At 60.3% G+C, this 57,184-nt stretch carries 50 protein-coding genes and 4 pseudogenes (1 of these 54 running past the window's edge); 30 read left to right on the top strand and 24 right to left on the bottom strand.

Features of this window, described 5'->3' with window-relative positions; genetic code table 11:
- The 3 genes from PQQ86_RS32795 to PQQ86_RS32785 form a co-directional block, all read right to left on the bottom strand.
- Positions 1–529, bottom strand: partial view of an SDR family oxidoreductase gene (locus PQQ86_RS32795; RefSeq protein ID WP_408276671.1) — the 5' portion only. Its footprint begins 212 nt before the window's first position; the window shows 529 of its 741 coding nt (coding positions 1–529); the start codon lies at positions 527–529; its stop codon lies beyond the left edge, outside the window.
- A 79-nt stretch (positions 530–608) separates the two neighbouring features.
- Positions 609–1,148: a TetR/AcrR family transcriptional regulator gene (locus PQQ86_RS32790; protein WP_408276668.1), complete on the bottom strand. Its 540-nt coding sequence runs from the start codon at positions 1,146–1,148 to the stop codon at positions 609–611.
- Between the two features lie 110 nt (positions 1,149–1,258).
- Complete coding sequence (locus PQQ86_RS32785) at positions 1,259–2,233, bottom strand: LysR family transcriptional regulator (RefSeq protein ID WP_408276664.1); 975 nt, start codon at positions 2,231–2,233, stop codon at positions 1,259–1,261.
- Between the two features lie 161 nt (positions 2,234–2,394).
- Here PQQ86_RS32785 and PQQ86_RS32780 point away from each other — a divergent pair, with 161 nt between their 5' ends.
- The 4 genes from PQQ86_RS32780 to PQQ86_RS32765 all read left to right on the top strand — a co-directional run bounded on the left by PQQ86_RS32780 (position 2,395) and on the right by PQQ86_RS32765 (position 7,280).
- On the top strand, positions 2,395–3,684 hold the full coding sequence (locus tag PQQ86_RS32780) for an MFS transporter (RefSeq protein ID WP_408276662.1): 1,290 nt from the start codon (positions 2,395–2,397) through the stop codon (positions 3,682–3,684).
- 72 nt (positions 3,685–3,756) lie between these two features.
- Entirely contained in the window at positions 3,757–5,265 is a 1,509-nt protein-coding gene (locus tag PQQ86_RS32775; RefSeq protein ID WP_408276660.1) for a M81 family metallopeptidase, read from the top strand.
- A 306-nt stretch (positions 5,266–5,571) separates the two neighbouring features.
- On the top strand, positions 5,572–6,351 hold the full coding sequence (locus PQQ86_RS32770) for an alpha/beta fold hydrolase (protein WP_408276657.1): 780 nt from the start codon (positions 5,572–5,574) through the stop codon (positions 6,349–6,351).
- A gap of 83 nt (positions 6,352–6,434) precedes the next feature.
- Positions 6,435–7,280: an alpha/beta fold hydrolase gene (locus tag PQQ86_RS32765; RefSeq protein WP_408276654.1), complete on the top strand. Its 846-nt coding sequence runs from the start codon at positions 6,435–6,437 to the stop codon at positions 7,278–7,280.
- A gap of 46 nt (positions 7,281–7,326) precedes the next feature.
- Here the strand turns inward: PQQ86_RS32765 and PQQ86_RS32760 are convergent, their stop codons facing one another.
- Positions 7,327–7,659 (bottom strand): hypothetical protein, encoded by a 333-nt coding sequence (locus PQQ86_RS32760; RefSeq protein ID WP_408276651.1) that lies wholly within the window; start codon positions 7,657–7,659, stop codon positions 7,327–7,329.
- A gap of 402 nt (positions 7,660–8,061) precedes the next feature.
- On the opposite strand from PQQ86_RS32760, the gene PQQ86_RS32755 reads away from it, so the two are divergent.
- From PQQ86_RS32755 to PQQ86_RS32725, 7 genes are all read left to right on the top strand, one after another.
- Complete coding sequence (locus tag PQQ86_RS32755; protein WP_408276649.1) at positions 8,062–13,140, top strand: trifunctional serine/threonine-protein kinase/ATP-binding protein/sensor histidine kinase; 5,079 nt, start codon at positions 8,062–8,064, stop codon at positions 13,138–13,140.
- Between the two features lie 121 nt (positions 13,141–13,261).
- On the top strand, positions 13,262–13,939 hold the full coding sequence (locus tag PQQ86_RS32750) for a response regulator transcription factor (RefSeq protein WP_408276646.1): 678 nt from the start codon (positions 13,262–13,264) through the stop codon (positions 13,937–13,939).
- Positions 13,940–14,099: 160 nt separating this feature from the next.
- Positions 14,100–14,483, top strand: a complete 384-nt coding sequence (locus PQQ86_RS32745) for a response regulator transcription factor (RefSeq protein WP_408279415.1) — start codon at positions 14,100–14,102, stop codon at positions 14,481–14,483.
- 273 nt (positions 14,484–14,756) lie between these two features.
- Entirely contained in the window at positions 14,757–15,713 is a 957-nt protein-coding gene (locus tag PQQ86_RS32740; protein WP_408276641.1) for a sensor histidine kinase, read from the top strand.
- A 52-nt stretch (positions 15,714–15,765) separates the two neighbouring features.
- Positions 15,766–16,155, top strand: coding sequence for a TetR/AcrR family transcriptional regulator (locus PQQ86_RS32735; protein WP_408276637.1), 390 nt, complete (start codon positions 15,766–15,768; stop codon positions 16,153–16,155).
- A gap of 188 nt (positions 16,156–16,343) precedes the next feature.
- On the top strand, positions 16,344–17,255 hold the full coding sequence (locus tag PQQ86_RS32730) for a ketopantoate reductase family protein (RefSeq protein WP_408276634.1): 912 nt from the start codon (positions 16,344–16,346) through the stop codon (positions 17,253–17,255).
- Between the two features lie 63 nt (positions 17,256–17,318).
- Positions 17,319–17,651, top strand: coding sequence for a hypothetical protein (locus PQQ86_RS32725; protein WP_408276631.1), 333 nt, complete (start codon positions 17,319–17,321; stop codon positions 17,649–17,651).
- Positions 17,652–17,689: 38 nt separating this feature from the next.
- On the opposite strand, the gene PQQ86_RS32720 is transcribed toward PQQ86_RS32725, so the two are convergent.
- From PQQ86_RS32720 to PQQ86_RS32710, 3 genes are all read right to left on the bottom strand, one after another.
- The gene (locus PQQ86_RS32720; protein ID WP_408276629.1) at positions 17,690–18,064 is read right to left on the bottom strand and encodes a hypothetical protein; all 375 of its coding nucleotides are present in this window, start codon (positions 18,062–18,064) and stop codon (positions 17,690–17,692) included.
- A 211-nt stretch (positions 18,065–18,275) separates the two neighbouring features.
- Positions 18,276–18,704 (bottom strand): hypothetical protein, encoded by a 429-nt coding sequence (locus PQQ86_RS32715; protein WP_408276626.1) that lies wholly within the window; start codon positions 18,702–18,704, stop codon positions 18,276–18,278.
- A gap of 237 nt (positions 18,705–18,941) precedes the next feature.
- The gene (locus PQQ86_RS32710; RefSeq protein WP_408276623.1) at positions 18,942–19,688 is read right to left on the bottom strand and encodes a winged helix-turn-helix domain-containing protein; all 747 of its coding nucleotides are present in this window, start codon (positions 19,686–19,688) and stop codon (positions 18,942–18,944) included.
- 468 nt (positions 19,689–20,156) lie between these two features.
- Between PQQ86_RS32710 and PQQ86_RS32705 the strand changes: the two genes are divergently transcribed.
- From PQQ86_RS32705 to PQQ86_RS32685, 5 genes are all read left to right on the top strand, one after another.
- On the top strand, positions 20,157–20,387 hold the full coding sequence (locus PQQ86_RS32705) for an HrpF/NolX family T3SS translocon protein (RefSeq protein ID WP_408276620.1): 231 nt from the start codon (positions 20,157–20,159) through the stop codon (positions 20,385–20,387).
- 50 nt (positions 20,388–20,437) lie between these two features.
- The gene (locus tag PQQ86_RS32700; protein WP_408276617.1) at positions 20,438–20,560 is read left to right on the top strand and encodes a hypothetical protein; all 123 of its coding nucleotides are present in this window, start codon (positions 20,438–20,440) and stop codon (positions 20,558–20,560) included.
- A 219-nt stretch (positions 20,561–20,779) separates the two neighbouring features.
- On the top strand, positions 20,780–21,451 hold the full coding sequence (locus PQQ86_RS32695; RefSeq protein WP_459252436.1) for a superoxide dismutase: 672 nt from the start codon (positions 20,780–20,782) through the stop codon (positions 21,449–21,451).
- 65 nt (positions 21,452–21,516) lie between these two features.
- Complete coding sequence (locus PQQ86_RS32690; RefSeq protein ID WP_408276611.1) at positions 21,517–21,993, top strand: cupin domain-containing protein; 477 nt, start codon at positions 21,517–21,519, stop codon at positions 21,991–21,993.
- A gap of 142 nt (positions 21,994–22,135) precedes the next feature.
- Positions 22,136–23,704, top strand: coding sequence for a class I adenylate-forming enzyme family protein (locus PQQ86_RS32685; protein ID WP_408276607.1), 1,569 nt, complete (start codon positions 22,136–22,138; stop codon positions 23,702–23,704).
- 27 nt (positions 23,705–23,731) lie between these two features.
- Here PQQ86_RS32685 and PQQ86_RS32680 read toward each other — a convergent pair whose 3' ends face one another.
- The gene (locus PQQ86_RS32680; RefSeq protein ID WP_408276602.1) at positions 23,732–24,481 is read right to left on the bottom strand and encodes an SDR family NAD(P)-dependent oxidoreductase; all 750 of its coding nucleotides are present in this window, start codon (positions 24,479–24,481) and stop codon (positions 23,732–23,734) included.
- Positions 24,482–24,685: 204 nt separating this feature from the next.
- On the opposite strand from PQQ86_RS32680, the gene PQQ86_RS32675 reads away from it, so the two are divergent.
- From PQQ86_RS32675 to PQQ86_RS32665, 3 genes are all read left to right on the top strand, one after another.
- Positions 24,686–25,735, top strand: a complete 1,050-nt coding sequence (locus PQQ86_RS32675) for a hypothetical protein (protein ID WP_408276599.1) — start codon at positions 24,686–24,688, stop codon at positions 25,733–25,735.
- Between the two features lie 168 nt (positions 25,736–25,903).
- Positions 25,904–27,511, top strand: a complete 1,608-nt coding sequence (locus PQQ86_RS32670) for an isochorismatase family protein (protein WP_408276596.1) — start codon at positions 25,904–25,906, stop codon at positions 27,509–27,511.
- Positions 27,512–27,938: 427 nt separating this feature from the next.
- Positions 27,939–29,300, top strand: coding sequence for an epoxide hydrolase family protein (locus PQQ86_RS32665; protein ID WP_408276594.1), 1,362 nt, complete (start codon positions 27,939–27,941; stop codon positions 29,298–29,300).
- Between the two features lie 52 nt (positions 29,301–29,352).
- Here PQQ86_RS32665 and PQQ86_RS32660 read toward each other — a convergent pair whose 3' ends face one another.
- Both PQQ86_RS32660 and PQQ86_RS32655 read right to left on the bottom strand, forming a co-directional pair.
- Positions 29,353–30,225: an alpha/beta fold hydrolase gene (locus tag PQQ86_RS32660; RefSeq protein WP_408276591.1), complete on the bottom strand. Its 873-nt coding sequence runs from the start codon at positions 30,223–30,225 to the stop codon at positions 29,353–29,355.
- Positions 30,226–30,398: 173 nt separating this feature from the next.
- Positions 30,399–31,454 carry a class I SAM-dependent methyltransferase gene (locus PQQ86_RS32655; RefSeq protein ID WP_408276588.1) on the bottom strand — a complete coding sequence of 352 codons (1,056 nt, stop codon included), beginning with the start codon at positions 31,452–31,454 and terminating at the stop codon, positions 30,399–30,401.
- Between the two features lie 204 nt (positions 31,455–31,658).
- Between PQQ86_RS32655 and PQQ86_RS32650 the strand changes: the two are divergent.
- Together PQQ86_RS32650 and PQQ86_RS32645 are read left to right on the top strand one after the other, a co-directional pair.
- Positions 31,659–31,829: pseudogene (locus PQQ86_RS32650) on the top strand (isochorismatase family protein); the annotation flags it as partial.
- A gap of 84 nt (positions 31,830–31,913) precedes the next feature.
- A pseudogene (locus PQQ86_RS32645) lies at positions 31,914–32,352 on the top strand (MarR family winged helix-turn-helix transcriptional regulator).
- A gap of 120 nt (positions 32,353–32,472) precedes the next feature.
- On the opposite strand, the gene gtdA reads toward PQQ86_RS32645, so the two are convergent.
- The 5 genes from gtdA to PQQ86_RS32620 form a co-directional block, all read right to left on the bottom strand.
- Positions 32,473–33,516 carry a gentisate 1,2-dioxygenase gene (gene gtdA / locus PQQ86_RS32640; protein WP_408276585.1) on the bottom strand — a complete coding sequence of 348 codons (1,044 nt, stop codon included), beginning with the start codon at positions 33,514–33,516 and terminating at the stop codon, positions 32,473–32,475.
- A 17-nt stretch (positions 33,517–33,533) separates the two neighbouring features.
- Complete coding sequence (gene maiA, locus PQQ86_RS32635) at positions 33,534–34,184, bottom strand: maleylacetoacetate isomerase (RefSeq protein ID WP_408276582.1); 651 nt, start codon at positions 34,182–34,184, stop codon at positions 33,534–33,536.
- 1 nt (position 34,185) lies between these two features.
- Positions 34,186–34,884, bottom strand: a complete 699-nt coding sequence (locus PQQ86_RS32630) for a fumarylacetoacetate hydrolase family protein (protein WP_408276580.1) — start codon at positions 34,882–34,884, stop codon at positions 34,186–34,188.
- A gap of 35 nt (positions 34,885–34,919) precedes the next feature.
- Entirely contained in the window at positions 34,920–36,119 is a 1,200-nt protein-coding gene (locus PQQ86_RS32625) for a 3-hydroxybenzoate 6-monooxygenase (protein ID WP_408276577.1), read from the bottom strand.
- Positions 36,120–36,199: 80 nt separating this feature from the next.
- Positions 36,200–37,567 (bottom strand): MFS transporter, encoded by a 1,368-nt coding sequence (locus tag PQQ86_RS32620; RefSeq protein WP_408276575.1) that lies wholly within the window; start codon positions 37,565–37,567, stop codon positions 36,200–36,202.
- Positions 37,568–37,645: 78 nt separating this feature from the next.
- Here PQQ86_RS32620 and PQQ86_RS32615 point away from each other — a divergent pair, with 78 nt between their 5' ends.
- The 3 genes from PQQ86_RS32615 to PQQ86_RS32605 all read left to right on the top strand — a co-directional run bounded on the left by PQQ86_RS32615 (position 37,646) and on the right by PQQ86_RS32605 (position 40,528).
- On the top strand, positions 37,646–38,566 hold the full coding sequence (locus PQQ86_RS32615) for a LysR family transcriptional regulator (protein ID WP_408276572.1): 921 nt from the start codon (positions 37,646–37,648) through the stop codon (positions 38,564–38,566).
- 96 nt (positions 38,567–38,662) lie between these two features.
- On the top strand, positions 38,663–39,745 hold the full coding sequence (locus PQQ86_RS32610; protein ID WP_408276569.1) for an NAD(P)H-flavin reductase: 1,083 nt from the start codon (positions 38,663–38,665) through the stop codon (positions 39,743–39,745).
- An 87-nt stretch (positions 39,746–39,832) separates the two neighbouring features.
- Positions 39,833–40,528 carry a M24 family metallopeptidase gene (locus tag PQQ86_RS32605; RefSeq protein ID WP_408276566.1) on the top strand — a complete coding sequence of 232 codons (696 nt, stop codon included), beginning with the start codon at positions 39,833–39,835 and terminating at the stop codon, positions 40,526–40,528.
- A 67-nt stretch (positions 40,529–40,595) separates the two neighbouring features.
- On the opposite strand, the gene pdxR is transcribed toward PQQ86_RS32605, so the two are convergent.
- Positions 40,596–42,080, bottom strand: a complete 1,485-nt coding sequence (gene pdxR, locus PQQ86_RS32600) for a MocR-like pyridoxine biosynthesis transcription factor PdxR (protein ID WP_408276563.1) — start codon at positions 42,078–42,080, stop codon at positions 40,596–40,598.
- A 135-nt stretch (positions 42,081–42,215) separates the two neighbouring features.
- Between pdxR and PQQ86_RS32595 the strand changes: the two genes are divergently transcribed.
- Complete coding sequence (locus PQQ86_RS32595) at positions 42,216–43,640, top strand: APC family permease (protein ID WP_408276561.1); 1,425 nt, start codon at positions 42,216–42,218, stop codon at positions 43,638–43,640.
- A gap of 3 nt (positions 43,641–43,643) precedes the next feature.
- Positions 43,644–44,345: a glutamine amidotransferase gene (locus tag PQQ86_RS32590; protein WP_408276558.1), complete on the top strand. Its 702-nt coding sequence runs from the start codon at positions 43,644–43,646 to the stop codon at positions 44,343–44,345.
- Positions 44,346–44,367: 22 nt separating this feature from the next.
- On the opposite strand, the gene PQQ86_RS32585 is transcribed toward PQQ86_RS32590, so the two are convergent.
- The 3 genes and pseudogenes from PQQ86_RS32585 to PQQ86_RS32575 form a co-directional block, all read right to left on the bottom strand.
- The gene (locus PQQ86_RS32585; protein ID WP_408276555.1) at positions 44,368–44,952 is read right to left on the bottom strand and encodes a GNAT family N-acetyltransferase; all 585 of its coding nucleotides are present in this window, start codon (positions 44,950–44,952) and stop codon (positions 44,368–44,370) included.
- 213 nt (positions 44,953–45,165) lie between these two features.
- Complete coding sequence (locus tag PQQ86_RS32580) at positions 45,166–46,446, bottom strand: condensation domain-containing protein (protein WP_408276553.1); 1,281 nt, start codon at positions 46,444–46,446, stop codon at positions 45,166–45,168.
- 187 nt (positions 46,447–46,633) lie between these two features.
- Positions 46,634–47,401, bottom strand: a pseudogene (locus PQQ86_RS32575) (alpha/beta fold hydrolase).
- Between the two features lie 1,244 nt (positions 47,402–48,645).
- Here PQQ86_RS32575 and flgE point away from each other — a divergent pair.
- The gene (flgE, locus tag PQQ86_RS32570) at positions 48,646–49,881 is read left to right on the top strand and encodes a flagellar hook protein FlgE (protein ID WP_408276550.1); all 1,236 of its coding nucleotides are present in this window, start codon (positions 48,646–48,648) and stop codon (positions 49,879–49,881) included.
- A 95-nt stretch (positions 49,882–49,976) separates the two neighbouring features.
- Here the strand turns inward: flgE and PQQ86_RS32565 are convergent, their stop codons facing one another.
- Entirely contained in the window at positions 49,977–51,746 is a 1,770-nt protein-coding gene (locus tag PQQ86_RS32565; RefSeq protein ID WP_408276547.1) for a hypothetical protein, read from the bottom strand.
- A 700-nt stretch (positions 51,747–52,446) separates the two neighbouring features.
- On the opposite strand from PQQ86_RS32565, the gene PQQ86_RS32560 reads away from it, so the two are divergent.
- Positions 52,447–53,211 carry a GNAT family N-acetyltransferase gene (locus tag PQQ86_RS32560; RefSeq protein ID WP_408276545.1) on the top strand — a complete coding sequence of 255 codons (765 nt, stop codon included), beginning with the start codon at positions 52,447–52,449 and terminating at the stop codon, positions 53,209–53,211.
- A gap of 216 nt (positions 53,212–53,427) precedes the next feature.
- Here the strand turns inward: PQQ86_RS32560 and PQQ86_RS32555 are convergent.
- The 3 genes and pseudogenes from PQQ86_RS32555 to PQQ86_RS32545 all read right to left on the bottom strand — a co-directional run.
- Positions 53,428–53,907, bottom strand: a pseudogene (locus tag PQQ86_RS32555) (LysE family translocator); the annotation flags it as partial.
- Between the two features lie 319 nt (positions 53,908–54,226).
- Entirely contained in the window at positions 54,227–54,466 is a 240-nt protein-coding gene (locus PQQ86_RS32550) for a hypothetical protein (protein WP_408276542.1), read from the bottom strand.
- Between the two features lie 174 nt (positions 54,467–54,640).
- A complete protein-coding gene (locus PQQ86_RS32545) occupies positions 54,641–54,850 on the bottom strand; it encodes a hypothetical protein (protein WP_408276539.1) in 210 nt (69 codons plus the stop codon).
- 8 nt (positions 54,851–54,858) lie between these two features.
- On the opposite strand from PQQ86_RS32545, the gene PQQ86_RS32540 reads away from it, so the two are divergent.
- On the top strand, positions 54,859–55,068 hold the full coding sequence (locus tag PQQ86_RS32540; protein ID WP_408276537.1) for a hypothetical protein: 210 nt from the start codon (positions 54,859–54,861) through the stop codon (positions 55,066–55,068).
- 826 nt (positions 55,069–55,894) lie between these two features.
- On the opposite strand, the gene PQQ86_RS32535 is transcribed toward PQQ86_RS32540, so the two are convergent.
- Entirely contained in the window at positions 55,895–56,476 is a 582-nt protein-coding gene (locus PQQ86_RS32535) for a hypothetical protein (protein ID WP_408276534.1), read from the bottom strand.
- A 301-nt stretch (positions 56,477–56,777) separates the two neighbouring features.
- On the opposite strand from PQQ86_RS32535, the gene PQQ86_RS32530 reads away from it, so the two are divergent.
- Positions 56,778–57,065, top strand: coding sequence for a hypothetical protein (locus tag PQQ86_RS32530; protein ID WP_408276531.1), 288 nt, complete (start codon positions 56,778–56,780; stop codon positions 57,063–57,065).
- The last annotated feature ends 119 nt before the right edge of the window (positions 57,066–57,184 follow it).

The raw sequence follows: 57,184 nt of genomic DNA, 5'->3' as shown, positions 1-57,184 counted from the left end.
CGAGATCGATCGCCACGCCTTTGACCATGGTCGCCACCGCGGCTTTGGTCAGCGAGTAGACGCTCGAACCCGGAAAGCCACTGCGAACCGCCACATTGCTGCCGATCGTGACAATGCGGCCGCCTTCGCGCATGCGCCGGGCCGCCGCCTGAATCGCGAAGAACACTCCACGCACGTTCACGGCGATCATGCGGTCGAAGTCGGCCGGCGAGACTTCCGTCACATCGCCTAACATAAGAATCCCGGCGTTGATGACGGCGATATCCAGGTGGCCGAATTGCTTCAAGGTTCGCTCGACGGCGGCTTCGATTTCGTCGATATTCGCGCTGTCGGCTTTGATGGCGATTGCCGTTCCGCCGGCAGCTTCGATCGCGGCAGCGCCCTCGGCGGCGTGGCTCGCCGAGGATGCATAAGTGAACGTGACGGCTGCGCCGTCTTTCGCGAGGCGCCGTGCGATGGCGCTGCCGATGCCACGGGAGCCGCCAAACACGATCGCCGATTTCTTCGAGCCTGCGTCAGTCTGATTCATTCCAATACCTTCATAAAAACGGTTGATCAGGACGAAGGCCGCAGCGCGCCATGCTCCTTGAGAGAGCCTGAAAACCAGGCTACAAACGTACGACCAGCCGCTCCACCGTGAATTTCGCGAGGCGTCGCAGCGCGGCCGGCGTCATGCCTCCGCGTGCATTCAACTGAATGCTTTGCATGGTGCTGCCGATAAAAAGGGCCACGTCTTCCGCATTCATCTGCGGATCGATCTCGCCGTTGCGCTGCGCCTCCTCGATACGAGCCAGCAGATGCTGCTTCAGCCGCTTCGCGCCGGCAGCCCTGAGCGCGCCCACATCGGCGTCGTCTGCGCCGAACTCGGCGACGCTGTTGACGCCCATGCAGCCGTTTCCGCGATCGACGGCGTCCGGCGATATCACGCCCAGCAGCAGCGCCTTGATGCCGGCCAGCGCGGACGCGCCGCGCGTCAGCCGCTCGATGTGCGCGGTGATGCTGTGCTGCTGATAACGATCCAACGTTTCGAGGTAGAGCTTGCGCTTGTCGCCGAACGCGTTGTAAAGGCTCTGCCGGCCGATTTCCATCGCCGCGAGCAGCTCTTCCGTGGACGTTGCCGAATAGCCCTTGGACCAGAAGGCGCGCATGGCGCGATCCAGAGCTTCGTCCCGATCGAATTCACGTGGTCTCACCATATACCTAGTCTAATAGTTGTGGACAGATCAGTCAATAAACGAAAATCGAGTGCGCCTCGCGGCTAGCCATTGCTTGCGTGGATCGATTTGTGTTTTCGCGCCCCAGCCGTTTGCGTCTGCGCCTTCGCCCTGGCAAACATCGGCATCCGCTCCTCGATCCACTTCAGCAGTTCGAGCGGGCCGGCGGCAAGCGGCCGGTCGGCTTTGACCAGCACTCTGGCCTGGGCGCTTTCGAACAGGGGATGTGCGACCGGAACCGTGGTCAGCTCGTCGGTGACGAGTTCGCGGTACGCGGCGAATTCTCCTATCAGCGTCATGAAATTCTCCACTGTTACGAAGCGCTTGAGAGCGCTCAACGAGTTCGTAGTGAGGGTAGGGCGGATCGTCACATTTTCGGCCAATTGCGCCATCGACACCACATGGCCGATGCCGAACGTGGACGGCATGAGCGCGAGTGGATACGCCCGCAGATCGTCGAGACTCGCCGGGCCGCCCCGTTTGACCAAAGGATGGTCCTTTCTCAGCAACAGCACAACTGGCTGCGCGGAACTGGCCCGACACACAATGCGCGCGTGAGGCGGCGGATTATAAGCGAGGCCGATGTGAGCACGATTTTCCGCGATTTCGTCGAGTAACGCATCCACGGCCAGCATGGTCATACTGATTTCCAGACCGGGATAGCGGCTGCAAAAGGGCGCCAGCACATCGTCGACGAAGGTATCGACGAAACCTTCGCTAACGGCCAGCTGGATCTGCCCTGTCTGAAGACCTTTCAGCGCATGCAACTGGTCTTCGAGTTTCTCCTGCTGCGACCGGTAGCCTCGCCAGAATTCGAGCAGATGCATGGCGGCTTCGGTGGGTCTGACGCCGCGCGCCTGACGCTCGAACAGCACCGCGCCGAGTTCGTCTTCCAGTAATTTGATCTGCCGCGTGATGACCGAGGGCGACGTGTTGATATTTTCGGCAGCGCCGCGAATGGTGCCGTGACTGAGCACTTCGTGGAAATACCGCAGGCGTTGCTGGTTGATCTCTCGCATTGCATCCCTCTGAACGCTGGAAATCGCGTCACATCCGTGTCGATCTAATGTTGCTCATGAGGCAACGATACGTGAACTTAGTTGCTCTTGCTAGCTACATTTTGCCCTGCCACCATCGATTCAACCCTTGCGACGGGTCAGTGAGGCAACCGGAGCGAATCATGTCAGCAATCCTTCCATCGACCGCCGGCGATCCCGCCGCAGCGCTGTATAGCAAGCTCAACTGGCGGCTCCTGCCGTTTCTGGTGGCCTGCTACATGTTCGCGTATCTGGACCGCGTCAACGTCGGCTTCGCCAAATTGCAGATGCAGACGGCTCTGGGTTTCTCCGATGCCGCATACGGCGTGGGCGCGGGCATCTTCTTCATCGGTTACGTGTTGTTCGAGTTGCCGAGCAATCTGATGTTGCCGAAGGTCGGCGCGCGCAAGACGTTCAGCCGCATCCTCGTGCTGTGGGGCATTACGTCGGCGTGCATGTTGTTCGTGCGCAGCGTGCCTGCGTTCTACGCGATGCGGTTCCTGCTCGGCGTATTCGAGGCGGGTTTTGCTCCGGGCATGATCTATTACCTATCGTGCTGGTACGGACCGGCACGCATGGCGCGCGCCATTGCGCTGGTATTCGTGGCGGGGCCGCTCGGCGGCATCGTCGGCGGTCCGGTTTCGGCGTGGCTGATGACGAGTCTTGCGGGCGTTGGCGGCCTCGCGGGCTGGCAATGGATGTTTCTCGTCGAAGGCCTGCCGTGCATCGTGCTCGGCCTGGTGACCTTGCGCGTGCTGTCTGATCGGCCCGTCGACGCGCGTTGGCTAAACGACCACGAAAAAGCCTTGCTCAACAGCGAGACCACGCCGACCCAGCATCGCGCGGATTCGTTCAAGGCGGTGCTGAAGAGCCCCAGAGTATATGTGCTCGCGCTCGCTTACTTCAGCGTCATTTTCCCGATCTACGCGATCAGCTTCTGGCTGCCCACCCTGCTCAAGGAGCAAGGCGTGAAAGACACGATTCGCCTCGGCTGGTACACGGCGATTCCTTATGTGGCCGCAGCCGTTTGCATGTATCTCGCGGGCCGCAGTTCCGACCGGCTTGGTGAGCGCCGGTATCACTGCGCGATTCCCGCGCTGGGTGCGGCGGCGTGCCTGATCGCCACGATTTTCGCGGATGGCAGTCTGCCGCTCACGCTTCTCGCGCTGACCTTGGGAACCGCGTGCCTGTGGATGGCCTACACGGTTTTCTGGGCCATTCCGTCGCAGCTTGTGGAGGGAACGGCGGCCGCCGGTGGTATCGCGCTCATCAATACCGTCGGCTTGTCTGGCGGATTCTGGGGCCCGGCGGTAGTCGGCTGGACCAAGGCGGGGACCGGCAGCATGCATGCGGGGCTCTTCGTCATGGCTTGCGCCGCCGCGCTGGCCGCCATTCTGATCCTGAAGGGCAAGTTGACATTGAAGCAGGCATAGCGGGCTTCAAACGGGTCTCCGAAATATTTTTATCGATGCATCTCCATGCATTGGGGCAAAAAGGTGAAACACATGAAAATCCTGATCGCAGGTTTCCAGCATGAAACCAATACCTTCGCGCCGACCAAGGCGTCTTACGAGAGTTTCGTTCAGGGCGAGGGCTTCCCGCCGATGGTCCGCGGCGCCGACGTGCTCGGACTGCGCGATGTCAACGTGCCGATCGGCGGCTTCATCAAGGTCATGGAAGCGAGCGGCCGTGAACTGGAACCGGTGATCTGGGCGGGCGCGAGCGCATCGGCGCACGTCACGACCGATGCGTTCGAGCGGATCGGCGGTGAGATCATCGCTGCTGTGCAGAAAGGCGGTTTCGACGCGATCTATCTCGACCTGCATGGCGCGATGGTGACTGAGCAGCACGACGACGGCGAAGGCGAGTTGCTGGAGCGCGTGCGGCGCATCGTCGGCGATCGCATGCCGTTGGTCGTGTCGCTGGATTTGCATGCGAACGTCACGGCGCGCATGTTCGAGCATGCCAGCGCGCTCGCGGCGTACCGAACGTATCCGCACGTCGATATGGCGGAAACGGGCGAACGCGCCGCACGGATTCTCGAGGATCTGATGTGGGAGCGGCGACCGCTGCATCGCGCGGTGCGCCGCGTTCCTTTCCTCATTCCGGTGAACGGCATGTGCACGCTGGTCGAACCCGCAAACGACATGTACCGCATACTGGCCGACCTGGAGGTACGACCGGTCGTGTCGGTGTCGTTCGCGCCGGGCTTTCCCGCCGCCGACTTCCCCGAGTGCGGGCCAACCATCTGGGCCTATTCGTTCGACGAAGCGGCCGCCGAGCAAGCGGCCGACGCGCTGTTCGCGAAGATCGTTGGCGAGGAAGCGCGCTGGGACGTGCCGTTCCTCTCGCCCGACGAAGCCGCGCTCGAAGCGATCCGCCTGAGCGCGCCCGCATCTCGACCGGTCATCATCGCCGACACGCAGGACAATCCGGGCGTGGGCGGCGATTCGAACACCATGGGCATGGTGCGGGCGCTACTGCGCAACGGCGCGACAGATGCGGCTGTCGGCGTGATCTGGGACGCGCAGGCCGCGGCCGCGGCGCATCGTGCGGGCGTTGGTGCGCGCATTGCGCTGCGCCTCGGCGGAGGTTCCGGCGTAGAAGGCGATTCGCCGCTGGAGGCCGAGTTCGAGGTCGAGTACTTGTCCGACGGACGTTTCCGTTTCGACGGCCCGATGTTGAATGGCATGGAAGGCGAGTTGGGACCGGTCGCCTGCTTGCGGATAGAGGGTGTGCGAATCGCCGTGAGTTCCGTGAAGATGCAGATTTTCGATCGGAATCTGTTCCGCGTGGCAGGCATCGAACCTGAGCGAATGAAGATTCTCGTGAACAAGAGTTCCGTGCATTTTCGCGCGGATTTCGAAGCGATAGCAGAGGCCATTCTGGTGGCGAAAGCACCGGGCCCGATGGCTGCCGACCCGGCGGATCTTCCGTGGAAACACCTCGATCCGCAGATGCGCGTGCGGCCGTTTGGGCCGTCGTTTAGCGAGCTAAACGTGGTGGCGGGTTGATTCGCTCCGCCTGCGGTTTTGTATCGCAACGTATCCAGACCGTGCCGGGATAAACGCGCTTGCATTAAGCGGGGGCGGTGAAACATTCCAGATACATCGGCAGGTTTAAATGTCTAAATGGAAGGCTGATTCGCGACAGTGGGTGCGATTCGGGTGACACGCCAGATCAGTTACATCGGCTGACAGGCGTTTCACACGACCCTTCGCCTGCGCGCATTGGTGATCCACGCGACGGCGCGCGTTTGCCGAGCGCCGTTGTCGAAATAGTTCATTTAACGCCAACTCACTTTTGTCGGAACAATATCAATGACCGCGTTTCTCAAGAAATTCATCGGCTCCGCGTTGTTGCTCGGTGGGCTGTTCGCATTGCAGGCGTCGCACGCGGCGCCGCCGCAGGATCTGAAGGGCAAGAACGTCGTGCTGGTACACGGCGCATTCGCCGACGGTTCAAGTTGGGAAAAAGTGATTCCGTTGCTCGAAGCTCGCGGAGCACATGTGGTCGCGGTGCAGAACCCGCTGAGCTCGCTGGCCGACGACGTTGCCGCGACGAAACACGTGATCGAGCAGCAGACTGGGCCGGTCGTTCTGGTCGGCCATTCGTGGGCCGGCGTGGTAATTAGCGAAGCGGGCAACGACGAGAAGGTAAAGAATCTGGTCTACGTAGCGGCCTTCGCGCCGGATAGCGGCCAATCGATCGAAGACATGACGAAAGGCAAGCCGGCGCCTGTGTGGGCCAACGAATTGCAGAAAGACTCGGCAGGCAATCTGACGCTCTCGACCAAAGCAGTGCTCGAAGATTTCGCCCAGGACGTGCCTTTGCAGCAACGCCGTGTGATCGCGGCAACGCAAGGCCCATGGGCCTCGGCATGTATCGGCCAGAAGGTCACGAAAGCGGCGTGGCACGACAAGCCGTCGTACTTCGTGGTCACTGAACAGGACCGCATGATCGATCCGAGCCTGCAACAGACGATGGCGAAGAACATCGGCGCGCACGTCACGGTGGCAAATGCGAGCCACGTCGCGATGGTCAGTCAGCCGAAGCTCGTCGCCGACACGATCATCGCCGCGGCGAAGGCTGCGCAATAGGCAGCGAATAGGCCCAATGAAATGAAAATGCACGGACGTTCCCCGCGCGGCGAGACGCGCTACTTTCGAAACAGGATTGCTGTATGAAAGTTGCAACTCGTTGGCACACCGTCGCGACGTCGCACGGCTCGCTTGCGGTAGAGGAAAGCGGCGCGGGCGGAATGGCCGTGCTTTTCATTCACGGCAATTCGTCTTGCGGCGCAGTTTTCCGCAATCAGCTGCAAGGACGGCTCGCGGAGAAATATCGGCTGATCGCTTTCGATTTGCCTGGGCATGGCGAGTCGAGCGATGCGCCGGACCCGATTCGAAGCTACACACGCGGCAGTTTTGCGGATGCCGCAGTGGAATTGCTGGGTAAGCTCGGAGTGAACGAGGCCGTGGTGTTGGGCTGGTCGTTGGGCGGACACATTGCCATCGACATGATTTCACGGTTCCCGGGCATGCGCGGCCTGATGATTGTCGGCGCTCCGCCGGTCGGTCACGACAATATGGCAAAAGGTTTCGCCGGTTTGCCGCAGGCAAGCGCCGCCGGTCGAGAGTATTTGTCAAAGTCCGAGATCGACGGATTCGTCGAGGCGATTTTCGGTGCTTCGGCAGAACCGTTTCTGCGCGATGCCGTTGCGCGCGCGGACGGCCGCTTCCGCAAGCGCCTGTTCGAAGCCGCGCGCGCCGGTGGCCAAGCCGACCAGCGCGTCACCGTGAAAGAGAGCGCAGTTCCGATCGCCGTAGTGAACGGCGCCGCGGACCGTTTGATCAATCTCGACTATATCGACGCGGTTGCCTACGGCAATCTGTGGGAAGGTCACTGTCACCGGCTGGCCGGGCTGGGTCACGCGCCGTTCTTCGAAGCGCCGGATGTATTCAATCCCATACTTGACCGTTTTCTGCGTGATGTCGAAGCCACGCGCACAGAGATGCGCTCCTCGTAAATTGAATCGCCTGCTCGCACATGTAAGCAGGCGATCGACTCATCAATCAAATCGACACACTGATTTGCAGCCCTGAAGCCTTTTGTTTCTGCGCGTCGAGCTGCGCATCCATTTCTTTCTTCAGCATCTCCCGGACTTTCGCCAGAATTTTTTCGCGTTCTTCCGGCGACATCTTCTTCAGTTCTTCTTCGGTTACCCCCAACTTCGCGAGAATCATTTTTTCAATGCGCTCGCCGGGCGTGCCGCTCACGTAACCGGTGAGTTCGGCCAATAGCGACTGGAACGACGGCTTACTGCTGCTGCTCGTTCCAGTCGATGTCGAACCCGACGTAGCAGTGGTGCCGGCGAAGCTGTTCACTTTTGAAAAATAGATGGTCATTGTCATCCCCGAAGTTGGCTGCCGCCTACGATTGTTAATTATGGATCAGCTGGTCCATAATAGTGTGTGCTTTATCTGAAAGCAATGTCTGGGACGCTCCTTTGGAGCGTGCGCGCGAGGCAGACAGCTCGGTTTGAAAAACTGAACAGTGCCAACGGTTCGATGGGTACAGTTGATGTTCAATCATCCGAACGATCGTGCAGGTCTGTGATTTCCATTTTGCATTGACTGGCTGATCCAAATGAGCTATGAGTTCGTATTATCTTCAGCGTCTACCTTGGTTGGGAGGCCATCGGAGTTCCCGATTAAAGAACGCGATAAGAGTCTGCAATTTTGTCTGATGGGTGCTGTGCGCACCTTCCCTGAACCCCTTGCGCGTCGCTGCGTCCATATCGACTTCGCATGACCGACCTGTCGACCCGAAGCTTTATCGAACTGAGCGATGGCTCGCCGCGTCTGCAACGCGCCGTAGCCGACGACGCGTCGTCGGTGCTCGTCGTCGGCCGCGGCAACGGCGCAGCGGCCTCGCTGGCGGCGTTGCAGCGTGAATACGCGTTGCGCGCCACCCTGCACGAAGCGTGGTCCGCAGTTCCGCAGGCGCTCGTGCCACACGGCGACGGGGCCGTGCTCGTGCTCGCCGACCCAGGCGGCGAGCCGTTGCGCTGCTGCGACGGGTCGCGCGAGGACGGTGCCGCGGCCTTTCTCAAGACCGCTATCGGACTTGCAACGGCGGTTGGCGCGATGCATGCCGCTGGCGTGGTGCATCGCGCGCTGTCGCCCGCGCGCTTCCTGGTGAATGGCGAAGGCCAGGCGTTTCTCACCGGCTTCGGCTTCGCCACCCGTCCCGGCGACGACGTCGGTTCGGCCGATGCGGAACTCGAATGGAACGATGGCAGCTTCATCTACATGGCGCCGGAACTCGGCGCGCGCATGAACGTGCGGGTCGACGAGCGCGCGGATCTCTATTCGCTCGGCTGCATCCTCTATCAATTGCTGACCGGTATGCCGCCCTTCGAAGCAGCCGACACCGCGGCGCGCGTGCACGCACATGCCACGCACCGGCCGCGTCCGCCGCACGAACTCGCAGCAGACGTACCGCCGCAGATTTCGCGGGTCGTGATGAAACTGCTGGAGAAAGCGCCCGAACAGCGTTACGCCGACGCCGCTGGGCTGCTCGCGGACTTGCGCAGATGCGAGGACTCGCAACGGCGTCACGGCGAGATCGCGCCTTTCACCCTGGACACGCATGCGGCGCTGCAACGCCTTCAGCACGCAGACTGCGTGCTCGGCCGCGAGGATGAAATCGAAGCGCTGCTCGCCCAGTACCGCGCGGTGGTGAACGACCGGCAGGCGCGCGTTGCCTGGGTGTCGGGAGGCTCCGGGATCGGCAAGTCAACGCTGCTGCAGGAAGCCGTTGCGCGGATGCAGCGGCTCGACGCGCCACTGCTCGCCGCCAGCAAGAGCGAGGAAGGGCATCGCGGCAAACCGTACGCGATTCTCGGTCAGGCGCTCGACCAGTTGCTGCGTTTCGTGCTCGGTTGCTCCGACGGCGAGTTCGCGATCTGGCGCGAGCGGATCGCGACGGCTACGGCGCCGGTCGGGCGCACGCTGAGCGCGTTTCTGCCCGCGCTCGGCGCCGTGCTCGGTCCGCAACCCGAAGCGCCGGACTCGCCGGACGCCGCCCCCGCGCTCGAACGCGAGCGCGTGCTTCAAGGGATTGCGCGGTTGATCGCGTGCTTCGGCACCAGCGCGCGTCCGCTCGTGCTCGTGCTCGACGATCTGCAATGGGCGGACGCCGGCACTTTACAGGTGCTCGAACGGCTGCTGCATCAGCACAAGGATGCCGCACTGCTGTTGATCGGCGCGTTCCGTGCGAACGAGGTGACCGCGGATCACCCATTGCGCGTCGGCAAACTGGCGCAGGTGCCGGCCGCGTTGCACATGGAATTGGGTCCATTGAACGAGGGCGCGCTGCGCGAGTTAATTGCGCGCGCATTGCATCAGGACGCGGAATCGCTGCGGCCGCTGGCCGAAATGATCGGCCGCAAGACCGGGCGCAATCCGTTTTTCGCGCATCATCTGCTGCGCCTGCTGGCCGACGACGGCCTGCTCGAATACGACGTGGAGTCGTCCGCGTGGCGTTGGAGTCTCGAACGGATGGCGGCGCAGCGCGGCGTTGAAAACGTGGTGGAGTTGCTGGCGCGCAAGCTCGGACAATTGCCGACTGCGGCGCAGCTCATGCTGCGACTGCTTGCCTGCATCGGGCAGCGCGCGTCCACGCTAACGCTGGCCGTGGCTGCGGGGCTGTCGGAGCTTGACGCGACGCAGGCTCTGCAACCCGCGCTCGACGCCGGCACGGTGTATCGCGAGAACGGCGATTGGGTTTTCTGGCACGACCGGATTCGCGAGGCGACTTACGCGTCGATGTCTTTGATGGAGCGCGCTGCACTGCACTTGCAGATCGCCCGTCGCCAGTTGGCGAATCGCGGCGCGCAGACCGATGCGTTCGCGCTCGCGGCGCAGGTCAACCTCGCGAGGCCGGTCGTCGACGATCCCGCCGAACAGCGCGTTTTCGCGCGGCTCAATCTGGACGCCGGCCTCCAGGCCAAAGCCGCGACGGCGCACGATTCCGCACTGGGCTTCTTCCGTGCGGCGCTGAACTTCCTCGGCGAACAGACCGCGAGCGAAGACGGTCTGCTCGCCCGCAAGCTGTGTGGTGAAGCCGAGTTCATGACCGGGGCACTGGAAGCGGCCGAGGCGCGCCTGTCCACGCTGGAAGTCGAGGCGGGCGACGGCATTTTCGGCGCCGATCTCGCGCGGCTGCGCGCCGCGCTCTACACCACGCTCGGCCGCTACGATCTGGCGCTCGGCGTCGGTCTCGCGTTTCTGCAGCGCGCAGGGATCGACGTCCCCATGCATCCCGTCAACGCCGACGTGGACCGCGAATATGCGCGTCTGCGCAGCTGGCTGGACCGGCACGGTATCGCCGGGCTGCGCGAGTTGCCGATCATCGCGGATCCGCTGCGCCGCGCCATCACCGACATCTTCTCGGACCTCATCCCGCCGGCGCTGTACACGGACCAGAATCTGGTTGACTTCATGCTGCTGCGTTCGGTCAATTTGGCGATCGAGCACGGCCATTCGGATGCGTCCGCGAACGTCTACACGTGCATGAACCAGATTTTCGGCGTCCGTTACGGGGACTACAGTTATTCGCTGGCCTTTGGCCAACTCGCGCTGCATCTGGTCGAGGAACGCGGGCTGGTGCGGCATCGCGCGCGTGTCTATATGGTATTCGGCACCTTCGTCGTGCCGTGGACCTTGCCGGCGCGAAGCGCGCGCGACTATGTGCGCCGCGCCTACAACGTCGCGATCGAAAGCAGCGATCACACCTTCGCGCTGTATTGCGGGCGCAACGAAGCCACCGGCATGTTGTTCGCCGGCGAGTTGCTGGCCGACGTGCGCGAGACGGTCGCGCGCGGACTGGCAAGCGCGCGCGATGCCAACTTCCAGTTGGTAATCGACGCGCTGCTGTCGCAATGGGCGCTGTTGACGCGCTTGCAGGAAGGCGAGCCCGACGGGCGAGTCGAGATGCCGCCGGTTCCGGTGGAGGGCAGGCCGCCCACGCTGGTGGACTTTTCCTATTGGGTGTACCGCCTGCAGCGCGCGCTGCTATTCGGCGACATTGCGGATGCGCTCGAGTCGCGTCAGCGCGCCGAATCATGCGCGAACGCGTCGCGCTCGTTCGCGGAGAGCGGCGAGTTGCCTTTTTATGGCGCACTTGCGCTGCTCGCGTTGCCGCAGCGCGATCCGGCGCAAGAGGCGGCAGTGCAACGCCACGCCGGACAACTCGCGATCTGGGCGCGAGCTTGCCCAGAGAATTTCGTCGGACGATATGAACTGGTGCGTGCCGAAGGCGCCCGCGTCGAAGGCCGCACGCTCGACGCCTTCGAAGCCTACGCGAAGGCCGTCGCGCACGCGCGTCGGCATGGCTTCACGCAGATCGAAGCACTTGCAGCTGAGCTAGCCGCGGCATTTCACGCTGCGCGTGACGAAGAGGTGGTCGCGCAGGCGTATCTGCGTCACGCGTGCGGGGCGTGGCAACGCTGGGGCGCGATGGCGAAGGCGCGGCAGTTGCAGAGCGACTACCCCGGACTTTTCGACGCCGACAACGCCAAGCCCGCCGCGAGTCGTCTTCAGGAACTTGACGTGCAGGCCGTGCTGCGCATTTCGAGCGCGCTCGCGAGCGACATCGTGCCTGCGCGGCTTGTCGAAACACTGTTGCGCACGGCGCTCGAAAGCGCCGGCGCCGGGCAGGGCGCACTCGTTTTGCTGCGCCGCGGCGTGTGGCAGGTGCCGGCGCGCGCGCAAGTGGTCAACGGCGCGATTGCCGTCACGCAGGATGCGGTGCCGTTCACTTCCGATGTGCTGCCGGTCTCGCTGGTGCAAGCGGTCGCGCGCACGCAGGAGGGCGTGCTGGCCGACGATCCGCACGACTCGCCGGTCTACGCGCAGGATGTCTACATCCGGCGCAAGCGGCCGCGCTCGGTGCTGTGCGTGCCGCTGATGCGATATTCGACGCTCGTCGGCGTGCTTTATCTGGAGAACAATCTGGCAGCAAAGGTGTTTACCGCTGCCAAGTCGGCGGTGCTCGAAGTGATTGCGTCGCAGGCGGCATTCGCGCTGGAAAATGCGCGGCTCTACGAAGATATCCTCGAGCAGAACCAGCAGCGCGCGCGAGCCGAGGAGCAATTGCGCTCCGCGCTTACCGATCTCGAGCGCGCGACGCGACTGAAGGCAATGGGCGAACTGGTTGCTTCGATCGTGCATGAGGTCGGGCAGCCGCTCGCCGCCGTCGATACGTCGGCGAGCGCTGCGTTGCGCTGGTTGAGTCGCAGTCCGCCCGAGATCGGCGAGGCGCAAGAGATGCTCGCGCACATCAGCCGTAGCGCGACGCGCGCAAAGAGTATTATTCAGGCGCTGCGCGCGAAGGCGCGCAAGGCCGAGCCGCAGTTCACCAGGCTCGACCTCAGCGAAGCGCTGCGCGAGGCGACGGCTCTCGTGGCCGCGCAACTCGACGCGCAGCACGTCGTGCTGGAGTTGCGCGGCCTGGACGAACCCGTGTACGTGAATGGCGACCGCGTCCAGTTGCAACAGGTGGCGATCAATCTGCTCACGAACGGCGCCGAGTCGATGGCGGCGCTTGACACTGAGCGCCTGCTCTCGCTTGTCTGCATGGAGAGCGCGGACGGTATGGTGAAGGTGACGGTCGAAGATCTGGGCAGCGGCATCGCACCCGAAATCGCCAACCGGCTGCTCGAACCGCTTTTCACGACCAAAGATAACGGTATGGGCATGGGCCTCGCAATTTCCCATTCCATTGTCGACGCGCATGGTGGCACGCTGACTGTCGCTCCGCGCGAAAAAGCCGGCACGTGCGCAGAATTCGTACTGCCGCCATTCAGTCCGGAAGGTACATGAGCGTTCCGCCGGCGCCGCGCTGTTCGCGCGAAGCTTGCGTAGGGTGGCGCCGACGCTTCGAAGACGTTTAACAACCGGGCCGCCCGCACGGCCCTTCATCGAGAGCCTTGCGAACAACGCGATGTCCGATTCCCGACCCTCCCGTACGGCCGCATCATCCTCGCGTCGCGATTGTCGCGTCGTCTATATCGTCGACGACGACGACCTTGTGCGTGGCGCGTTGACCGGGCTCTTGCGCTCGATCGATCTCGAAGTTCACGCGTTCGCCTCAACCGAGGAATTTCTCGCCGCGCCCAAGAGCGCGAATCCATCGTGCCTCGTGCTTGACGTGCGGCTGCGCGGACAGAGCGGCATCGCGTTCCAGAAATCGCTGGCGGAGACCGGCCAGCCGCACATGCCCATCATCTTCATGACGGGCCATGGCGATATCGCGATGACCGTGAAGGCGATGAAGGCCGGTGCGATGGATTTTCTCTCCAAGCCCTTCCGCGATCAGGACATGATCGACGCGGTGGTCGCTGCGCTCGACTGCGACGCCAAACGGCTTGAAACGGACCGCTCGCTGCACGATTTGCGCGCCTGCTGGGAATCGCTGACACCGCGTGAACGCGAAGTGCTCCGGCACGTGGCCGCGGGGCTGATGAACAAGCAGATCGCGGGCAACATGGGGATCGCCGAGATCACGGCCAAAATTCATCGCGGCCAGGCGATGCGCAAGATGAATACGCGTTCGGTGGCGGACCTGGTGCGTAAGATGGAAGCGCTGGGTATGGGTGAGGTCGGCGGAAGCACGCAGTAAGCGTACCGCGCGATGCGCAAGAAGCTGTACCCGTGCAGGGCGGCCGATGGCGCAACTGTACCCATACCTACATATGATGGCGGTACATATCCGCGGCGTTATGCTGGACTATCGGGTAACGGTGGGATGGGCCCATCCGTTCGCCTGGCCTTAGGCAGGTATCGCTTTGTCGCTTTCATCCACCGAACTCGTCGCCATTGTCGACGATGACCCTTTCGTGCGCGCTGCCGCGAGTAGCCTGGTGCGTTCGTTCGGCTGGGAAGCGCGCGAATTCGCGAGTGCGTCGGCATTTCTGGCGTCGGACACGCTGTCGCGAACCCGTTGCCTGATCTGCGACATACAGATGGCCGGTATGGACGGCATCGAGTTGCTCGCCAAGCTCGAAGCCGACGGCATGCGCATTCCCACGCTATTCATCACCGCAATGGCTTCCGCGCGCGCACGCGAACGCGTGCAAGCCAGCTCCGCGCTGTGTCTGATCGAAAAACCCATCGACGCGCTCGAATTCGAGCTACTGATAAGCCGCGCGCTGGGACACGGTTAAACGAAAAGCGACACCGTTGCATGGCGAGGGCAAACCTTCGTAGGGGGTAGACGACCGCTTGTTTGATGGTGCGAACCCTGTGTAGCATGATCTCATCTCTCCTATGCCGTCCGAGGTGACGGCGCCAGGAGAACGAAGATGACCTTCATCCATTTGATACCGTTGCGTGAATCCTTGTTGGAATCGGTGCTGCGAATCTGCACTCGCACGGCGAGACGTTGCTTCTGTCGGTCCGCTGCTGCAACGCGTGCCGACGTGCAGTCGCAACACCGCATGACCGCGATTACGCTCTTTAGCCTGTTCGTCGCGATGACCGTGCCGAATGCTCACGCGACGATGCTCTTCATGCGGCCGTGCCACGCCGACGACACCCTGCTGCTGATCGCGTGCCTGCTAGCGACCGGATTCGCGTTGCTAGTGGCGGCGCTGTGGGTGCATGGGTATGAGCAACGTTCGAGTATCGCGCGACTGGCCGCCGCGATCGAACAGCGCAGCGACACTGACACGCTGCAACAGACCTTGGCGGAGTTCGGACCTCCTACGGTCGTGCGCCTCGTGCGCGCGATGAACGGCGCGCAGCGTCACGATGCCGAGCGCGTCGCAGAATTGCTCGATGTGCTCGCAGCCTACGCACACGACCTGCGGACACCGCTGACGCGCATGGGTCTGCGCTGTGAGCGGCTCGGTGACGGCGATCTGCGTGACGCGATGGAGCGCGATCTCGCCGAGATGGGTGAACTGGTTGAGGCGAGTCTCGCTTGCGCGCGAATGCAATGCTGCGCCGGTGAACCGCTACGGCGCTTCGATGCGGACGGACTGCTCGGCACACTCGTCGATAACTACAAGGATGCGGGCCGCTTGGTCGAACTCGAAGGCCAGGTGGGTTGCCCGGTTGTGACGTGCCCACATGCACTGCGCCGCGTGCTCGTCAATCTGATCGACAATGCCTTGCGCTACGGAAGCGACGTGCGTCTGTGCGTTCGTGTAGACGCGCGGCGCGTGGTGCTCGCGGTGGTCGACTCGGGGCCAGGTATCGCGCCGGCCGAAATGGAAGCGGTGTTCGCGCCTTGGTACCGTGCCCCGCAGACGGCGGCGCGCGCGTCGGGTTCGGGCTTGGGACTCGCAATCGCACGGCGTCTGACGCTCGCGATGCGCGGCGAACTGCAACTCGAAAATCGCCGCAGCGGCGGACTCGAAGCGAGAGTGACGCTGCCTCTCGCGGTGGCGTGATGCTCTGACCACCGGCGATCCGAAGACGCCCGGCATTCTCAAGCGGGAATTCATGAAAGATGCGCCCGATGTTGCGACGCTATGCCGGGAGCTGGATGTCGCGCTGGTGGCACGCACGCACCCACACACCACGCCGATGGACGGGTTTCTTATCATGCTGCGATCAGCAAATAATGAGCAGGCCTCGAGCATTCTCCGCAAGAAATTCGAAGCGCACTTTGCCCAGCCGCTCGCCGCGCTGCTGCCCGGACCGGAATCAGCGCAGCGCGCGGCCATGCTTCTGGCCGTTATCGCTGGGATCCAGCTTATGCGGCAGATCGTGGAGTTGGCGGCATTGACGCAGGCCAAGCCAGATGAACTGGCCGGGCGAATCGAAACGGTTTTTGGCTTGCTGGTGAAAGACGTGCCTAGAGGAAATCCTCAGACTCGGAAATCGCCGTAGCGGCGAATGCGAGGCGAGAGTGACGCCGCCCCTCGCGGCGGGGTCGCTCACCGGCCAGTCGCGATCCGAAACCTCTCACGCAAATTCGTGGAATAAGCGGCCGATTGCAAGTGTTTTCGACTCAACCTCGCGTGCCGAACGAATCAGGTTCATCCGAGGCGTTGAAAATTTTCTATCTGAGGGTGTGAATGAAAGTTGCAGTGATGGGCGCGGGTGCAGTGGGTTGCTTCTATGGCGGAATGCTCGCGCGAGCCGGGCACGAGGTGGTGCTGATCGGCCGGCCGAATCATGTTCGCGCGATCGAGCGAGAAGGGCTGCGTCTACAGACGCCGCTCTTCGACGAAGCGGTTGCCGTATCGGCGAGCATCGAGGCGAGCGGGGCCGCGGGTGCGGAGCTGGTGTTTTTTTGCGTCAAGTCGTCCGATACGGAGACAGCTGCGGCAGCGATGAAACCGCATCTTTCCCGCGATGCGCTCGTCGTCACGTTGCAAAACGGCGTTGATAATGCGGAACGCGTGCGTAGCGTCATAACGCAGGAAGTTTGCGCGGCGGTGGTCTACGTCGCGTGTGAAATGGCCGGACCGGGGTACGTGCGGCATCACGGCCGCGGCGAACTGATCGTCGAACCGGGCGAAGCCGCTGGGCGCATGGCGCGCATCGCGAATGCCGCGGGCATTCAGACTGAGTTGTCCGCGAACGTGCGCAGTGCGTTGTGGGAGAAACTTGTTCTGAACTGCGCGTACAACGCTATTTCCGCACTGGTGCAATTGCCGCTCGGCGAGTTGCGCCGGCTGGGCGGCGCGGGCGTGGAAACGGCGATGCGCGATATCGTCGCCGAATGCATTGCTGTTGCGCGTGCGGACGGCGTCGATATGCCGGACGATGTGGATGCCACCGTGCAAAGCATCTTGAGCACCATTCCGGCAGGACAGTATTCGTCGACGGCGCAAGACCTTGCGCGCAACCGCCGCAGCGAAATCGGGCATTTGAACGGCCACATCGTGCGTCGAGGAGCTGCGCTCGGCATTCCGACGCCGGTCAATCATCTGCTGCTGATCTTGATCCAGATTCTGGACAATCGGCAGAACCTGGGCACGTAATGCGCCGAACGGCGCTCGTACGCATTTCCGCGAACGCGTTACGAGCGCAGCTTCAACGCGGCCTTGATCGCATCCGTTGAGTTCTTCGCCGCATCGGCCGGTTCGAGACCCGGTTCGCCGATCATGCCCGCGATCTTCTCGTGCTTTTTATCGCCCGACGCGCGTACGATTCGGCTCGCTGCCGGCCTCGTGCAATCGGCCGAGCGTCTCGGGATGCGCGCGTCGCATTGCCTTTTGCACAATCTCCGCGATGTGTGCGCTGACGATATCGTTTTCCGCGCTTTTATACAGTCCGGCTTTGCGATCGTCGATCAGCAAGCCGGGCAGCCGATAGCCAAAATTGTTCTGCTGTGTCGTTTTGCGGCGAGCGTTGTCGTAGAGCTTCGTAAACGCTGACCTGCGCTTCGAGCGGCGCTTGATCGAAGTCAGGGGTCCTACTGGCTAAATGCGTCACTTGACGCTGCACGTCGTCGGCTTTTTTCGTCGCGCAGATTTTGCCGCGTTTCGAGCGCGAACTTCTTCATGTCCAACGCGTCCTTCACCGCGTTGAGCGACTGCCCGGCGACGATCAGCGGCGCGGCCACGCCATGCGTGCCGGCGGCAAGCACGGCGCGGGCCGTCGCGGCAGTGACTGACGTTGCGCTCTCGTATAGCGCGCCTTTGCGCCGGTTGCCCTGGTTCTCGGCAATGCACATCGCCACGAGCAAATCGCGCGCGCGTTGATGTTGCAGATGAGCGGGATCGCTCGCCGCGCGCAGCAGCTTCGGTTTGTTGTATGGCCATTGGCCGCTTTCGCACGTGACGGTCATGTTTTCGGGCGTGGTTTGCGGCGTCGTATTCTCCGTGTGTGCGGCTGATTACGGCGTTGCTCCCATCGACCGGATCCATCTTGATGCCCTTTTTTTGGGGAGGCGGGCAACCAGGCGAACGGCCGCACGTCCTCTTCCAGCATTGCTGCGAGCTTCTGCTGATAACTCTCGCTGGTCTGATGCGCGACCATGGCTGATGCGCCGCTTGCGATCATGCCGGGAATCTCGTGCCGGTATGGACGTCGTGGGCGAAGCCGCTGCCAGCCGCGCGCGAATCCGCGCCGAGCACGCCGGTGAGCGGCTTCTTGGAAGCCAGATTGAGCGCCGTGAAACCTTTCTGGCCACTGCCCAAGGCATTCCTGATCGCGTTGAACACGCCCGTGCCCCCGCTACCGTTCGGCGGCACGATTTTTTGAATGTCGACGGTCGCGAGCTGCGGCTTGGGCAGTGGCCTCTGCCGAAGTTGATCGCGGTAGGCGCCGTTCTGCACGGGCTCGCGCTTCGGCCTGTATGGCGCGAGTTGCGCAGGAAACGGTGCGCGCGACGAAGCGCCGGGTGCAGCACCGTTCGCCACCTCATCGTCATGCGCGGTTGGCGTGACGGAACCAGGCGTTGCGGGCATCCCATCGATACGCGGCATCTGAAGACTCTCCGGTCAGGTTCTCATGCAGACAACGGTAGCCGCGAGCCCATGACGGCTCCGTGATTGCGCAAAGTCATGAGCGTGCCGGCCGTTCTCGTCGAAACACATCCCATCAACTTTGCAGACGGTCGCATCGATCTGGCCAACTGACCACGAGATAATCTGGCGGCCCGCGCAGTGGGTCGCCAGAACTCTGCATTTTTCAGGATTCTTATGCGCGATCGTCGAGGTGAATCAGGACACGGCCTCCATGACTCGCATGCGCGTCGCGCAGATGTTGCGATGATGAGGTGTCTGAATCTGTTCGAGCATGTAACCGAGTGAATACACGGTGCGCAGTTTTAGACCGGTGAGTTCGTCGAATTCGAGCTTGGCGCGCAACTTGTAGATGTGCTGTTCGAGCGAGCGCACGGCGATATCGAGTTCCTTGCCCCACACCGCGTGCGCCAGTTCTTTGCGTGTGATGAGCGCGCCCGGATTTGAAAAGAACAGCCACGCGATGATGAATTCGCGCGCCGTGAGCCGCACGCGTCTGTCGACCGTGACGAATTCGCGCGTCGTCCGGTACAGCGTGGACGAGCCGAGCGTGATGAAGCTCTGCGCCGCGGATGTGCCGCGCCGGCTCTCCACCGCATGACGGCCGCGCGCGACGATTTCTTCGAGGCGCAACTCGCCCACCACGATTTCGTCGACCCCGGCGTGCAGCGCATTGGTCATGCTAACCGAGTCCCACCATTGACCGATCATCATGACCGGCAAGTCCTGCCTGAAGTGGCACGCGCGCCACGCGAGCACCAGGTTGCTAGCGGAGAATTCCGTTGCGGATTCGATGATCACCAGATCCGGCGGACTGCGCTCGAGTGAGCGGATCAGGCCGAGTTCATCGGTATAGCGAACACAGTCCGGCGCGCCGTCCGCTTCGAAAGCACCCTTGATCCGTCGGAAGGTGGAGTCGTTGCGCGTTAGTAAAGCGATTTGCATGATCGTTCCAAAGATGAGAATGGTTGACCGAGGCGCGTGCCAGACAAGTTTTTCGTTCTGGCGGCGCGGCGTTCGTCTCACGTCCCTGATCACACAACACGCGATAGTCGTGTCCTATTCCATTTTCTTTTTCGATCGCTGAACGCCGGTGGGAGGGCGCGTTAGGCGCGTGGCGTCGATTGGCGCTACGCGCGAATCCAGATGAAGGCGCCTGAGGCGACGGCCTGATATTTCTCGTCTGTGGCTTGAAGAATGTTCTGGTGTCTGCGCATAGCACACGCGGTCGGACGACACCGCCGTCGTGTACTGACCATCGGCCTCGGCGGTGGGAACGGGGTCTCTGCCGGGTTGCCTCGATGCGCAACTCCTTGACGTTGGCGTCGAGCGTCGCATGCAGTTCGGTCAGGTGCGCGTCCGCGAGTTCCCGATTGGCCTGCTCGGCGGCGACGACGTCGGGCGGCGGCAACGATGCTTTGGCGCGGATTCAGCGCCATCGACGTCACGCCCGACGCGATCGCCAACCTCAAGATTCTGCTGATCAGTCAACTGGCCGCGCTAGGCTCGGTAGGCGCGCAGGCAATCTCCAGCGGATACAAGCTCGCCGACACCGCGCTCGAAGGCGGCGACATGAAGCAGGCCGGCATCAAGGCGGCCTTCGATGTTGGCGGTGCGGCGCTCGGCGCGCTGACGGGGCGCTAAAGGGCGCGGAATCGGCGGCGCTGGGGGCGGCATATCAGGCGGACAAAGGCGTGATCAACAAGACAGCCGCTAAGGAAGCGGGCAAGGAGATCGCCAAGGACGGTGCAAAGGAAGTCGCCGGCACGGAGTACGACGCGGACAAGGACGATTTGCGGCTGCCGGGCGCGGCCTGATGACAGCGGCGCGCCTCGACGCGTCCCGACAGACGCGGGCAAATTAATCTCGCCACGCTGGAATAGCCGGACTGCGTGGAATGTTGTGTGAATGCGGCCGGACAGTACGAGCGCCGCGCCACATTACTGGGGATTCAAAACATGCTCAAATCGTCTATCTCCCGCCGTCGTTTGATGGCAACCGGATCGCTGGCGTCGGTCGGCGGACTGCTGTCGAAGATGTCGCTCGGCGCCACCACGCAGGCCGCGCCGGCGACTGCAACGTCGCGTGTCGTGCCGGCCTATCTCGGCGCGTCGCCGCAAAGCCTGCCTCCGCTGCCATGGGCCAATAACGCGCTCGAGCCCGTCATATCGGCACGCACGATCGGGATTCACTACGGCAAGCATCATCGCGCGTACTTTGACAATCTGCACAAACTGCTGGCCGGCACCTCGCTCGAAAAGGCCTCGCTCGAACAATTGATCATGCAGTCACACGATCAACCCGCGCTCGTGGACGTGTTCAACAATGCGGCGCAGGCGTGGAATCACAACTTCTATTGGAACTCGCTCAGTCCGCAGTCCAGCGCGCCCAGCGAGAAGCTGCAAGCGGCGATCAATCGCAAGTTCGGTTCCACCGAAGCGTTGACCAAAGCATTGGTGGCGACCTCAGCATCACAGTTTGGCAGCGGCTGGGGATGGCTGGTAGTCGATCAGGGCGAGCTGGCGGTCGTCAAGACCAGCAACGCGGAAACGCCGTTCACGCGCGGTCAGGTGCCGCTGCTGACCATCGATGTGTGGGAGCATGCGTATTACCCCGACTATCAGAATCGCCGGCCGGATTATCTGGTCGCGACCGTATCGTGCCATTTGAACTGGGCGTTTGCTTCGACGAATCTGGATCGGGTTTGATCCAGCGCGTCCCTAACTGACCTATCTTGCCCGACATGACTTCGACAAACGCGCCCGTGCCCGTCATGGAACTTTCGCCGCCCGCCTATACGTTTCTGGGAGTACGTATGCGCGTGTTGCTCTCGTCGCTGCAAACCGGCGGCCAATTCTCCATGATCGAGGGCATCATGCCGCCCGGTGGCGACGGCGGCCTGCACGTTCATCATCGCGAAGACGAATCCATGTTCATCGTCGAAGGTGAACTGGAAGTCACGATCGGCGATACGGTCAGGATACTGCAGGCAGGTTCGTCGTGTTTCACCCCGCGCGGCGTGCCGCAACGATTACGCAATCGCGGCACCGTGCCGATGCGCGGCATTGTGGTCACGACGCCAGGCGGATTCGACGAATTCATCACAACAGCAGGTATGCCGCTCGACGAAGCCGCCGCGGCGCGCGAAACACAGCCGAGCGCGCCGCCTCCTTCGACGGAACAGCTGGCCGGCTTGTTGCGACTCGCTGAAACGTACGGCATCACGATTCTGATTCCGCCTGGCGCGTGACGGCAATCGCGACGCAGTCCAGTCTCGCCGCGAGATGACATGGAATAAAAATCGTGCCCAGACGTTGTATTCGATACCTGCATGCGCATTGGCGCACCGCCTGAAGCATCGTCGATCAGTTCCGTTCACGCGCCGGATGAGCATGCAGTCTGATCAATTTCATGAACCGGTCGTGTGCATGATTCTGGAAAAGTTGTACGCCGTTCGCGGCAAAGCATTGTCTCCCGCACAGGAAGGTGTTTCCCGTCATGTGGTGTTGGTGAGCAAAAGCGGCGAGACGTGGGCCCTCGAACGGCTACTCGATGGCGCGGCGCGTGTCGCGGCCGGTCTCGCCAACGCGGGTGTGGTGCCCGGCGATCGCGTCGCGCTTCACCTTGGCAACAGTCCGGAGTTCGCCATCGCGTATATCGCGTGCTTCCAGCTCGGGGCCATCGCGGCGCCTTTGAACCTGCGCTTCAAGCAGCCGGAACTCGAGGACATCATGGCGCGCCTCGCGCCGCACGCATACATCGGCGAAGCGGACAGAGTGGGGCCGATGGCCACCGCGCTGAACAATAGCGTCGATGTGCAGCGCCGTTTCGTGCTCGGCGAGCAGTCCGCCGTGCGTGCGATGACGTGGGAGTCGCTCGTCGAAACGGTGCCGCAAGCGTCATCGGAGGCTGCGTCCGCAGCACTGTCGTTCGCCGTTGATCCAACCGCGCCGGCCGTGTTGCTGTCCAGTTCCGGAACGACCGGTATGCCCAAGCTTATCGCGCACAGCCAGGCGACCTTGGTGGAAGTAGCGGCTCGGCTTGCGTCGAACGTCATCGCGGACGCGCGCACCTTCGCGTTTTTCGCGCCGATGGTCCATGCCTCGGGGCTGTTTTATTTCCTCGCCGCGTGTCTGTCCGGGACGACCATCGTCATGGTCGACGCGGCCGATCCCGACGGCATCCTGGACGGCATCGAAGCGCACCGCTGCGACAGCTTCACGGCATCTCGCACCGTCGTCACGCAGCTGCTCGCCCGGCAGGCAGAACGGCCGCGCGATGTGCGTTCACTGAGCCGTTGCGTCACCTCCGGCGACCTTTGCCCTGCCAGTACGCGCGAGGCTTTTCAGGCGGCCATGGGCGCGTCGCTGCGCACCATGTGGGGCTCGACTGAAGGTGCGGGATCGCTCGGCTGCTCGGACTCCATGAAGTCGGAGTACCGCCCGACCGTGGGCATCGAAACCAGACTGCTCGACGCGCACGGCGCCGACGTGAAGCCCGGCGGAACAGGCGAACTGGCGATCCGCGGCCCCAACGTCGCGCTGGGCTACTGGACGCGCGAGACCGGCGTCGCTTCTTTCCCAGATGGCTGGTACCTGACGGGCGATTCGATGCGCGACGTCGGCGACGGCCACTATACGTTCGTGTCGCGTATCAAGGATCTGATCGTGCGGGCGAGCTCGAACATCTCACCACTGGAAGTGGAGCAGGTGCTGCTGCGGCATCCGGATGTGGAAGACGCGGGGGTGGTCGGCGTGCCGGATCATGAACTGGGTCAGCGCGTGGTGGCGTTCGTGCATCTGGCCGCAGGCGCGAGCGCCGATCGGCTCACGCACGTGATGCAATTCGCGTCCTCGCAGTTGGCTGACTACAAGGTGCCTGAGAAGCTGATCTCGCTCGCCGAGTTGCCGCGCGGTCCAATGGGTAAAATGGACCGGGCGGCACTGCTGAGAATGGTTTGAACGATAAATCGCGCTACGCATTCGGCCTTAGATAAAGCTCATCCCGCCGTTGACCGCGATGGTTTGCCCGGTCACGAAGCCGTTATTTACGAGCATCACGACGACGTCCGCGACTTCGAATGGTTCGCCGAGGCGGCCCATCGGCAAGCGCGCCACGGCGTTGCCTGCCTTGAGCGGAGCGGTCATGTCGGTGTCGATTGCGGCGGGCGAGACTGCGTTGACGGTGACGCCTTCACCCGCCACCCGGCTAGCATACGCACGCGTCAAGCCTTCGAGCCCGGCCTTCGACGCGCTGTAGTGAACGCCGACCATGCCCGGACCACGCGCGGCCGCGGACGACAGATTGACCACGCGTCCCCAACCGCGTGCACGCATGCCCGGCAGAACGGCCTGGGTGCACAGAAACGCCGATTTCAGGTTGACGGCCAGTGACTCATCGAACTGCGTTTCCGTGAGATCGGCCACGTCGATCATCGGACCGATGCCCGCGTTGTTGACCAGAATGTCGATCTCGCCAAGCTTCGAGCGCGTATGCGCGACGATGGCCGCGACATCTTCGCCACGCGACACGTCGCCTTGTACCGGGATGGCCTTGCCGCCGAGTCTTTCTATGTCCACCACGGTGGCTTCGGCGCCTTGGACGTGCTCGCGATAATTGATCGCGACGGCGACGCCCGCCGCCGCCAACGCGCTCGAAATCGCGCGTCCGATGCCGCGCGAACCGCCGGTGACCAGCGCGACTTTTCCGTTCAGTGATCCGACGTTCAGTGTAATCATCAAAACTCCATTCGATAAAATGCGGTCCCGCGAATCGGCCGCATATCCGGATGGTTTCGCGCGAGCCGAGGCGAACGCGTTAAACATCCGCGCATGGAGAGCATAGTGGTCCGCGTTCGACGCGAAAGTGCATCGCGCCGAATCTTTGTATGGCCGCGCGAAACTTCTAGCGGAGCAGGGACCGCTTTGCTCGAGTAGCCTACGATGCGAAAACCTTCGGATATCGAAAGTCCACTTTGCGTGCGCCGTGCATCGCGCCGGGACGTTACCGATACTAAGGCCTTCCATGGGACGCAATGGCCAATTTTGGGGCTCCCGCAACGACGGAATGCACTGTCATTGCGGGGCGCCAACGCGGCAAGCACGGTGAGCGCCGTGTCGCAGAGCGCGCGGCCCGAAACGGGCCGGCTTGGCGGCAAAGTCGTTGATATTCCCGGTCTTCATATGGTGCCCGGTGTGCCGGACGCCGAAAAAGCCGCGCAAATCGAGGCGCGCATCAATGAGGCAATGAGCGAAAAATACGGCGAGGTGAAGGTGTTCGGCTATCACGTCACGCCGGAAGCCAACGTCAATTCGATCCGTAACGAGGGATTCTCCGCCGAGAAGAATCAGGGCGCGGCCGGTGGCATCGCGGGAATGAATATTCGGGGGGCGGGCTTATATATGTCGCACAAACCCTGCTCGGACTACGCGAGTCCGGATCAGACATCCGTCATGTTCGCCCTGGTCGCTCCGAAGGATATCGGCTTGAAAGAGAGCCTGAATTCCCCAGGCAAGTTATGGGACGCGAAAAACGAGGCGGCCGACACCGCGGACGGCGACTTCATCGTTTCCGGTTCCGATTCGTACAAGATCAATCCGGGTTCGATCAACAAGTTCGGTCTGGTGCAGATCGTTCGCCTCGAGCCCAGAATGTCGAAGGAAATACTTGCGGAACGTGCCGCGATGACGGCGAAGCCGCAGGCGCCCAAACAACCAACGGAAAAACTAAAGCAGTGGGTCTCCGAACATGCTCAAAACGAACCGTCTTTAAATAATCTCAACGGTTTGTCGTTTGATCAAAAGCTCGAAAAGTTCAACACGGTAGCCAATCGACTAGTTGCTACTGAAAACGCTCCTTCTGATGCTATTCATAGATTGGTGATGATCAGTTTGAAGAGTCTTTATTTATCAGAAGCTGAAATTGCCGCGCAACGAGGAGTCCCGGGCAACAGTGCGAACGCACGCCAAGGCGTCAATGGTGCAATGCGTTGACGGGCCGGGGCATGCCTTGCCTATCGGCGGCTCCGTGTGAACGAGTCAGTGCGGCAACGCTTCGCGCAGTCATCTTGGCTTTCGTCTGGTACACGTTGCGCCGCGTCGGGTCACGTAACGTCGGTCGGTCGTCGCACTCATTCATTCACCGTGCTCAACGAGGCCCACATGAATTTCATCCAGGGATTGCGGCGGCTTTCCGCCGTTTCAGTCGGAGTTGCAGCGATCGCGTTGGCATCGCCGGCGCATGCGGCCGGCGCGGTTGATGCGTGGGTCGGCACCTGGGCGGTCGCCCCGCAGACCACCCAAGGCCCGATCAACTACGCCGGCAAGACGCTGCGTCAGATCATGCATACGAGCGTGGCGGGCACGTCAGCGCGCATTCATCTGTCCAACCTGCTCGGCGACGTGCCACTCAGCGTCACTGATGTGCACATTGCACTGCGCGACAACGGATCGGCGATCCGGCCCGAGACCGATAAGCGCATAACGTTTTCGGGTGGAAGTTCCGCGACGATCAAGGCTGGCGATTCATTGGTCAGCGACAGCGTTGATTTCAACGTTCCGGCGCTTTCGGATGTCTTGGTGAGCTTTTACGTGTCGGCGCCGACCAATGCGCTCACCGGGCATAGCTTCTCAAACCAGAACAAGTACGTGGCGAGCGGCGATGTCGCCGGTCAAGCGTTCATCCAGGCGGACGAGAGCGGCGACTACGAGTTCCTCACCAATCTCGATGTTCAGGGACCGGGCCTGAACGGCGCCGTGATCGCGATCGGCGCGTCGGTGACCGACGGCTATCGTTCGTCGGACGGTCAGAACAAGCGATGGACCAACGACCTGGCGACACGCATCGTCAACGCGAAGCTCGGTGTCGGCGTGCTGAATCAGGGCATCACCGGAAATGGTTTGCTGGTCGAAAAAGGCTCGGGGCCGAGCACGGTCAACCGTTTCGATCGCGATGTTCTCTCTCAGGCGGGCGTACGCTGGGTCATTTTGTCCGATAGTGCATGGAACGACCTCGAGACGGACAGTCCTGTCGTGACGAGCGCGGACATCATTCCCGCTATCCAGGCACTGATCGCCAAGGCGCACGGGAAGGGCGTCAAGTTCATCTGCTCGACGCTCACACCCGGCAAGGACGGCGACGGATGGACGCTGGCGCGCGAGGCCGAGCGGGAAAAGATCAATGCATTCGTGCGTGGCGGCGGCAGCGGCTGCGACGGAATCGTCGATCAGGACACGCCGCTGCACGATCCCTCAAACCCGACGAAATACCTGCCGGCATACGACTCCGGCGATCACGTGCATCCGAACGACGCCGGTTATCAGGTAATCGCCAACTCCGTAAATCTCGCGCTGTTGCGACTCGTGCCGCTCGATACGATCGCGACGCCGCAAGGCTGCAGCAACATCAACCCGGAGAAAATCGCGTGGGATAACGAAACCGTCGAAGAGCTGCAGGCGCTTTTCCGGCCGGGGGGCAATCATCTGTTTGAGAAGGCGCTACAGACCGCGTTCGTCGGCACCGACCTGCCATTGGAGCTTGCCCGCAAGCGGGTGCAGGTGATTGTGCTGACCGGCATTCATCTCGACTGGCGCATTGAAGGCAATGCCCGGGCCGCACGAGACAACGGCTATCTTCCCATCGTGATTGGAGACGCGACGAGTACCCAGAAACCGGAACAGGCAAGGGCGGTTTTCGAACGCATCAACAATTTTTTTGCGCCGGTCATTTCATCTCAAACGTTCGTCGAACTGCTCAACAAGATGACTTAACGCTGCAATAAGCGCCGCGCGGCGCTTATTTGCCGGAAATGCAGTGACAATTGAGGAATGAAACGAACAATTGCAGCAAAGCGCACCTGCCAACGACGCCACCTCCCAATCGAGATACGGCTTCTCGCTCGCCGCGATCAGCGTTGAGCCTGCGAATGGGCCGAGCCAACGCGCTCACGCCTTCGGGACGCAGGGCCGTCGTCGACGCCCTCATAACTAAAACAAACCGGAATCCGTGAATCTCTGGACAGGTTCACCCATTTGTATCCCAACGTATCTGCCTAACCTTCAAGTACAGAAATACACAAATCGGTAGGCGATCGACAAATCCTGGATACACAAGCCGAGCACAGTACTGCCAAGCGAGCACAAGAGACGAGATGGTTCGCGACTGTCTTCCGTACATCAAGTTCATAGGAGAGCATCCATGTTTGCAGCAGCCCGTCCGACCGCGCCTTTCCGTACCAACGCCAGCAGGGGATTAACGATGGCGATCGGATTGGTCCTGCTCGTCTCCGCAAGCTATCTGCGCCCCGCATACTCCGCCGACAGTGCGTCGATTTCTCCGGCGGCGGGCACGAACGGCGACGACAGCATTCGGCCGTTTCGCGTTCAGGTTCCGCAAGCACAACTCGATGACCTGCGTAGACGCATCGCGCAAACGCGGTGGCCGGACAAGGAAACTGTCAAGGACGATTCGCAGGGCATCCAGTTGGCGAAGGTTCAGGATCTCGTACGCTATTGGGGCACCGATTACGACTGGCGCAAAGCCGAGGCTCAGCTCAATGCGCTGCCCGAGTTCGTGACCACCATCGATGGGGTCGACATCCAGTTCATCCGCGTTCGTTCGCGCTACCCCAATGCATTGCCTATCATCCTGACTCACGGCTGGCCGGGCTCGACGTTCGAGTTCATCAAGGCGATCGGCCCGTTGACCGATCCGGTGGCTTACGGAGGACGTCCGGAAGACGCGTTTGATGTCGTGATCCCGTCGATTCCAGGCTATGGCTTTTCGGGCAAGCCCAAGGACTTGGGCTGGGGACCCGACCGCACCGCACGGGCGTGGGACGTGTTGATGAAACGCCTCGGATACACGCACTACGTCTCGCAAGGCGGTGACCATGGCTCAGTGATTTCCGACGCGCTCGCGCGTCAGGCGCCCCCCGGTCTGCTTGCCATTCACCTCAATATGCCGGCTACCGTTCCGGGCAACCTCGTGACGGCTATCAATGGCGGCGCCCCGGCTCCAGCTGGCCTGGCAGGGTCCGAGCGGGAAGCATTCGATTCGCTGAGCACGTTCTTCGGCAGAAACGCGGCATACGGTGCACTGATGGTCACGCGCCCGGAGACGATCGGATACTCGCTCGCGGATTCGCCTTCGGGCCTCGCGGCCTGGATGTATGAGAAGTTTGCGCAATGGAGCGACAGCGGTGGGGTGCCCGAGCGTGTCCTGAGCAAGGATGAGATGCTGAACGACATCACGCTGTATTGGCTGACCAACACAGGCGCATCGTCGTCGAGGTTCTACTGGGAAAATAACAACAACAACTTCAGCTCTGTTGCGCAAAAGACCAGGGACATCAAGGTTCCGGTAGCGATCAGTGTGTTTCCGCATGAGATCTATCGTGCACCCAAGACCTGGAGCGAGCAGGCATATCCCTCACTGTATTACTATCACCAGGCTTCCAAAGGCGGTCACTTTGCGGCTTGGGAACAGCCGCAACTCTTTGCGGAGGAGTTGCGCACGGCATTCAAGCCAGTGCGTCAATCGGCCGCGAAAGCGGAGTAGCAAGGACAGGTTGCGAATGCGCGTTGCGCCCTCGACAGCGCAACGCGGCTGCTCATTCGTCTCCGAGAAAATGCAGCATCGCGAAGTTGAATGCTTTCGGGTCCTGCAAGAACGCGAAGTGACTCGTGTTCGGCAGGATCTGCAAGCCGGCGCCTGGAATGGTCGCAGCGATGTACTCGGTATGACTGCGCTTGATCGCCTCGTCATGGTCGCCGTCCATCACGAGCACCGGCGACGTGATCTTTTTCAGCTGATCGTCGCTCCAGTTCGGCTGCGACGCCCACATATGGCTGATCTGCTCCACGAACGCGTCATACTGCTTCGGCGTGGCGGACAAGCGGGCGTACTCGTTGCCGGCACGCTTGATGTACGCGGCAAAAGTCGGATTCTTTTCAACGCCATCGATCACGCCGTCGGTCTTTGTATTCGCGGCGAACGCGACCACCTTTCCGACGCGCGCCGGGTAGCGAATCGCAAGGTCCAGCCCGATGATCGCGCCGTCGCTCCAACCGACCACGTCCGTTTTTTCCAGATGCAACTTGTCCATCACGGCAACGACGTCGTCGGCCATCAAGTCGTATCCGTATGGACGCGTATCGCGGGTGCTGCGTCCGTGGCCACGGCTATCGATCACGATGACCTTGTGGCGCTTCTTCAATGCCTCGACCTGGTTGCTAAGGTAATCCGAATTGGCAAGCCCCCCGTGCAGCACGATAACCGGGGAGCCGCGGCCTACTGTTCCGTAGTAGAGATGTATGCCGTTTACGTCCGCTTTGCCTGTCTGTTCGCCCGCGACCGGCGCGGGTGTCGGTGGCAAAGTTTGCCAGCGTTCTTCAGCCAACGCGTGCTGCACAGAAAATACCGCGCAGACATACAAAAAAACGCGCTGAGCACGCGGCCAATGCGAATTTGATTTTCCGGACATGAGACGAATTCCTGGGTGTAAGAAGATGGAAATGTATTTGCGCGCCGCGGCGGCCTTTCTCTCGTTCCACTGTGACAATATCGTAACCCGATGCAATGCGTTGCAGCGGTTGGACGGATATCCAGAGCGCACCATAGAAGCTCCGAAAACTGGATTCGATATAACCACGTTTGTTAAGGGCGTGCCTCGAAAATCAGGTTAAAGGGTGTTTCCGAAGCACGTCGGAACCGGGTGAAACCGCCTTCTTTCACCACGCCGGAGATGCGGGTCTCACCTGCCTGGGCGCCGAGACACATTGCGCCGTCTTGAGCGCGAGACGCGGGTGTGCATATCAAAGTGGAAGCAGAGTAGAAGATGCGGCCAACCGGATTGATATTATCCTCGAGCGAGTCATTTGCGAAGGGTTCCACGATCAACCAGGTGCCGTCGGGCTTCATGCTCTCGCGGACATGGCGCGACGCACCTATCGGGTCGCCCACGTCATGCAGGCAGTCAAAAACTGCGACCAGATCATAATCATGGCCGGGGAAATCCCGGGCGCATGCGACTTCGAATCGTACGCGGTCGGCCACACCTGCGGACGCAGCCAACTCGCGCGCGCGTTGAGTGGATGCCTCGTGGTAGTCGAAGCCGACAAAAGTTGAATTCGGGTAAGCCTGTGCCATGATGATTGTCGAGACTCCGTGCCCGCAGCCGACGTCGGCCACACTGGCGCCTGACACCAGTTTGTCATGTACCCCATCGAGTGCCGGAATCCAGTCTGCGACGAGATGGGCGGAATAGCCGGGTCGAAAGAATCGTTCGGTGCCGTGGAATAGTGACGAATCATGCTGATGCCAGCCGACTCCAAGTCCTGTGCGGAACGTGGAAATTGCCCGTGGTATCGCCTTGAATGCCGCGACCGCGACCTCGAACGCGCCGGGAATAAAGGCGGGGCTGCCTTCTGTCGCCAGGGCGAAAGTCTGCTCCTCGGTCAGGCTGAACTTCTCTGTAGCCGGGTCGTACCTTACGTAGCCACTTGCCGCCTGAGCGGAAAGCCATTCGCGCACGTAGCGGGCATCGGTTTCGGTCTTTCTCGCCAATTCTTCAGCAAGCAGCGGGGCCTCCGCCAGCGCTTTGTACAATCCAAGCTTGTCTCCGACCACCACTGTCGCAGCATGCATTGCCGCACCGAAATCACGAGCGAAGTTGCCCATGAATGCGTTGAGTTTGGTATCGTCAAGTGCCATGAAGAGTCCTTGTCAGTGGATGAGTGAACGGATTTTCATGCACTCTTGAGAGCCCATGTGTAGGTGAGAACAGTTCACGAGACAAGACTATTCCGGCGACTGCAGGCCTTTGACGAGAAATCTTCAAGATTGGGCGAGATCTTCGGTTCGCGCTCGAAGAGGCAGTCTACGCGCGCGCCAAAGAGTTTGCGTACGGATGACGAGAGCGTCGTCGATGCGATGTCGAACGGCTTTCGTCCGCTCGTGCTTTCCGACTGTGTTGGCGATCGCGCGGTAGGTCCGCATGAGGCCAATCTGTTCGACATGCAGCACAAATACGCTGCCGTGATGCCGTTGGCGGACGCGCTCGTCGCAATCCAGCAGAGGGATCGCTGACGCCGGCAAGCCGCGCACGGAAGGGAAAATTAAGGGTGTAAAATTCTTTATCTTAGCGGCGCGGCGAGCGGGTGATTCACGTTCATGACATCCCACGAAGAAACCTATGACTTTCACGACCAGATCGGCCATTTGCTGCGGCGCGCTTATCAGCGCCACGTCGCGATTTTTCAGGAGGCGATTCCTGACTCCGATCTCACCGCCGCGCAGTTCGTCGCGCTCTGCGCTGTCAAGGATCAGCAGCAGTGTTCGCTAAACGACATCGTCAAGACCACCGCGATCGATCAGGCCACGATACGTGATCGAGCGGCTGAAGGCGCGCGCGCAGATCGAGGTTGGCCCGGATGCCGAAGACAGGCGCAAGGTAATCGTGCGCCCGACTGCGGCCGGCGTCGCGCTGATCGAACACACGGTGCCGTTCGCCAAAGAGGTCACAGAGCGGACCTATGGCGCGTTTAACGCAGGCGAGCGGGTCGCGCTGCAGTTTCTGCTGCGCAAGATGATCCAGGCGGACGGGGAGTAGGTGCCGGGTCGCTGTGGATAGCGGTGTACCCCGCCCGCGACTGTTGGCGATCGGCGACGCGATCGGCCGGATCGTGCCGATCGTGCCGGCCACGCCGGAGGTCGTACTCGGATTGCTGAATCAGAACCGTTGCTCGCGGAACAGCCCGAGCTTCTCCTGTGCGACGCGGTCCGAATAAGAGAACAGCAACGTGTCCTCGCTTGCGTGCAACGTGTACTTCATCCATCCGGGAATTACCACCACGTCATGCGGCGCGAAGTCGAACTGTTGGCCTTCGACAATCGCGTAACCGGCGCCCTCGACGCAAACGAACACGGCGCTGTCGGTCGAGCGGTAAGGCGAGGTCGAGAAACCCGCCGGTAGCATGCGAATCATCGTCGCGAGCGTCGGCATCGCCCAGCCGCCGTCCACGGGGTTCGTATAGCGCATCAGGTGGCCGGCGTGCGGGTCCGGTGCGCCCGCGCGAGAGAGCGCATACAGCGCCTCGCGAGTGCGGGCATACGGATAGTTGAACACAGGGGAATTCAGCGTCGAGGAACGGTAGCCGACCGGCATCAGTCCGGTGCCGTAACGTGCGAGCGCATCGCCGGCCGGGCGCGTGATCGGCGCTTCGTCGACCTCGTGTTCTTCGCGAAAGACACTGTTGAAAAACGCGACGATAGGAATGTCGAGTCCGTCCAGCCACACCATTGGCGCACTGCCCTCGTGCCCGTGGTGATGCCATGTCCATGCGGGCGTAATAACGAAATCGCCCGGCTCCATATAGGTTTTTTCGCCGTCCACCGCGGTGAACGCGGCGCTCCCTTCGATAATGAAACGCAACGCGGACTGCGTGTGCCGATGCGCGGGCGCGACCTCCCCCGGCATGATCAGCTGCAAGCCGGCATAAATCGTGTTGGTGATGCGGGACGTGCCGGGCAGCCCCGGATTCTCGAGTAACAATACGCGGCGCTCGGCTTCGGTGGCCGAAATCAATTCAGCGGATTCGAGCAGATGCGGCCGCGCGAGTTCATAACTCCAACGATGCGCGACGCCCACAGGCGTCGGCTCCGACGGGATCAGCGTGCGCAGACGTGTCCACAATGCCGCCATCGAATGCGGTTCCAGTGCGCGGTAGAACGATTCGCGCTGCGCCTGAACGTCGGGGCTGGGTAAAACGGACATGATGGAAATCTCCAAAATCAATGGCCGATGAAATCCGGCTGTGCGCCAGGCGCCGCCGCTTGAAACGCGGGATGCCGCTGGCAAAAATCGAACAGGCGTTGTATACGCGGGAATGGCGAGAGGTCGTACGCTGCGCGCAGCGCGTTGGCGACCTGCGGCACGATGCAGCAATCGGCAAGCGTCGGCGTGTCGCCGACACTCCAGCCTTCGCGCTCGGGAAGCCATTTCTCCAGCGCATTGAAGCCGGCCGTGAACCAGTGATTGATCCATTCGGCTTTCTGCAAATCTGTCAGTTCGAGGGTGTTGCTCAGATACTTCTGGACCCGCATGTTGTTCAGCGGATGCATATCGCACGCAATGGTCAGCGCAATTTCAAGTACCCGTGTGCGCAGCGGTCCATCGCGAGGCACGAGCAACGGTTCGGGCTGAAGCCGGTCGAGATGATCGATGATGGCAAGCGACTGCGTGATGCTATGCAAGCCGTCCTCCAGCACCGGCACGAGCCGATTCGGATTCAAGCCGGCATACACGGCGGTGTTCTGTTTTCCGGCGCGCAGGTTGACGCCGATATGCCGCCATTGCAGCTGCTTCAGTGCGAGGGCGATGCGAACCCTGTAGGCAGCCGAACTGTTGAAGAAGTTATAAAGCGAGAGGTCGGACGTGCTCATGTCATACCACTCGCACTTCAATGTCCGTCAGTCCAGCGATGCCGCCATGCATGGTCTCGCCACGCTCGACCGGGCCGACACCTTCCGGCGTGCCAGTGAAGATCAGGTCGCCCGATTGCAATTCGACGTACGTGGACAGGTTGGAAACGATTTCCGGTACCGACCAGATCAAGCTGTCGAGATCGCTGCGTTGACGGTCGCGGCCGTCCACCTTGAGCCAGATTTCGCCGCCCGCGGGATGACCGGTCGACGACGCCGGATGCAGAAGCGAGATTGGCGCCGACTGGTCGAAGCTTTTGCCCGGTTCCCACGGCCGCCCCTTGTTTCTTGCCGTGATCTGCAAGTCGCGGCGGGTCATGTCGAGACCGACGGCATAGCCCCAAATATGATCGTTGGCCCGCTCGACGGGAATGTTGCGTCCGGCCGTTCCGATTGCCGCGACCAGTTCGATTTCGAAGTGGTATTCACGGGTGGCCGGCGGATAAGCAATCTGGGCAGGCAAGCTGGCCGGCGAGACGACGATCGCATCGGTCGGCTTGGCGAAAAAGAAGGGCGGCTCGCGGTCCGGGTCCATCCCCATCTCGCGCACGTGCGCTGCGTAATTTCGGCCGACGCAATAGATACGTCGTACCGGAAAATGACCGTCTCCGCCCGCTACAGGGATGGACACGACTGGCGCGGGTTGCACAACGAATTTCATGAGTGACTCCATAGGTGAGGCCGTTATGTTCGTAATCAGGCGGCGAGACAGTTGTCCGCTTTCCATCCATAGAGCCATTCGAGCGAATCGTAGAAACGCTCAGGTGTTCTGTCTTTCCAGAGCGAATTGCGCACCAGCCGTTCGACTCCCGACGCGTGGCAAAGCCTGCCAAACTCGCGCGTCGACAGGACGACGCGCGCGGTACGGGCAATGCGTGCCCGTTCATAAACGGAAAATGCTGCGAGCAGGTCACCGTCTTTCACGCGCACCGCGGCGCCGAGTGTCACGGCATCTTCCACCGCCATGCAGGCGCCTTGCGCGAGGTATTGCAGCAGCGGGTGCGCCGCGTCGCCGAGCAATGTGATGCGACCGGTCGTCCAGCAACCGATCGGCTCGCGATCCGCGGTGGCCCAGCGTTTCCAGGTCTTGGGCAGAGAGAGGAGCCGGTGTGGACGCTCGTCGAACTGGGTGAAATAGGACAGGACTTCTTCCTGACTGCCATCGGTCACGCCCCACGTTTCCTGCTGCCGGCTATGGAATGCGACGACGAGGTTGTACTGCTCGCCGGCGCGAACAGGGTAATGAACGATGTGGCATTTCGGACCGACCCACAGTACGGATGCATTCCAGCGCAGGTCAGCGGGAAAATCCTTCGCGTCGATCACCGCGCGATAGACGACATGACCGGACACCCGCGGCGCGTCGCCGACCAGTTGTTCACGAATCGCCGATTTCACGCCGTCGGCGCCGATCAGTGCACAGCCGCTGTAGGCGTTGCCACGCTCGTCAATGGCCGTCACGCCATCGGCGGATTGTTCGACGCCCGTAATGCGAGCCGACGTGACGAGTTCGATCCGGTCCGACTCCATGACGCTCTCTAGCAGCGAGGTATGCACGTCGGCACGATGCGTAACCGCGTATGGATTGCCGAAGCGCTTGCGAAACGCGTCGCCCACGGATATGTCCGCAACCGGCTTGCCATCGACGGCGTCGATCATCGTCATGTAGTCGGTGTAGACCGCGCGGCTGCGGGTTCGCTCGCCGACACCCAGCGCGTCGAAGGCGGCGAATGCATTGGGACCGAACTGCACGCCCGCGCCGATTTCGGCGATGACAGTCGCCTGTTCAAGTACTTTCACGTGACAACCTTCTCGCGCCAGTGAGAGTGCCGCGGCGAGTCCGCCGATTCCTCCTCCGACGACGAGAACAGGTTGTTTGCGGCTAACGATATGCATAACATTCCTCTAGAGTGGTTCTATGACGGCCGGTCCGGCTCTATGCGGCCCTGCTTGACTGAATGACCCGCGACTTCGCTTCAGAGATTCGACGCGTTGCGAGTCCCCGGCGTTTGCGCTTTCACGCTGCCGAAGCAGCGATCCGTGCAGCTCTGCTTGAGCAGCACGATGGCGGCAGCGGCGCACAGCGCCGGCACCGCACTGAACAGGAAAATCCGGTTGATACTGAAGCCGCCCGCCAGCACGGCGCCGACCAGCAACGGACCTGCGACCTGGCCCAGGCGGCCCAAGGCCATGGCCCAACCCACGCCGGTCGCGCGCACCGCGCTCGGATAGGTCGATACAGCGAGACTCAACAGGCCTGAACTGCCGCCCCCAATGAAGAATCCGGATAGCGTCGCGCAGAACGCGAGCAGGATCGGCGAGCCAGTCACGTAGCCGAGCGGCGAAACGCTAAGCGCGCCGCAGATGAACAGCGCCGGCAATACTCGCGCCGGAACGAGGCGATCCACGAGACGACCGCCGAGAGCGGTTCCCACCACGCTGCCAAGATTGATGAGCCCGACGATCAGCGCGGCGGCATGCTCGCCGACGCCCGCGCCACGCAGCAAGGCGGGTGTCCACAGCACCAGTACGATTAACAGCACGAAGCACATGAAAAAGCTGATCCATAGCAGTAGCGTGGCAGTAGTGCGTCCGTGAGAAAACAGGTGGCGGATCGGAAAACCCGGAATGCGTTCCTCGAGATCGACGTATGTGGCGTCGCGCGGCACGGCATTCCGCGAGATTCGTTCGATGATGGTGCGAACCGTCCGCTGGTCGGCGTCGCGTCGCAACAGGAAAGGCAGCGATTCGGGCAGCGCGATGACCAGTGCAGCGAGAAAGAGCGGCACCGTGCCGCCCACATAGAACAGCAGCGGCCATCCATAGAGCGGGATGAGATGGGCGCTGGTCGCGGCACCCACCGCGCCACCAAGTGGGAAAGCCGCGTAAAGTACACCGGTCAGTAGTCCTCGCATCCGGTGCGGCGCGTACTCGGATGAGAGCGCGAGAAGGTTGGGGATTGCGCCGCCCAGACCGAGTCCGGCCAAGAAGCGGAAAAGCAGCAGTCCGTTCAGATTGGCGGCCCGTGGCGTCAGAAGAGAGAACACAGCGAAGGTGAGAATGGAACCGATCAACGTCCAGCGGCGCCCGTAACGATCCGCGAGCGGCCCGAGAACAAACGCGCCGACCATCGCACCGAACAGGCCTGCGGAAAAGACCTGTCCGAACGATGCGATCGGGATGTTCAGTGACGCCGACATGGCTTTGGCCGCGAAGCCGATGGCCTGAGTATCGAAACCATCCGTCAACACGATCAGGAAGCTGATTGCAAATAGGCGGATTCGAAATGCACCGATGGGAACGCAATCGATTATCGATGCGATGCTGATCTGGTTTGTCTTCATTGCGTGGGGCGGACCAAAGTTCTTTGACGTTTAGCAAGTGTCGTGACTCACGCATCATTCGACAAGGCAATGGCATGAATGACGATCATGAATGAAATGGATAACTTCGATCTGAACCTGCTGAAGGTGTTCGACGCGCTATGGCGTCATGGACATCTCGGTCGCGCGGCTGAAGAACTGGATCTCAGTCAACCCGCGATTTCGCATTCGCTCAAGAGGATGCGCAAGCAGATGAACGACGAGCTATTTCTGAAGATGCGCACGGGTATGCAACCGTCGCCTCGGGCTGTGCAACTCGCGCCCGTCGTTCAGGCCGTGCTTGCGAATGTGCGCGAACACGTGTTGACGGCGCCGATTTTCGATCCCGCGCAGGCATGCCGGACGTTCACAATCGTGATGTCGGATGTGGGGGAGATGGCCTTTCTGCCGCGATTGCTGGCAAGAATCATGAGAGAAGCGCCGCTAGTCGATATCCAGACCATTTCACCTTCGCACCGTGACCTGATGAGCCTGCTCGAACGCAGCAAGGTGGATCTTTTGATGGGCTACTTTCCAGATCTGCGTGGATCCGACATTTTTCAGCAGCGACTCTTCAATCATGGATTCGTGTGTCTCGCCCGCAAAGGGCATCCGGTCGTGAACGGGGAAATCACGCATAAAGAGTTCAAGGAGTTGTCGCACGTCGTGGTGCAGACGGAAGGTCGAAGCTGGGAAATCGTCGAACAATACTTGCAGAGCAATGGCGTCGAGCGGCGAGAACTTCTGAAGTTGCCCCATTTTCTGAGCATTCCGATGGTGATCGCAATGACCGATCTGATCGTGACCGTGCCGCTTCCCGTTGGCGAGGTGTTTGCGCGTATAGCCGGGGTGCAGGTACTAACGCCACCTTTTCCAATTCCGTCGTTTGATCTGAAACTGCATTGGCACCGCTGCCAACACAGCGATCCCGGCAATCGCTGGTTGAGGTCGGTCGCACTCGAACTTTTTGGCGCGACGTAAACGCGGACTGGACCAGGGTACTTTGCAAAACTGGAGGGATTGCGGGGCCCACTTATTGTCTAAGCTCGCAGTGTGATCCTCAGCTACAGACCGCACATGATTCAACCGATTACCACCGAACGCATCGAAACGGCAGGCGCGCGTACATCGAAGTTGGTGCATGGACAGGTCGAACAGATCGAACCACACGGGCCTGCTGTGACGGTACTGAGGATCCGCCTTGCACAGGGCCACGAATTCGTATGGTTGCCCGGCCAGTACATAGACGTACTGGCCGAGGACGGGCATTTCAGGAGCTTTTCGCTAGCGCGATCTGCGCTCGTCGACGGCTGCATCGAACTTCATATTCGCCGCATTCCGGGTGGCGTGTTCAGCGATCGTGCGATGCGTGCGCTCAAGCTCGGCGACCGCGTGTCGTGGCGTGGACCGTTCGGCGATTTCGGTTCGCAACGCAGCCTGAGCGCAGTACACGCTGTCTTCATCTGCACGAGCACGGGCTTCGCACCTGTGCGGGCGATCGTCGAAACAATAGTGTCAGGAGGATGGCGTAGACCCGTTTCGCTATATTGGGGCGGCCGTTCGGCGGCCGACCTGTATCTTGAGAACGTCGCGCGCGAATGGGCGCGTTTACACGATAACTTCCGCTTCATTCCAGTTCTGTCGCGCAATGTCGAGGGAATCGCAGATGCGCGTCGCGGACGCGTCCAGCGCGCCGTGACGGACGACTTCGAATCGCTCGCGGACGCCGATGTTTACGCGTGCGGTTCGCCCGCGATGATCGAAGACGCCCGCGACACCTTGATCGCGCAACGCGGACTACACCCCAACGCTTTTTTCTCTGATCCCTTCGGGACCGTCGAAATCATGCAAGCCTCCGGATCAGGCGGCAGCGTTCGGATCAGCGCCAATGGCATTGAACACTCGATGTTGGTCGACCAGAGTCTGCTTGTTGCGCTGCGTGATTCGGGCGTGGCAATCCCGAGCATTTGCGGCGGCAGAGGTGCGTGCGGAACCTGCATGGTCGAGATCGACAATGCCTCGCGTGCGACGTTGGCGTCGCCGGGGCGCGATGAACAGGACCTGCTCGAATGCCTACCCAACGTGACGCCCCACTCGCGGCTCGCGTGCCAGATCCGGCTTGATAAATCGGCGGACGGCCTTGCGGTGTCCATCCTCTGAAACAGTGATTCTTTGCTTCGACATCGACCTCGATTCATAGACGTAGTCGACCTCTAACCGCTGCACACAACAACGGAGTGTTTCCCCATGAGTACAGTCGCCTTGACAGACCTCGAACGCGTCGGTGCCTCGTTCGCCGCCGACACCATGCTGACGGTGCGAGCAAAAACCCGCGCGGCGATCCATGAAATTGCTGCGCAATGCCATCCCGGTATGGTGGAGGAGGACGCGGTGGAAATCGCGAAAGACATCCTCAAAGCGGCCGGAATGCGACGCGGCTGGCATGACGTGTACGTGCGGTTCGGCTCCAACACGACCAAAACCTTTGGTGCGCCGTCCGATCCAGGCGTCGTGCTGGGCGCTGAGGATATCTTCCTGATTGACATTGGTCCGGTCTGGGAGCAGTGGGAGGGCGATGGCGGTGATACATTCGTCACCGGCGCCGACCCCGAGATGGCTCGCTGTGCGAGCGACGCCAAGGCGCTGTTCCACGAAGTGCGCGCCAGGTGGCGTGACGACAAGCTGACGGGTGAAGCGCTCTACCAATTCGCCGATCGTCGTGCGAGCGAACTGGGCTGGAAACTGAACCTCGATCTGTCGGGTCACCGGATTTCCGACTTCCCGCACGCGGCGATTTACGAAGGCCCTCTCGCCGAAGTGCCGTTCAGCCCTTCGCCGTTACTGTGGGTGCTGGAGATTCACATTCGGCATCCTGAGAAAGCGTACGGCGCATTCTTTGAAGACATGCTGCTCGACGATACTTTCTTCGAGCACGCTGCGTAACGGTCGGGCCAGTTCGACTCCCGCTGACCGAAGGCGTCGCGCAACAAACGTGACGCCTTTGCGCCTTCTAATCCTGCAGACTCCGCCAGCTTGCCGCGAGCCGCGTGACTGCTTCCGAGAGTTCGCGCTCGTTCAGACTGGCAAAGCCCAGCCTCAGCCCGGAGGTCGGTTCGCCGGACATCGAATACGTCGCGCCGGGCAGCACCTTTACGCCGTGCGACGGCGCACCAGCAACCAGTTTGCCGACATCGACACTCTCGTCGAAACGCACCCAGAACGCCAAGCCGCCATCCGGTACATCGAACTCGATCGCTGACCCGAAATGACGCTTCAGTAGAGCCGCAAAAAACATGCGTCGCTCGTCGTAAATACGCAGCGCTTTGCGCGCGTGACGACGAATCTCGCCAGCTTCCATCATCTCGGCGACCGCGCGTTCGGTCGTGGGATCGCCCTGGCGGTCGATGAGCAGAATTTCTTCCGCCACGCGATCGACGAAGCGCTTTGCGCCCGCGATATAGCCGCTACGCAGACTCGGCGTCAGCAATTTCGACAGCGAGCCGATATATGCAACCTTTCCCCACTGATCGGCACTGGCGAGCGGCAACATCGGCCGGTGCGAGAAATGGAAGTCGTGGTCATAGTCATCCTCGATGATGGCGAAGCCGAACTGATCGGCGAGCGCCAGCAGCCTCAAACGGCGTTCCGGCGGCAGCAACACCGTGGTCGGAAACTGGTGATGCGGTGTCAGATAGACGCATCGCACCCGCTTGCGGCGACAGATCCTTTCGAGTTCGTCGAGTTGCATGCCCTTGTCGTCGATATGCGCGGTGACGACCTCGGCGCCGTTGGCGAGAAAAGCCTCACGTGCGGGCGGATAGCTGAGCGATTCCAGCACGGCCGTGTCGCCCGGTTGGGTCAGCACGCGTGCGGCGACGAAGATCGCCATCTGGCTACCGCGTGTCAGGCAGATGGTTTCGGCGGTCGTGTTGAGACCGCGCTCGGCGTTGAGCATTGAGGAGATCGAGTTGCGCAGGGACCAGGTGCCGCGTGGATCTCCATAGCCTAACTGATTATCTCGGCTCAGCGCCAGCAGGCTGCGCCGGTACGCGCGCGCCATTTCGTTGACGGGCACGAGCCGCGTGTCCGGTGCGCCGTCGTCGAACATCAGCACGCCTGGCTCGGGCAGCAAAAAATCCACGCGGGTTTTTTGACCGGGCAGTCGAAAATCGGGCTCTTCCGGCACGCGCGGCGCTTCGACCGGCCGGAATGCGAACGCGGCCGGCTGCGCCGTCGGCAAACTCGGCGATACGAACGTGCCGCGAGCCCGCTCGGGCGTGAGCCATCCCTGCGCGGTGAGTTCGTCGTACGCGAGGATCACTGTCTTACGATTGACTTCCAGCGCGTCGGCGAGGTCGCGGGTACTCGGCAAGGCGTCGCCCGGATGAAGGCGGCCACGGCGAATGTCTTCGATCACCGCATGAACGATCTGCAGATAAGGCGGTGTTTTCTGGTCCCGATCGATCGTCAGGCCCATTTCCGACGGTCTCAGCATGCTGGTCCACCCTTCTTTAATTTTCTGGAGGATTCATCTGGTCCAACGAGATCGTAGCATCGGTTCATCAACAATGAAGTCACGAAAATATATTCGTGGCACCCCGATCTCGTCTTTGACCTCAAGGTGCAATCCATGGAAACCAATCCTCTTCGCGCCAACTGTCTGAGCTTTTCCGAACTACTGGGACAGGCCATCGCGCTGATTTCCCCCACCATGACGGCCGCGCTGATCGTCCCCGTGATGTTCTCGAACACTGGCGACCTGAGCTGGCTCGCGTATGCGCTCGGCACGGTGATGCTGCTGTTCGTCGCTCTGAACCTGAATCAGTTCGCGCGACGTTCGGCCGGCGTCGGTTCGATGTATGCGTACACCAGCCGGGGCTTGGGGCTGACCGCTGGCGGGATCGCCGGGTGGTCGCTGATTTGGGCATATCTCGGCATTGCGATGGCCGGCATGACCGGGTTTGCGGTGTTCGCGGGCAAGCTGGGCGAGATGGCGGGGCTGAGTCTGCCGCCCGTCGTTTCCTTCGTGACCTGCGCGGCGCTTGCGTGGTATTGCGCGTGGAAAAATGTGCAACTGTCGGCTGTGCTGATGCTGATTCTCGAAGGCGTGTCGATGTTGCTGATCGTCGCACTGTGCTCGATCGTGCTCACCCAGCATCACTTCGCGATCGAGACCCGTCAACTGAATCTGAGCGATACGCCGCTGTCGAGCATGGGGCTGGGCGTGGTGGTCGCGATTTTCAGTCTGGTCGGCTTCGAATGCGCGACCGCGTTCGGCACCGAAGCGAAGAACCCGCTGAAATCGATCCCGCGAGCAGTGATCTGGAGCCTGATCGTTTCGGGCGCGTTCTTCGTGTTCGTCACGTATGCAATGGTCGACGGGTTCAATGGCTACACGACGACGCTCGACAAGGTCGACGCACCGCTCAACGTGCTGGCCGAACTCGCACATGTGAAGTTCCTGCAGGTCCCGCTGTCGCTGGGTGCGATGTTCACGTTCTTCTCGCTGGCGCTGTCATGCATCAATGCCGGCGCGCGCGTGATCTTTGCAATGGGACGCCACGGTCTGTTTCACGCTGCCACAGCCGGCTCGCATTCGACTAATGCGACGCCGCACGTCGCCGTGACGGTGATGGCCGCGATCGCATTCGCGGTGCCGACGATCCTCGCCCTCGCGCACAATGCACCGCTCGAGATTTTCAACTGGGTCGGCACGCTTGCCGCCTTCGGCTTTCTCGTTCCGTATTTCCTGATCACGATCGCGGCGCCCGTCTATCTGTCGCGCATCGGGCAATTGCGCAATCGTGACATCGGCTACTGCGCCGCCGCGCTGATCTTGCTGTTGATCCCGGCCGTGGGCAGCGTCTATCCGTTGCCGCCGGCGCCGGTGGCGTATTTCCCGTATCTGTTCCTCGCGTATCTTGCAGTCGGCACCGTGTGGATCGTATCGTTCCATCGCCGCGTTCCGGCTGCACGAGCGCGAATCCGCGAAGAACTCGCATCGACTCACGAGTCGTATTCGTTATCCGCAACACAAGCCATCAATGAGATTTGAAACATGAAACGGGTAGTAGCCATTCGTCACGTGGCGTTCGAAGACCTTGGCACGCTCGAGCCGGCGTTCACCACAGCGGGCTACCAGGTCAGCTACGTGGATGCGCCTACGGGTGACTTGCAGGCGCTCGATATCGGCGCGCCGGATGTGCTCGTGATCCTCGGCGGTCCGATTGGTGCGTATGAAGAGGACAGGTATCCGTTCCTGCGTCACGAGCTGGCGCTGATCGAAGCGCGACTGAAGGCGGGCCGTCCGCTCCTCGGCATTTGCCTCGGTGCGCAGCTGATCGCGCGGGTCGGCGGCGCGCGGGTCTATCCGGGCGGGCGGAAGGAAATTGGCTGGGGCGAGGTGGAGCTGACTGACGCGGGGGCGCGATCGGTGTTGGCGCCATTGGCGGCAAAATCGGTGTTGCACTGGCACGGCGACACGTTCGATCTGCCGGGCGACGCCGAACTTCTCGCATCGACGACGTTGTATCCGAACCAGGCGTTCTCTCTTGGATCGCGGGTGCTGGCGTTACAGTTTCATCTGGAAGCATCCGCGCAGAGAATCGAAAGCTGGTTGGTCGGGCACGCAGTCGAACTCGCGCATGCGGGCATTGATCTGAAGTCATTGCGTGACAACGCGTCTGTTTCGTCCTCGGTCGGCGGCGAGACTTTGCGGAACTGGCTGAACTCGATCGACGTGTCGACGTTGCGGGGGTGAAGCCTGTGGTTCGCGCCGGCGTTCAGGGTGTTGCATACACTGGCCACTCTTCTGAAGTCACAAAGCCCAGCGACGCGTAAACGCCGCGGGCCGCCGGCGTGCAGTGCAGGAATGCTGTGCGAGCACCTTGCGCATAGGCATGTTGCAACACGGCTATCGTCGCCGCACGTGCATAACCGCGTCGCCGGTACGCTGGCAGGGTCGAGATGTTGAATACGCCGACGTGTCCGTTGACAGCAATGCGAAACGATGTCGCAACCGGGATTCCGCTTTCTTCAACCAGAAACGCGGTCATTCCTTTGGCGCTCAGAATATGTGGAGCACTAAAACCTTTGCAGGCCTCGCCTGGCGCTTCGAAACCAGAGGCGAGGGCGGTGTTGTATGTATCGCGATCCTGCGCGGGAACGCGCCGGACGATTATGTTGCCAGGCAGCAATGCCCTCCCATTGTCCGCGCCCAGATGCTTGATCATGAAGGGCAACGTGAAGGACACGGTTAAACCGCGATCGGCCGCGATCTGTGCAATGCCCGAATTAACGGGAGCGCTGCGCAGTTGAATGCTCCATGGGAGTGCCTCGTTGTCGTATGACGCAGCGAGCGAACTCAACTCGGGTACATTGGGTTCGCGGGTAGTGCTAATCACGCCGTTCAGAACCGAGACCGGCGTGGCGCTCAGAATCGATCTCGTGCCTCGTGGACCTTCCTTCGTGTAGGCACGCGGCTGCAACCGGCAGAATTCTTCGATTGCTTTATGCCAGGCTGTAACGGCAACGTCTACGGATTGAGCGGAGTTTGTCATGTTTTCGAATCTGAACGCAAACTACGCGGCTAGCGCCTCTTCGAGAATTGCTTTTAACTCGCCGAGAAGTCCAGCCATTGCGCCATAGCTCGTGTGCGTGACGCGCAGCATGCCCGCGACCGTGCAGACGCCGATCATCTGGTCGTCAGCGAAACCGGAGGTCACGCAAGGACCCCATAGTGCTTTGAGCGACACGCTTTTGTAGACAGAAGGAATGGGCTGATTGCCCAGATTCGACAGCAGAACGTCGAAGGCCAATACCGCTGATAGAAATCCCGCCGCGTGTTGCACGCTCGGCCTGGCCGACATCGCGGCGTCGAGCGCTTTCAGTTCCGCCACCGCGCTACTACGCGTCTGCGACGGGGCGAGATCGTGTTTGATCTTGCGGGCGGCAATCCATAAAGACGTGCCGCGAGGATGATGGTCGACGGTAATGGTTTGCGTGATGTATACGCCGTCCGAAAGGCCGAATTCGTCGGCGAGATAACGTACGTCGATTGGTGAAACTGTTCGCAAAGCGCGCGTGGACCATTCCGGCGACAGACGTCGGCAGGCTTCGTTAACCGCCGCGGCGATCGCGCCGTGCACGGTGGTTCGCTCCGTACGAGACCGCTCAATGAATCGACGCGTGAGTTCCGCCGGAAGCTCGATCGCCTCGACGTGTGGCACTTCCGCAGCGCCGGCACGAAACGGCCTGGGTGTCGGCGCCAGCGGCGCCTCGGGTAAAACGGCTGCCGCCCGGATATCACTTTCCAGAACGGCTTCCAGCGACTCGACCAGCGGCAAGGGCGGTAGCGACTCCCCCGAAAGCGCGTTCAGCAGGTCTTCGATGAGATACGCGCCGCCTATGCCGTCGACCACGGAATGATGCGCGACCAGAATCAACGTCGAATCGTGCTCGCCTTGCAACAGCGTCGCACGCAGCAAAGGTGCGGCCGACCAGTCGAAGCGCGTGGCGATTTCCCGCGCCACTTCGGTTTGCCAGGTGGTTGCGATCTGGTCGGCTACGCGCAATGGTATTGCTGCGCCGGGTTTGCTATAGAAGCTGGAGTTCGACTGTGCGTCTACGCCGATGTAAGTCGAAAGTAGCGGATGCCGCTGCTGGAGCACGCGAAAGGCCGCATGCCACGCGTCGAGCGAGAAGCGCCGATCGATTTCGGCGACCATGGCGAAATGCGTCGGCCGGTTCTGGTCGAGTAACCAGAAAAGATGCTCCGTGCTGCCGAGCGCGCGAACGCGTGCTGGGTTGGACACCTGCTCACTCAACTGATCGTCTTCGACTTGCGGCTGCGGGTTCTGCACTGTCTGGCTCCGAAATGGATTGTCTACCTGAGACAAAACAGTTGGGAGCGGCTTCTATTCCCTATCGTCGATTTTCCCGCTATGCGCAGCTACAGGCGCTTGTCCAGGGGCGGCGCATAGTTTCACCGCGACAAACGCCGCAATTCGCTCGCGCTGCCTTCGATCAGAACTCTTGTAACGTACCGGCTTATTGCGGCGGCTGACGAGCATGCTCCGCAGCGTTGATGATAGCGTCCGCAACAGCCTGAGGGTGGCTCAGCATCGAGACATGGCTGCCATTCACGCGCGTGACCGTGGCGCCGATGTTTTTGGCCATCTTCTCCTGCAGATCGGGATCGATCATCCGGTCGTGCCTGGTCACGACGAAATAGGAGGGCTTGTTTTTCCAGGCGGGTTGCGTGACTTTGTCGGCCGCGCACCCGAAGTATCACGGCCCTTGAGTGGCGCTTACGATACGTTGTTGCGACGGCCGCAGATCTGGCGCGAAGTCTTCGCGAATACCCTTATCCGACAGCGTCATATAGCCCGCCGAGTCCTTGCGCAATTCGCTGAACCAACCCGGCGCAGGCAGACCCTTCGTCATATCCGCAATCGACTGCTGCTCGTCGGGTGCAAATGCCGCGATGTAGACCAGCGCCTTGACCTTTGGATTGTTACCCGCCTGACTGATGACTGCGCCGGACCACGAATGCCCTACCAGCACCACCGGACCATTCTGCTGTTCGATCACCTGTGTCGTCGCTGCCGTGTCGCCAGCAAGGGAGTTCAGCGGATTTTGAACCGACACTACGTGTAGCCCGCGTGCCTCGAGCAGAGGAATCACGCGACTCCAGCTCGAACCGTCGGCGAATGCGCCGTGCACCAGCACGACGTTCTTGCCGGTCAGATCTTCGGGTGCCGCGGCGTGAGACGTATGGGCCGCAAACAATCCGCTTATTAGCAAGGTACTTTCCAAGTAGGCGGGGCATGGCCTTACTCCGAGGTTGTTCAGATATTGAGAGTTCGACGGCGCGGCCTTGTCCGCCTCGCCGCGAATCGATTTGCGGGACTTCATTGGAAGGCTTAAACGTGTCTGGCGTGTGTCTGCCACAGACAGGAATGCAAGCTAGTTTTTCCTGGCCGACCGCAGATACATTGCGCTACAAAATTCCCGGTTCACCTCATCGCTGCCCGCAACATGGGGATGAAGATGTGGGCGAGCGTGTACTTCTGGGAGTCTCCGCTGGTTTTCTGCTAACAGTAATCAGTAGATGTAGCTAACGTCGCCGCACTAGTTGATGCTCGCCAGCACGTTTAACGGTCGAAGAACCAGCACGTTCTCTAATTAACTTTCAGGCACCTACGCGCGAGTATCCGTTTTGACTGCCCCGCGGAATTCAGCTCGACTGCGCGCTGGAGTAGATAACGGTTATCAGAAGATTAGAAATAGGATACGTATTTAGATAACCGTTATCTATTTATGGAAAAAGAATTTTAACCACGAAAAACAAGGACATTAAAAGAGGAGTTGCTGCCAAATCCTTGCTTAGTTTGACGAAACATCTCTACTCATTGGCCCAATAATTCAGTACATGAGACAGCAACCATCCCAACGGAATGTTCCATGGAATCCATTGAGAAAAACCATAAGCCTCTATTCTTTCCGCCGTCCGTGTACTGGCAGAGCGTTCGACGGTCAGCGCCCGGACAAGACGAATCCTTACCCGTACCTTCGGCCATCGTGGAGTGTGATTCGGCCGCTGACGGCTGCAAAGGTTTCGCCATTTGCAGCGTATGCGTGAGCGGCTGGAATAGCGAAGCCGCCGGTCCGAGCTTCAGGTCACATTGTACGAGTCCCGACGATGTCATTCGAAGTCTCAAAGTAGGGGTTACATGCGTAGACCCAGCGAAACGTCCGCTCCAGGCCACAGGCTATCTTTTTGACCGCGAGCTCGCCTTCGTTGGGATGCTCGACTTCCGATACTTTGGCGAGCATCTGCCCAGGGCAATTGAATTCGACGTAGAAGAATTTAACTTGCCAATTTCCACGACGATACAAGTCAGATTTCAGCTAAACGGTGGTGGATCGTCTCATTTTTTTACGCCACCTTTAATCAGCAGCGTTTTTGTTGAAATTGGGCACTTTTCCCGACGATCCGGTCTGGGATAAATCCTTACTTCCTCGATTCTTTTGATCTACACGTTTTTCGGAGCATAAAAATGAGCTATGCAACAGCTTTGAGCGGACTGGCCGGCGCATCGAGTGATCTCGATGTTGTTTCCAACAACATAGCGAACGCTAATACCGTGGGGTACAAGGAAAGCAGGGCAGAATTCGCGGATATGTATGCGAGTGCGATGACGACTGCGGTGAATAACCAGATCGGCATTGGAACACGCGTATCCAATATCCATCAGATTTTTACGCAAGGAACGATTACCACCACGAACAACAGCCTTGACGTCGCCATTAATGGGAACGGTTTTTTTGCGTTGCAAAAGAATGGTGCGACCGTGTATTCCAGAAATGGCCAGTTTCATCCCGACCAAAACGGAACAATAGTCAACGCCGACGGCCTGCCGCTTATGGGCTATGCTGTGAATGCAGATGGTGTCATCGACAAGGGCAGCATCGTCCCTTTGCAGATCCCGCGCGCCGATTTGGCACCGACGCCGTCAAAAAATATTGCTGCGGCGTTCAATCTGAACTCGCAGGATCCGATCCCCAAGACTGCCACTTTTTCTGCATCAGACCCAACGAGTTACAACTATTCAACGACGACTTCTGTGTATGACTCGCTTGGCGGTGCGCACGACGTCAACCTGTATTTTGTCAAGAACGCTGTTGGCTCATGGGATGTCTATGGAACATCGGGCAGCCCGGCTGCTCCGGTGGGGCCGGGCTCGACCGGCTTGCTAGGGACTGCTACGTTTGACACGTCCGGAAATTTGACAGCGCCAAATCCGGCCCAATTTGCGTTTAACATTCCCAATGGCGCGGATGGGGGAGCGACTACTCAGTCGCTAACGCTGAATCTAACGGGTACCACTCAATACGGGCAAGCCAATGGCATAACGAATCTGACCCCGGACGGTTCTCCCGCCGGGCAACTCCAGAGTTATACGATTGGCAGTGATGGAACGATTACCGGGATCTACCCGAATAGAAGCGCGCAGCCGATAGGGCAGATAGTTCTCGCAGACTTTACCGACCCGGATGGCCTGATCAACTTGGGCGGCAATCTTTTTGGTCAATCTGCGAGCTCCGGCGCAGCGCAGATTGCCACGCCGGGTTCGACTAACCACGGCGACGTTCAAGGCGGTGCATTAGAGGGATCGACAGTCGATTTGACGACTGAGCTCGTCCATCTGATAACAGCCCAGCGTAACTATCAGGCCAACTCTCAGTCAATCAAGACGCAGCAGACAGTGGATCAAACGCTAATCAATCTCTAAGGATTGTCCTTGGTAGCGTTGAGATAACGTTACCAAGGTCACCTGGAGTTAAAGATTGCTCCGGTAGAGCCAACCGGCAGCAATCGCGCGAGTTGCTACTCCAGTACCACACGACTCTGCTTTGCGAGGCTCCTGAATCGGTCGTACCTACGGAGAGCGTCGAAACGTGAGTCAGATTGCAATGTAAGGACTATTGGATTGCGCCTCCTCCGGGCGACTTCAAGGGAGGCGATCGCGGTTGCATGGTCGCCAATTGCCACGGCCAGCAGCGCATTTTCGATCGGCGCGATGTTCGAGTCTCCTAACATCAGGGAGGCCCGGCGAGGGTGCCCGGCCCACGCCTCCATTTCGGCAAAAACAGTACGGTGCGGAACGGACAGCAAAGCAGGTTCGATCAGCCGTTCGATCAGCTGGATCGCCTTCTCGCGAGAGCCAGTCATTGCGTACGCCAAGCCCAGGTATCTGACGACGCCAATGGGCCATATAGCGCTATCTTTCTCTGGAAAAGCTTCAATCAGCGATTCGTACCGGCGCGCGAGAAAAAGAGTGTGCGCGATCGCCGTTGTGATCGACTGAGAAAACGCGTCGAGATCTGCGGCACGATTGAGTTGTTTGAGCGCTTCATCAAACTGACCATGGTAAGTGAGCAACATGGCATACAGATAAAAAGCTCGGACCGAGGCCCCGGCCTTCAACGCTAGCCGAACATGCTCCATGGCCTTTGGCCAGTTCCATCGAAGCCACCCCTGCACCGCTGCAGCTGCACAGTTGGCCGCCGATGAGATGCTGTCAAGGGCGAGGCTACGGTTCACCGCTGGCTTTGCAGCTTCATAGGCCACTTCGTAAGTAGTCGCACCGCTGAGGAAAAGTTCGACATGACCGTCTGCCAAAGCAGAATGCAATCCTGTGTCGTTCGGGCATCTTGCAACGGCCGCGCTGAGGAGGCGAAGTGTATTGCTCACGGTGACCGGATCTCGTTCGTCAATCTCTCGTCTAGCGCGAGCGGCGATGCCGAGTGCCCGGACCGCGGCTAGACTTGGAGAGACCGTCATCGATCTGAGTAGCGAGTAGTCGAGGTGACATCGTGCAGCAATCGCGCAGGCAACGCGGTCTGGCACGCATGGAGTCGCGTGATCCAACAGATCGAATCGATCAGTCCAGACCCCGAAGCCAGCCGAGTCGTAAAGTTGAATCGTGATTCGATACCTATCGCCGTTCGATCTCACCTGGCCCTGCATGAAGGCGTGGGCGCCAAGATCAGTCGCAAGCCTGTGTGCGGGAGAAATTGAATGTGCTTCTTCGTAGCTGTGCGTAATGGCTGCGACCCGGAAGCCAGATGACAAGCTGAACCGGTAAATCAGTTCGTCAGTAAGCGCGGTTGAGAAGCGAACATCTTCTTCCGTGCCAGGCTGGCAAACAAAAGGGAATATCGCGAGGAACATTCCGTCGCCGTCAATGTACAGGTCTGCTTCGTCAGTACGCTTCGCCTGTATGCGCGACTCGGTCTCGCCTGGCGCCTTTCCATTGACCAGGAATACTGGAACATAGGAGCCGATCGGATAATCGATCTTTAGTTCGGTTGAACTGCCGGTAGTCTCGTAATACTTGCGAAGCTTCTGCCGCAGCCGCCGTGCTTCAACTCTGACAACAGGGTCTATTCGGGGGTCGTAAGTCGTCGAACGGTCATACACGTGGGTGCCGATGAAATGTTCCTTCAGAAGATGAGCATGCCCATTGAGTACTGTGTCGACCGTAAAGCGGAGAAATCGAATAAGTCTCGCTGAATTGATGAACAAGCGGCTTGCGGTAACACGATCTAACTCCTTGCCAATTTCAGCTGCGTTTTCGACCACCGGATTCATCATTGGAGGGGCTCGCAGGTATCGGGGTGTCTAAAAGGATATGAATTAAGCATGGTGTTTGATAACAACCCGCGTTGCCGAAATATTCCATCGTTTTCCGATATCTTTGGAAGAGCGCATCAGGAACGATGGTTTTTGACTGAACGTTCAAGTTATCGCAATCCACATCCAGCGCGCAAGTCATTCAAGGCTGCGGTGAACAGGTGCAAGGGTGAACTAGTGGCACGTGGGCAGGGTTCGCGCGAAGCAATGAGGCAGAGTGGCCAGAGTAAAGGGGGACCTCCTGGATGATGGTTCGCGCCGAGGCATCTCAGTTCGCACGCGGATTGGTGCCTGCGCCCTGAATGTGAAAGACTCTGTATGGGACAACACTATGGGTAATCCAATGCTTCCAAAAATTTCGGGAACTAACCCGCTCAGCAGCGGAGCGGATGGACTTGACCTCGAAGGCACGAGAGGGCTGTCTCAGGGTGGCGAACGGCGGAGCAATAATCTGACAGATGCCCCTGAAACCAGACCTCTGCAGAGTAAGCCAGCTGGGCCTCATCTTGATCAGTTGCTGCAGATTCAACGGCAAGAGCGACGGGGCTCGGCTTCTCCTCGACAGCCTGCTCAATTTCGCCAATCGACTGGTCCGTTACAGACCAGGCATCCAGACGCTCGGACGACACAACCCTCGACCGCAGGACGCTCTGCGCTGGCAATGAGTAGTTCAAAATCCGAGATGCTTGCCGTGCCTCCATCTGGTATCCAGGCATCGTCATCGATCTTGGCCGGCGCTGCCGAGACAGGTCGGGCATCGAATTCATCGCCGCAAAAGGTGACACAGCAGGAGTTCGCGGAAGTATCCCAGCAATTGGAGCTAAAGATGCAGAACCTGAGAAAATCGGAAAAAGCAAGGGAAAAGGCGGCAATAGAGGAAAGGAATAGACTGACGTCGTTGAGTAAAAAACAGATAAAACCGATGGATCGGAAGAATCAGCTTGCTCAGCAAAACGAAATAATAAACGACGCCAAAGGGAAGGCAGAGAAGGCGAACCAAGCTGCCGTGATGTTCGCGGAGTATGGTAGGAAAGGCGATAAATATGTGCTTAGGGACGGCAGCAATGATCCTGTTGGGGTGATGTCCATGGACGTCGATCACGACAGTAAGGCCGTGAAGATTGAAACCATCGCGACCGACCCTGGCACTTCGGGAAATGGAGGACGACTGATCGCACATGCGGTCAACGAGTCGCAAAAGCGTGGCATGCAAGGGGTCGTCACGCTGGTCGATGTCAGTGCCAATCAACAGCACGGACATGATGGAGGGCAGAACATTTACGCTCATATTGGATTTAAGCCGGTCGATGGCGAACCGGGCAAAATGATCCTCAACCCTGGCGAATCAGATTCCTGGAAAAAAGACGCCGATACATGGGGGCGCGCTCGGTCGATTCAACGAGTTCCCAAACCGCAATCCACATGACCGCGAAAATACGGAGTTCGGTCTCCAGAACCCGTGCAGCGCGGAAAAGAACGGGCTTCAAACCCAGTTGAGGGCGTCATACGCGCTTAGGTCGGTTCGACTCCGGTTGGCCGTGATAGATGGGTGCATGGCTGGGTAGGGGATTGCGCGGGTGCAGATAGAACGGCACATCCAGCGACTGGACGGTCGCCCAGAACCGCACACCCTCCAACCATGTCAGATACCTGCTTTGTTCGCATTGAAAATCAGGCGCAATCCGAGTGCGGAAATTGCTTCCGCCGCAATCCGATCGACCCACATTTTCCGCCGCAGATAGAGTTCTCGGGGACCATGGCTCGAAAAGCACAGCGCGACAATTACGTACCAGCCGGCCTCAACCAGGAACACGAGAGGCGGCAGAACAAAGTAGCACAAGAGCGGAGGATGCTGCGGAAGCAACGCAGCAAAAATACTGCCGTAGTAAATGGCGGTCTTCGGGTTGCTCAGTTGCGTAACGAGCCCCGCGCCGAATGATCTTCCGACGCTTCTGGATTCCGACGGACGTGTATTGCCGACAGTAAATGGACTGCGTGCACCGCGCCACATTCTGACGCCGATCAGAAGAAGGTAGGCACCGCCTGCTACCTTGAGGCTGATATAAAGCCATTCGACGGTCTGCAGCAAAGTATACAGTCCTGCCAACGCAATGCAGCCAAAGACCGCAAAAGCACTTTGCAGTCAAAAGTCAAAGTCGAGACCGCAACGAACAGTCACCCGTGGAAGAGGCAACAAGCATAGCGGGAACATATCGTCTTCCATCAACCACTCGGCAACCCACCCGTATTGTAGGCGAGCGAAACAGTCGTGCATCGCATGCCTCCCGGCAGAAGTTCCGCCAGGTACGTGGGCGCGACCCCGACGAAGCAGCCGATCAACGCCTCAGCAAACATTGACCCGTGACCGCGAGCATCGGATCTGGGTGGCGCATCAGCCAGGAATAGCGGCAGGCCGAGGACCGGCAAACTGGCCGCTGCAGTCAGTAGAAACGGTCGCCTTCCGATCTGTCTGAGAGCGCGGGTGCGAGCCGGAACGTTCCAATCTGAATGAAGACGGCCAGTGTGCTGATGTCGAGCGCATTGGATGCCACCATATGCTCGGTCTGCCGAAGGTACGTCGTCACGAAGACAAAACACAAGTAGAAACCCACCGAACCGACTGCATTCATGGCGAGAGGAGCAGCATCATGCGCCATTGCGTCCTCAATGATTCGCGCCATGGGAGGCTGCTGTCTTTGCCGTACTTTTCCTTCAGGAATCATCCGTCTCAGAGACAGCAACTGCGCTAATCACGATCCCGTTCAGGAATGGAACTCGCCAGCCCCAGGTGGTGATAGCTTCTGCGCGCTCAACAGCGTTGTGAACGTCGCACCCATTGCAAATCCGGCCAGCGTTCAGAGCGCGGCGCTACCGATCTGGCCGCGCCGCTTGTCACCCGCTTGCTCGACGAGAAACGTCACGGAGGTGCCCATCTCTCCCGCCACGGCGAGTCCTTGGAGTAAGCGCAACAGGACGAGCAAAATGGGTGCCACCACGTCGACTTGCGCATAGGTCGCATACCCATCATGAATGTGGGCACGACCACACAGACGACTGAGGTACATTGCGCGACATGACGACCGAATTTCTCGTAGATATGGCCGAATACGAGCGCCCCGAACGGTCGCACGACGAAGTCGACCGCGAAAGCAGCGAACGACGCCAGCAACGATATGATGCGGAAGTGCCTTTGCGAGGAAAAAAACAAATTGCCAATATCACGCGGCGCCCGGTCCAGATTAGAGGCCGAGAACAAAATTATTCAAAACGGGCACAATCGTAAACGAACCGGATGTCACGGGCGCAAATAAGCACTGTACGATAATTTTACATAATTAAAGTTGCCGCTCGCGCAACGTGTGGACTAGGTTCAAGTCTCAACACCCGTTATCGCCGCAAAGCTCGCCGGGACGGTCAGAGAGGCGAAGGATAAGCGTTGGTCTGACTGCACGCCCAATTTGCTGGAGCCCCGTGCGGCGCCCTCTCTTGAAGGTTGTTCGATGTCCGCCCGCACGCTCCACCGCGTGCTCAGGGCTACGTGGACGAGGTCAGACGTCAATCAACCCTCAATCGAGCAACTGCTTGTATCGCCGCACACCGAATTTTCAAGATGATACTCAAAGAATTAAGTCATCAAAATTCAGTCTATTACGATGAGTATCATTATCTCAACGCACTGTCACGGCGCCTGTTTGTAACCGGAGAAAGTGCGTCCCTAGCCGATTGTGGGCTTCGTGAACGGGGCCCACGATCGGCACGACCGCCTCAAGTCGACCCAACCCGGTCAACCTACCGAAAGTCAAGACCGGCCGCTATCGGAGCCACAAGAGCCATTGAAGATCGTGGACTGTTGGCTGTCGCCGACTTCTTGGCCATGACGGCCCTTGAGGTGGCCGAGCTTGCTACCGGTTTTGAATGTAGAGCGTGTTAGGAACTCTGAAGTACTCGCACTGCATGAACGAGCGTGAGCATGGTCGTGAGTGTCCGCCGTGGCGTCGACCGATTGGGTCAGATAAGGCGAAATCTGGCCGTCAGCAGCTCGGCTCAAGGGACGCGGGTCTCACTTTGTCAGAATGGCGCAAAACGCGGCACCTGAACTCTCCCGGTGACTACTTGCTCGTTCCGGGCGTGACGGATATCGCAATCGCTTCGGTGTGCACAATCTCAACCTGATCACCCCTGCGAATGTTCTTCAGCTGCTCTGGGTCCACCAATACATCCATCGTGCCCTGTGGCCCTTTTATGGTGACGTGTGTCCCCTTTGCGTCGACGGCAACGACATCGCCAACTACTGTCACCTCACGACTGATTGTGCCGCCCGGTTCGGTTCCGGACGCGGCCGGATGCACGATCTGCCGCTCCGTGGCAGACCGCGGGCCGCTTGTTTTCCTGAGACTTAGAGACCTCGCCTCCCGGTACTCGGTGGTGACCACATCGCCAACCTTGAGCTGATCAAAGTTGCGCACTTCCTCGCCCGCCTCAACGTTTTCGACGCGGCCGTTCTTGTCCTTGAGCGTGACGGTCCTGGTAGCGGGGTCAATGGCGACGACCGTGGCAATGACCGTTGCCGTTCCTGTCACGGTGGTCTTGTCGGTTCCTTTTGTGATCTCCACAGACGTCTGTGGCTGGGCAAATGCCGGGCAGGTCATCATGGCGACGGCGGCCGCCACAAGGAAATACTGAATCTTCATTGCCGTGCTCCTTGCATGGATGATCGCTCACCATTACTGGGGAAACTTAGTCAGGTCATCAGCCCGGCCGTAGTAAGGGGAGAAACAAATTGTCGCATTTGTTGTGATTTTCCATCCCAGCAACCACATACGCGCTTCGCTGGAGGGTCTATAACGAAACCCAAGGTGGGGCAACTCGCTGGCCCCGCACCGCCCCTGAAGTCAGCGAGTTCAACCTTGGAGGCGTAGCAACTACGATCTGATAAATCCATGTTTTCTCTTTTCGAATCTCGATTAGTTGGGTTGGGTACCGGAGGTGACCATGGAGTACGAGTACGGCGGTTGGGTCATCGATGCAACCCCGGAATTTTCGCTTGGACAGTTCTTCGCCCATGCGTGGATCATCCGGGCATCGCCGGACGATGATGTGGACACTGAAATGCACATCGAACGCAATCTTGCCTGGTTCGATAGCGCAGACGAGGCGATCGAGGTCGCGCACCAGTGGGCGATTGAGTGGATCGATGCGCACGACGTTAACCTTGCCAGCACGGAGGCTAATTCTTCGACATGGCAGGACGATGTAGTGGCGAAGGCTCCGGCCAGATGAAAGTCCGGATACATGATCCTGAGGCCGGGCGACTGGTGCTGTAGCCATTCCGCAACGCCTGCGTCAGCGATGGCACAGTCTCGCCCCGCGACAGACGCGGCAATGCGGCCTTTCGCAAA

The organism is Paraburkholderia sediminicola (genome assembly GCF_046026675.1).
Classification (GTDB): Bacteria; Pseudomonadota; Gammaproteobacteria; order Burkholderiales; family Burkholderiaceae; genus Paraburkholderia; species Paraburkholderia sediminicola_F.
This window is presented reverse-complemented; position numbering and strand designations above follow the sequence as displayed.

Excerpts from the sequence above, each read along its gene's own strand:
- PQQ86_RS32790 (WP_408276668.1), bottom strand. The coding sequence starts at position 1,148 with ATGCGCGCCTTCTGGTCCAAGGGCTATTCGGCAACGTCCACGGAAGAG.
- PQQ86_RS32785 (WP_408276664.1), bottom strand. The coding sequence starts at position 2,233 with ATGCGAGAGATCAACCAGCAACGCCTGCGGTATTTCCACGAAGTGCTC.
- PQQ86_RS32780 (WP_408276662.1), top strand. The coding sequence starts at position 2,395 with ATGTCAGCAATCCTTCCATCGACCGCCGGCGATCCCGCCGCAGCGCTG.
- PQQ86_RS32775 (WP_408276660.1), top strand. The coding sequence starts at position 3,757 with ATGAAAATCCTGATCGCAGGTTTCCAGCATGAAACCAATACCTTCGCG.
- PQQ86_RS32770 (WP_408276657.1), top strand. The coding sequence starts at position 5,572 with ATGACCGCGTTTCTCAAGAAATTCATCGGCTCCGCGTTGTTGCTCGGT.
- PQQ86_RS32765 (WP_408276654.1), top strand. The coding sequence starts at position 6,435 with ATGAAAGTTGCAACTCGTTGGCACACCGTCGCGACGTCGCACGGCTCG.
- PQQ86_RS32760 (WP_408276651.1), bottom strand. The coding sequence starts at position 7,659 with ATGACCATCTATTTTTCAAAAGTGAACAGCTTCGCCGGCACCACTGCT.
- PQQ86_RS32755 (WP_408276649.1), top strand. The coding sequence starts at position 8,062 with ATGACCGACCTGTCGACCCGAAGCTTTATCGAACTGAGCGATGGCTCG.
- PQQ86_RS32750 (WP_408276646.1), top strand. The coding sequence starts at position 13,262 with ATGTCCGATTCCCGACCCTCCCGTACGGCCGCATCATCCTCGCGTCGC.
- PQQ86_RS32740 (WP_408276641.1), top strand. The coding sequence starts at position 14,757 with ATGACCGCGATTACGCTCTTTAGCCTGTTCGTCGCGATGACCGTGCCG.
- PQQ86_RS32735 (WP_408276637.1), top strand. The coding sequence starts at position 15,766 with ATGAAAGATGCGCCCGATGTTGCGACGCTATGCCGGGAGCTGGATGTC.
- PQQ86_RS32730 (WP_408276634.1), top strand. The coding sequence starts at position 16,344 with ATGAAAGTTGCAGTGATGGGCGCGGGTGCAGTGGGTTGCTTCTATGGC.
- PQQ86_RS32720 (WP_408276629.1), bottom strand. The coding sequence starts at position 18,064 with ATGACCGTCACGTGCGAAAGCGGCCAATGGCCATACAACAAACCGAAG.
- PQQ86_RS32715 (WP_408276626.1), bottom strand. The coding sequence starts at position 18,704 with ATGCCGCGTATCGATGGGATGCCCGCAACGCCTGGTTCCGTCACGCCA.
- PQQ86_RS32710 (WP_408276623.1), bottom strand. The coding sequence starts at position 19,688 with ATGCAAATCGCTTTACTAACGCGCAACGACTCCACCTTCCGACGGATC.
- PQQ86_RS32705 (WP_408276620.1), top strand. The coding sequence starts at position 20,157 with ATGCTTTGGCGCGGATTCAGCGCCATCGACGTCACGCCCGACGCGATC.
- PQQ86_RS32695 (WP_459252436.1), top strand. The coding sequence starts at position 20,780 with ATGTCGCTCGGCGCCACCACGCAGGCCGCGCCGGCGACTGCAACGTCG.
- PQQ86_RS32690 (WP_408276611.1), top strand. The coding sequence starts at position 21,517 with ATGGAACTTTCGCCGCCCGCCTATACGTTTCTGGGAGTACGTATGCGC.
- PQQ86_RS32685 (WP_408276607.1), top strand. The coding sequence starts at position 22,136 with ATGCAGTCTGATCAATTTCATGAACCGGTCGTGTGCATGATTCTGGAA.
- PQQ86_RS32680 (WP_408276602.1), bottom strand. The coding sequence starts at position 24,481 with ATGATTACACTGAACGTCGGATCACTGAACGGAAAAGTCGCGCTGGTC.
- PQQ86_RS32675 (WP_408276599.1), top strand. The coding sequence starts at position 24,686 with ATGCGAAAACCTTCGGATATCGAAAGTCCACTTTGCGTGCGCCGTGCA.
- PQQ86_RS32670 (WP_408276596.1), top strand. The coding sequence starts at position 25,904 with ATGAATTTCATCCAGGGATTGCGGCGGCTTTCCGCCGTTTCAGTCGGA.
- PQQ86_RS32665 (WP_408276594.1), top strand. The coding sequence starts at position 27,939 with ATGTTTGCAGCAGCCCGTCCGACCGCGCCTTTCCGTACCAACGCCAGC.
- PQQ86_RS32660 (WP_408276591.1), bottom strand. The coding sequence starts at position 30,225 with ATGTCCGGAAAATCAAATTCGCATTGGCCGCGTGCTCAGCGCGTTTTT.
- PQQ86_RS32655 (WP_408276588.1), bottom strand. The coding sequence starts at position 31,454 with ATGGCACTTGACGATACCAAACTCAACGCATTCATGGGCAACTTCGCT.
- gtdA (WP_408276585.1), bottom strand. The coding sequence starts at position 33,516 with ATGTCCGTTTTACCCAGCCCCGACGTTCAGGCGCAGCGCGAATCGTTC.
- maiA (WP_408276582.1), bottom strand. The coding sequence starts at position 34,184 with ATGAGCACGTCCGACCTCTCGCTTTATAACTTCTTCAACAGTTCGGCT.
- PQQ86_RS32630 (WP_408276580.1), bottom strand. The coding sequence starts at position 34,884 with ATGAAATTCGTTGTGCAACCCGCGCCAGTCGTGTCCATCCCTGTAGCG.
- PQQ86_RS32625 (WP_408276577.1), bottom strand. The coding sequence starts at position 36,119 with ATGCATATCGTTAGCCGCAAACAACCTGTTCTCGTCGTCGGAGGAGGA.
- PQQ86_RS32620 (WP_408276575.1), bottom strand. The coding sequence starts at position 37,567 with ATGAAGACAAACCAGATCAGCATCGCATCGATAATCGATTGCGTTCCC.
- PQQ86_RS32615 (WP_408276572.1), top strand. The coding sequence starts at position 37,646 with ATGACGATCATGAATGAAATGGATAACTTCGATCTGAACCTGCTGAAG.
- PQQ86_RS32610 (WP_408276569.1), top strand. The coding sequence starts at position 38,663 with ATGATTCAACCGATTACCACCGAACGCATCGAAACGGCAGGCGCGCGT.
- PQQ86_RS32605 (WP_408276566.1), top strand. The coding sequence starts at position 39,833 with ATGAGTACAGTCGCCTTGACAGACCTCGAACGCGTCGGTGCCTCGTTC.
- pdxR (WP_408276563.1), bottom strand. The coding sequence starts at position 42,080 with ATGCTGAGACCGTCGGAAATGGGCCTGACGATCGATCGGGACCAGAAA.
- PQQ86_RS32595 (WP_408276561.1), top strand. The coding sequence starts at position 42,216 with ATGGAAACCAATCCTCTTCGCGCCAACTGTCTGAGCTTTTCCGAACTA.
- PQQ86_RS32590 (WP_408276558.1), top strand. The coding sequence starts at position 43,644 with ATGAAACGGGTAGTAGCCATTCGTCACGTGGCGTTCGAAGACCTTGGC.
- flgE (WP_408276550.1), top strand. The coding sequence starts at position 48,646 with ATGAGCTATGCAACAGCTTTGAGCGGACTGGCCGGCGCATCGAGTGAT.
- PQQ86_RS32565 (WP_408276547.1), bottom strand. The coding sequence starts at position 51,746 with ATGATGAATCCGGTGGTCGAAAACGCAGCTGAAATTGGCAAGGAGTTA.
- PQQ86_RS32560 (WP_408276545.1), top strand. The coding sequence starts at position 52,447 with ATGAGTAGTTCAAAATCCGAGATGCTTGCCGTGCCTCCATCTGGTATC.
- PQQ86_RS32550 (WP_408276542.1), bottom strand. The coding sequence starts at position 54,466 with ATGGCGCGAATCATTGAGGACGCAATGGCGCATGATGCTGCTCCTCTC.
- PQQ86_RS32545 (WP_408276539.1), bottom strand. The coding sequence starts at position 54,850 with ATGTACCTCAGTCGTCTGTGTGGTCGTGCCCACATTCATGATGGGTAT.
- PQQ86_RS32540 (WP_408276537.1), top strand. The coding sequence starts at position 54,859 with ATGACGACCGAATTTCTCGTAGATATGGCCGAATACGAGCGCCCCGAA.
- PQQ86_RS32535 (WP_408276534.1), bottom strand. The coding sequence starts at position 56,476 with ATGAAGATTCAGTATTTCCTTGTGGCGGCCGCCGTCGCCATGATGACC.
- PQQ86_RS32530 (WP_408276531.1), top strand. The coding sequence starts at position 56,778 with ATGGAGTACGAGTACGGCGGTTGGGTCATCGATGCAACCCCGGAATTT.